General features: G+C 24.0%; 42 protein-coding genes, 3 tRNA genes and 1 other RNA gene (1 of these 46 running past the window's edge). 33 read left to right on the plus strand and 13 right to left on the minus strand.

The genetic code is table 11. From position 1 onward, the window contains the following. From nusA to aspS, 3 genes are read left to right on the plus strand one after another with little or no spacing between them, the layout of a single operon-like run. The gene (gene nusA, locus H0H78_RS00005; protein WP_194295599.1) at window positions 1–1,248 is read left to right on the plus strand and encodes a transcription termination factor NusA; all 1,248 of its coding nucleotides are present in this window, start codon (window positions 1–3) and stop codon (window positions 1,246–1,248) included. Between the two features lie 41 nt (window positions 1,249–1,289). Beyond that, entirely contained in the window at window positions 1,290–3,974 is a 2,685-nt protein-coding gene (gene infB / locus H0H78_RS00010) for a translation initiation factor IF-2 (RefSeq protein WP_185850996.1), read from the plus strand. A gap of 1 nt (window position 3,975) precedes the next feature. Continuing rightward, entirely contained in the window at window positions 3,976–5,727 is a 1,752-nt protein-coding gene (gene aspS / locus H0H78_RS00015; RefSeq protein WP_185850997.1) for an aspartate--tRNA ligase, read from the plus strand. A gap of 5 nt (window positions 5,728–5,732) precedes the next feature. Here aspS and H0H78_RS00020 read toward each other — a convergent pair whose 3' ends face one another. Next, the gene (locus H0H78_RS00020; RefSeq protein ID WP_185850998.1) at window positions 5,733–6,227 is read right to left on the minus strand and encodes an inorganic diphosphatase; all 495 of its coding nucleotides are present in this window, start codon (window positions 6,225–6,227) and stop codon (window positions 5,733–5,735) included. Then, entirely contained in the window at window positions 6,224–7,417 is a 1,194-nt protein-coding gene (locus H0H78_RS00025) for a dihydrolipoamide acetyltransferase family protein (RefSeq protein WP_185850999.1), read from the minus strand. Before H0H78_RS00025 ends, H0H78_RS00020 begins: the two co-directional genes overlap by 4 nt. Before the next feature lie 55 nt (window positions 7,418–7,472). Between H0H78_RS00025 and H0H78_RS00030 the strand changes: the two genes are divergently transcribed. Further along, window positions 7,473–9,002, plus strand: a complete 1,530-nt coding sequence (locus H0H78_RS00030) for an NAD(P)H-hydrate dehydratase (protein ID WP_185851000.1) — start codon at window positions 7,473–7,475, stop codon at window positions 9,000–9,002. Window positions 9,003–9,028: 26 nt separating this feature from the next. Here the strand turns inward: H0H78_RS00030 and lnt are convergent, their stop codons facing one another. The 4 genes from lnt to mrdA all read right to left on the minus strand — a co-directional run bounded on the left by lnt (window position 9,029) and on the right by mrdA (window position 14,320). Then, entirely contained in the window at window positions 9,029–10,648 is a 1,620-nt protein-coding gene (gene lnt / locus H0H78_RS00035) for an apolipoprotein N-acyltransferase (protein ID WP_185851238.1), read from the minus strand. A 36-nt stretch (window positions 10,649–10,684) separates the two neighbouring features. After that, window positions 10,685–11,104, minus strand: a transfer-messenger RNA (tmRNA) gene (gene ssrA, locus H0H78_RS00040). 76 nt (window positions 11,105–11,180) lie between these two features. Next, a complete protein-coding gene (gene rodA, locus H0H78_RS00045; RefSeq protein ID WP_238783754.1) occupies window positions 11,181–12,344 on the minus strand; it encodes a rod shape-determining protein RodA in 1,164 nt (387 codons plus the stop codon). A gap of 110 nt (window positions 12,345–12,454) precedes the next feature. Next, window positions 12,455–14,320: a penicillin-binding protein 2 gene (mrdA, locus tag H0H78_RS00050; protein WP_185851001.1), complete on the minus strand. Its 1,866-nt coding sequence runs from the start codon at window positions 14,318–14,320 to the stop codon at window positions 12,455–12,457. Between the two features lie 213 nt (window positions 14,321–14,533). On the opposite strand from mrdA, the gene H0H78_RS00055 reads away from it, so the two are divergent. Then, complete coding sequence (locus H0H78_RS00055; protein ID WP_185851002.1) at window positions 14,534–14,692, plus strand: hypothetical protein; 159 nt, start codon at window positions 14,534–14,536, stop codon at window positions 14,690–14,692. A gap of 136 nt (window positions 14,693–14,828) precedes the next feature. On the opposite strand, the gene mreC is transcribed toward H0H78_RS00055, so the two are convergent. Beyond that, on the minus strand, window positions 14,829–15,665 hold the full coding sequence (mreC, locus tag H0H78_RS00060) for a rod shape-determining protein MreC (RefSeq protein ID WP_185851003.1): 837 nt from the start codon (window positions 15,663–15,665) through the stop codon (window positions 14,829–14,831). A gap of 10 nt (window positions 15,666–15,675) precedes the next feature. After that, window positions 15,676–16,713: a rod shape-determining protein gene (locus H0H78_RS00065; RefSeq protein ID WP_185851004.1), complete on the minus strand. Its 1,038-nt coding sequence runs from the start codon at window positions 16,711–16,713 to the stop codon at window positions 15,676–15,678. A gap of 94 nt (window positions 16,714–16,807) precedes the next feature. Here H0H78_RS00065 and folK point away from each other — a divergent pair, with 94 nt between their 5' ends. Genes folK through H0H78_RS00100 form a run of 7 tightly spaced genes read left to right on the plus strand, consistent with a single transcriptional unit; the run spans window position 16,808 to window position 25,402 of the window. Next, window positions 16,808–17,317, plus strand: coding sequence for a 2-amino-4-hydroxy-6-hydroxymethyldihydropteridine diphosphokinase (gene folK, locus H0H78_RS00070; RefSeq protein WP_185851005.1), 510 nt, complete (start codon window positions 16,808–16,810; stop codon window positions 17,315–17,317). A 24-nt stretch (window positions 17,318–17,341) separates the two neighbouring features. After that, a complete protein-coding gene (locus H0H78_RS00075; RefSeq protein WP_238783756.1) occupies window positions 17,342–19,627 on the plus strand; it encodes a putative LPS assembly protein LptD in 2,286 nt (761 codons plus the stop codon). Further along, window positions 19,627–20,016 carry a Rid family detoxifying hydrolase gene (locus tag H0H78_RS00080; protein ID WP_185851006.1) on the plus strand — a complete coding sequence of 130 codons (390 nt, stop codon included), beginning with the start codon at window positions 19,627–19,629 and terminating at the stop codon, window positions 20,014–20,016. Before H0H78_RS00075 ends, H0H78_RS00080 begins: the two co-directional genes overlap by 1 nt. Before the next feature lies 1 nt (window position 20,017). Beyond that, on the plus strand, window positions 20,018–21,703 hold the full coding sequence (locus tag H0H78_RS00085) for an OstA-like protein (RefSeq protein ID WP_185851007.1): 1,686 nt from the start codon (window positions 20,018–20,020) through the stop codon (window positions 21,701–21,703). Then, a complete protein-coding gene (locus H0H78_RS00090; RefSeq protein ID WP_185851008.1) occupies window positions 21,700–22,887 on the plus strand; it encodes an aspartate aminotransferase family protein in 1,188 nt (395 codons plus the stop codon). Before H0H78_RS00085 ends, H0H78_RS00090 begins: the two co-directional genes overlap by 4 nt. 36 nt (window positions 22,888–22,923) lie before the next feature. Beyond that, a complete protein-coding gene (gene truA / locus H0H78_RS00095; protein WP_185851009.1) occupies window positions 22,924–23,685 on the plus strand; it encodes a tRNA pseudouridine(38-40) synthase TruA in 762 nt (253 codons plus the stop codon). Beyond that, the gene (locus H0H78_RS00100; RefSeq protein ID WP_238783757.1) at window positions 23,666–25,402 is read left to right on the plus strand and encodes an ABC transporter ATP-binding protein; all 1,737 of its coding nucleotides are present in this window, start codon (window positions 23,666–23,668) and stop codon (window positions 25,400–25,402) included. The genes truA and H0H78_RS00100 overlap by 20 nt, the downstream gene beginning before the upstream one ends. 15 nt (window positions 25,403–25,417) lie before the next feature. Here the strand turns inward: H0H78_RS00100 and H0H78_RS00105 are convergent, their stop codons facing one another. Next, a complete protein-coding gene (locus tag H0H78_RS00105) occupies window positions 25,418–26,653 on the minus strand; it encodes a peptidylprolyl isomerase (protein WP_185851010.1) in 1,236 nt (411 codons plus the stop codon). Between the two features lie 77 nt (window positions 26,654–26,730). Here H0H78_RS00105 and lptB point away from each other — a divergent pair, with 77 nt between their 5' ends. Beyond that, the gene (gene lptB, locus H0H78_RS00110; protein ID WP_185851011.1) at window positions 26,731–27,459 is read left to right on the plus strand and encodes an LPS export ABC transporter ATP-binding protein; all 729 of its coding nucleotides are present in this window, start codon (window positions 26,731–26,733) and stop codon (window positions 27,457–27,459) included. A gap of 11 nt (window positions 27,460–27,470) precedes the next feature. Further along, window positions 27,471–28,103, plus strand: coding sequence for a thiamine diphosphokinase (locus H0H78_RS00115; RefSeq protein WP_185851012.1), 633 nt, complete (start codon window positions 27,471–27,473; stop codon window positions 28,101–28,103). Window positions 28,104–28,106: 3 nt separating this feature from the next. On the opposite strand, the gene H0H78_RS00120 is transcribed toward H0H78_RS00115, so the two are convergent. Together H0H78_RS00120 and mdh are read right to left on the minus strand one after the other, a co-directional pair. Continuing rightward, the gene (locus tag H0H78_RS00120; protein WP_185851013.1) at window positions 28,107–28,646 is read right to left on the minus strand and encodes an NAD(P)H-dependent oxidoreductase; all 540 of its coding nucleotides are present in this window, start codon (window positions 28,644–28,646) and stop codon (window positions 28,107–28,109) included. Between the two features lie 15 nt (window positions 28,647–28,661). Continuing rightward, complete coding sequence (gene mdh / locus H0H78_RS00125; RefSeq protein WP_185851014.1) at window positions 28,662–29,591, minus strand: malate dehydrogenase; 930 nt, start codon at window positions 29,589–29,591, stop codon at window positions 28,662–28,664. Between the two features lie 100 nt (window positions 29,592–29,691). Between mdh and gcvP the strand changes: the two genes are divergently transcribed. Beyond that, entirely contained in the window at window positions 29,692–32,595 is a 2,904-nt protein-coding gene (gene gcvP / locus H0H78_RS00130) for an aminomethyl-transferring glycine dehydrogenase (RefSeq protein ID WP_185851015.1), read from the plus strand. On the opposite strand, the gene tsaD is transcribed toward gcvP, so the two are convergent. Continuing rightward, on the minus strand, window positions 32,596–33,627 hold the full coding sequence (tsaD, locus tag H0H78_RS00135) for a tRNA (adenosine(37)-N6)-threonylcarbamoyltransferase complex transferase subunit TsaD (protein ID WP_185851016.1): 1,032 nt from the start codon (window positions 33,625–33,627) through the stop codon (window positions 32,596–32,598). A 185-nt stretch (window positions 33,628–33,812) separates the two neighbouring features. On the opposite strand from tsaD, the gene H0H78_RS00140 reads away from it, so the two are divergent. From H0H78_RS00140 to H0H78_RS00165, 6 genes are all read left to right on the plus strand, one after another. Further along, the gene (locus H0H78_RS00140; protein WP_238783758.1) at window positions 33,813–37,895 is read left to right on the plus strand and encodes a translocation/assembly module TamB domain-containing protein; all 4,083 of its coding nucleotides are present in this window, start codon (window positions 33,813–33,815) and stop codon (window positions 37,893–37,895) included. 91 nt (window positions 37,896–37,986) lie between these two features. Beyond that, window positions 37,987–38,517, plus strand: coding sequence for an Lrp/AsnC family transcriptional regulator (locus tag H0H78_RS00145; RefSeq protein WP_185851017.1), 531 nt, complete (start codon window positions 37,987–37,989; stop codon window positions 38,515–38,517). Window positions 38,518–38,653: 136 nt separating this feature from the next. Continuing rightward, window positions 38,654–40,675 (plus strand): HD family phosphohydrolase, encoded by a 2,022-nt coding sequence (locus H0H78_RS00150; RefSeq protein WP_185851018.1) that lies wholly within the window; start codon window positions 38,654–38,656, stop codon window positions 40,673–40,675. A 67-nt stretch (window positions 40,676–40,742) separates the two neighbouring features. Further along, window positions 40,743–40,830, plus strand: a tRNA-Ser gene (locus tag H0H78_RS00155). Between the two features lie 44 nt (window positions 40,831–40,874). Continuing rightward, window positions 40,875–40,949: transfer RNA gene (locus tag H0H78_RS00160), tRNA-Pro, on the plus strand. 7 nt (window positions 40,950–40,956) lie between these two features. Then, window positions 40,957–41,030 (plus strand) — tRNA-Arg (locus H0H78_RS00165). Between the two features lie 10 nt (window positions 41,031–41,040). Here H0H78_RS00165 and clpP read toward each other — a convergent pair. Next, on the minus strand, window positions 41,041–41,745 hold the full coding sequence (gene clpP, locus H0H78_RS00170; protein ID WP_185851243.1) for an ATP-dependent Clp endopeptidase proteolytic subunit ClpP: 705 nt from the start codon (window positions 41,743–41,745) through the stop codon (window positions 41,041–41,043). Window positions 41,746–41,833: 88 nt separating this feature from the next. Between clpP and H0H78_RS00175 the strand changes: the two genes are divergently transcribed. The 12 genes from H0H78_RS00175 to odhB form a co-directional block, all read left to right on the plus strand. Then, window positions 41,834–43,297 (plus strand): lipopolysaccharide biosynthesis protein, encoded by a 1,464-nt coding sequence (locus H0H78_RS00175; RefSeq protein WP_185851019.1) that lies wholly within the window; start codon window positions 41,834–41,836, stop codon window positions 43,295–43,297. Between the two features lie 10 nt (window positions 43,298–43,307). Continuing rightward, complete coding sequence (locus tag H0H78_RS00180; protein ID WP_238783759.1) at window positions 43,308–43,712, plus strand: dCTP deaminase/dUTPase family protein; 405 nt, start codon at window positions 43,308–43,310, stop codon at window positions 43,710–43,712. 10 nt (window positions 43,713–43,722) lie between these two features. After that, the gene (locus H0H78_RS00185; protein WP_185851020.1) at window positions 43,723–44,757 is read left to right on the plus strand and encodes a sugar phosphate nucleotidyltransferase; all 1,035 of its coding nucleotides are present in this window, start codon (window positions 43,723–43,725) and stop codon (window positions 44,755–44,757) included. A gap of 60 nt (window positions 44,758–44,817) precedes the next feature. After that, window positions 44,818–44,997, plus strand: coding sequence for a Sec-independent protein translocase subunit TatA/TatB (locus H0H78_RS00190; protein WP_185851021.1), 180 nt, complete (start codon window positions 44,818–44,820; stop codon window positions 44,995–44,997). Between the two features lie 101 nt (window positions 44,998–45,098). After that, window positions 45,099–46,139: a lytic transglycosylase domain-containing protein gene (locus H0H78_RS00195; RefSeq protein WP_238783760.1), complete on the plus strand. Its 1,041-nt coding sequence runs from the start codon at window positions 45,099–45,101 to the stop codon at window positions 46,137–46,139. 13 nt (window positions 46,140–46,152) lie between these two features. Then, a complete protein-coding gene (gene recA / locus H0H78_RS00200) occupies window positions 46,153–47,154 on the plus strand; it encodes a recombinase RecA (protein WP_185851023.1) in 1,002 nt (333 codons plus the stop codon). Between the two features lie 12 nt (window positions 47,155–47,166). After that, window positions 47,167–47,937 (plus strand): MBL fold metallo-hydrolase, encoded by a 771-nt coding sequence (locus H0H78_RS00205; RefSeq protein WP_185851024.1) that lies wholly within the window; start codon window positions 47,167–47,169, stop codon window positions 47,935–47,937. Between the two features lie 94 nt (window positions 47,938–48,031). Further along, window positions 48,032–51,166, plus strand: a complete 3,135-nt coding sequence (ccsA, locus tag H0H78_RS00210) for a cytochrome c biogenesis protein (RefSeq protein ID WP_185851025.1) — start codon at window positions 48,032–48,034, stop codon at window positions 51,164–51,166. 48 nt (window positions 51,167–51,214) lie between these two features. Further along, the gene (locus tag H0H78_RS00215) at window positions 51,215–51,988 is read left to right on the plus strand and encodes a lysophospholipid acyltransferase family protein (protein WP_185851026.1); all 774 of its coding nucleotides are present in this window, start codon (window positions 51,215–51,217) and stop codon (window positions 51,986–51,988) included. Further along, window positions 51,985–54,684, plus strand: a complete 2,700-nt coding sequence (gene alaS / locus H0H78_RS00220; protein ID WP_185851027.1) for an alanine--tRNA ligase — start codon at window positions 51,985–51,987, stop codon at window positions 54,682–54,684. Before H0H78_RS00215 ends, alaS begins: the two co-directional genes overlap by 4 nt. A gap of 52 nt (window positions 54,685–54,736) precedes the next feature. Continuing rightward, a complete protein-coding gene (locus H0H78_RS00225) occupies window positions 54,737–57,493 on the plus strand; it encodes a 2-oxoglutarate dehydrogenase E1 component (RefSeq protein WP_185851028.1) in 2,757 nt (918 codons plus the stop codon). A gap of 39 nt (window positions 57,494–57,532) precedes the next feature. After that, window positions 57,533–57,671, plus strand: partial view of a 2-oxoglutarate dehydrogenase complex dihydrolipoyllysine-residue succinyltransferase gene (gene odhB / locus H0H78_RS00230; protein WP_185851029.1) — the 5' end (the start) only. It continues 1,073 nt past the right edge of the window; only the first 139 of its 1,212 coding nucleotides appear in the window; its start codon is at window positions 57,533–57,535; the stop codon falls past the right edge of the window.

Raw genomic sequence — 57,671 nt, forward strand, 5'->3', positions numbered from 1 at the left:
ATGGATAATGAAGCTTTAATAGATTCTTTTTCAGATTTTAAAAGTGAAAAAAACATAGATAGAGTTAGTCTTATGGCTATTTTAGAAGAATCTATACGATGTGTATTAAGGAAAAAATATGATTCATCCAAAAATTATGATATTATTGTTAATCCCGATCAAGGAGATTTGGAAATTTGGAGAAATCGCATTGTAGTTAAAGATGGGATGGTAAAAGATCTTAATAAAGAAATAGAATTATCTACAGCACGAAAAATAGAAGTAGATTTTGAAATTGGAGAAGAAGTAACAGAAAAAGTAGAACTAAAATCTCTTGGAAGAAGAGCTATTTTAACCTTAAGGCAAAATTTACTTTCAAAAATAAATGAATTTGATTATACTAATACTTATAAAAAATTTAAAAATAAAATTGGTGAAATTATTCATGTAGAAGTATATCATATTTTACCAAATCAAATTATTATGAGAGATGAAGAACAAAATGAAATGGTTTTACCTAAAAAAGAACAAATTCCAAATGATTTTTTTCGTAAAGGAGATCCAGTTAGAGCATTGGTAAAAAGAATAGATTGGAAAGATAATAAACCTTTAGGTATTTTAACTAGAAAAGATGATTCCTTTTTGGAAGAACTTTTTAAATTAGAAATACCAGAGGTTTCTGAAGGATTAATAACTGTTAAAAAAGTAGCTCGTATTCCAGGTGAAAAAGCTAAAGTAGCAGTAGAGTCTTATGATGATAGAATCGATCCTGTTGGAGCTTGTGTAGGAATAAAAGGATCTAGAATACATCCTATTGTTAGAGAATTAAAAAATGAAAATATAGATGTTATAAATTATACAACTAATATACAATTGTATATAACAAGATCTTTAAGTCCTGCAAAAGTTTCTATGATGGAAATCCATGAGAAGAATAAATTCGTCAATGTCTATCTAAAATTAGATGAAATATCTAAAGCTATTGGAAAAGGAGGACAGAACATACGTTTAGCTAGTTTATTAACAGGTTATAAAATACATGTATTTCAAGATTTTCCTTATGAAGATGACGTAGAACTGACTGAATTTTCTGATGAAATCGAAAAAGAGGTTATTGAAAAATTTCATAAAATCGGTTTAAATACCGCAAAATCTATTTTAAATTCTATAAATAAAGATTTAAGTAAACGTACTAATCTTGAAGAAGAGATTATAAATAAAGTAGTTTCAATCTTAAAAAAAGAATTTGAAGAAGAATTAAATATATAATAAAATCATGATTTTTTACCTAAATTTTTATTTTTTTTCTTATGACTGATAAGATCAGATTAAAAACCGTATTAACTAAATTAAATATTTCTTTACAGAGAGTCATTAATTTTTTACAAAAAAAAGGGATTAAAATAGAAAATAATCCAAATACGAAAATAGAAGAACAAGTATACAAATTTTTGGTTAAAGAATTTCAGACTTATAAAGACATACGAGATGCTTCGGAAAAAGCTCTTATAAAAAATAGAATAGAAACGGAAAAAATAAAAGAAGAATTATTAAAATCTAAAAACAATACTCAAATTATTCGCGCAAAATCAGAAAATTTAATTGAATTGAAAAAAATAGGAAAAATAGATATTGATATATTAGATAGATCTCGTGATGAAAAAATTAAAGAACAAAAAAAATTTGGAAAAAAATCATCTGTAAAATATGAAAAAAATATCAAATCTTTTGTAGAAAAAAAAATAGATAAACTCATTACACATGATAATAATAAACATAAAAAAGATAAACCAGAACATATAGATACTATCTATAAGAAATTAGATGGAGTAATATTAACTGGAGATAGAATTGATTTATCTCAATTCGAGAAAAAAAAGAAACAAGAAAAAAATATTAAAAGAAGACGTAAAAGAATTAAAAAAGAAATTATTGTAGAGGATATAAAAAATCCTTTTACAAGAAGAAAAGAAGAAAAAAACAGAAAAAATTTCTTTAGAAATTCATTTTCTTTTGATAAAAAAGAGAGAATCAAAAAAAAGAAAACTTCATACAAGTTAGAAATAACAGACGAACAAATAGAAAAACAAATTAAAGAAACTTTAGAAAAAATTTCTTCAAAAGGAATAAAATCAAAAGCTTACAAAATTAGAAAAGAAAAACGTCAACATAAAAAGGAAAAAAGAATTTTACAAGACGAAATAGAAAACAAAAAACAAGAAAAAGTACTTAAAGTAGCTGAATTTACAACGGTTAATGAATTAGCATCTATGATGAATGTTAATGCTACAGATGTTATTGTTTCCTGTATGTCTTTAGGAATTATGGTAACCATGAATCAAAGATTAGATGCAGAAATATTGACATTAGTTTCAGACGAATTTGGATATAATGTAGAATTTGTAGGTCTAGATTTAGAGGAAGCAATACAAGATGATAAGGATTTAGAAGAAAATTTAGAAAAAAGACCTCCTATTATCACCGTAATGGGTCATGTTGATCATGGAAAAACGTCTTTATTAGATTACATCAGGAATACAAATGTTATTGCTGGAGAAGCGGGAGGAATTACTCAACATATAGCGGCTTATAGTGTTGAATGTTCTAATAAGAATAGTATTACTTTCTTAGATACTCCAGGACATGAAGCTTTTACAGCTATGCGTGCAAGAGGGGCACAAATAACTGATATAGCAGTCATAGTTATTGCTTCTGATGATCAGGTTATGCCTCAAACAAAAGAAGCTATTAGTCATGCTCAAGCAGCAAATGTTCCTATTATTTTTGTACTTAACAAAATAGATAAGATAAATTCACGTCCTGATAAAATTAGAGAGCAATTAGCAAATTTAAATTTTTTAGTTGAAGAATGGGGAGGAAAATACCATTCTCAAGAAATATCTGCAAGATTAGGGACCGGGATAAATAAACTCTTAGAGAAAGTCCTCCTAGTTTCCGAACTTCTTAATTTAAAAGCAAATCCAAATAAACCAGCAACAGGAACAGTTATAGAAGCTTCTTTAGATAAGGGTAGAGGTTATATAACAAGCATGCTTATACAATCTGGAACTTTAAATATAGGAGATTATGTATTAGCTGGAAGTCATCATGGGAAAGTAAAAAGCATGTTGGATGAACGAGGAAAAAATATTTTCTTAGCTGGTCCTTCTAAACCTATTACCATACTAGGACTAAATGGAGCTCCTGCCGCAGGAGATAAATTTAAAGTTTTTAAAGATGAAAAAGAAGCAAAACAGCTTGCATCAAGAAGAGAACAATTGAAGAGAGAACAAAACATAAGAGCTCAAAAACATTTAACTTTAGATGAAATAGGAAGACGTATAGCTCTTGGAGATTTTAAAGAACTTAAAATTATTCTTAAAGGAGATGTAGATGGATCCGTTGAAGCTCTATCAGATTCACTTCAAAAACTATCTATAAATACCATTATGGTAAGTCTTATATACAAAGGAGTTGGTCAAATAACAGAATCTGATGTTTTACTAGCTAGTGCTTCTGACGCTGTTATCATAGGATTTAATGTACGTCCTAATCATGGATCTAAGAATATGGCAAAAAAAGAAAATATAGAAATTAGAACTTATTCAGTCATCTATGATGTCATAAATGATATAAAAGAAGCGATGGATGGAATGTTGTCTCCTACAATAAGAGAAAAAATATTGGGAAATGCGGAAATAAGGGAAATATTTAAAATTCCAAAAATTGGAACTATAGCTGGATGTATGGTGATAGAAGGAAAATTATTACGTTATTCAAAAGTTAGATTAATTAGGGAAGGAATAGTAATTCATAATGGTCTTTTTACTTCTCTAAAACGTTTTAAAAAAGATATAAAAGAAGTATCTAAAGGATATGAATGTGGTATAGGAATAAAAGATCATCATGATCTTAAACCTGGAGATATAATAGAATCTTATGAAGAATTAAAAACTACTACTGTAAAAAAAATCCAAAAAAAATTAGTGAACTAACATGTTTTATAGAACACATAATTGTGGTGAACTGACAAAAAAAGATCTTGGTAAAAAAGTAGTTTTATCTGGATGGATAAAAAACATAAGAAACTTAGGTTCCTTATGTTTTTTAGATCTTAGAGATTTTTTTGGAATTATCCAACTTTTTTTTTCAAAAAAATTTATTATTAAAAATAAACAAGATCATATAGAATTAGGAAAAGAATTTTTAATTCAAGTGGAAGGTGAAGTAGTAAAAAGAAAATCTAAAAATAAAAAGATACCTACAGGAGAAATAGAAATACTAGTTTCAAAATTAGAAATTTTGAATTTTTCCTTATCTCCTCCTTTTCTTATAGAAGAAAAAACAGATGGAGATGAAGAAACTAGAATGAAATATAGATATCTTGATATTAGGAGAAATTCTATAAAAAATAATTTAATACTTAGACATAATATTTCTTTAGAAATACGAAATTATCTTTCTAATAACGGTTTTCTAGAAATAGAAACACCTATTTTAATAAATGAAACACCTGAAGGAGCTAGAAGCTTTGTTGTTCCTTACAGAAATCATAAGGGTCTGTTTTATTCATTACATCAATCTCCTCAATTATTCAAACAATTATTGATGATAGGAGGGATAGATAAATATTTTCAAATAGTAAAATGTTTTCGAGATGAAGATGCTCGTTCCGATCGTCAAATAGAATTTACACAAATAGATTGTGAAATGTCTTTTGTAGATATGAATGACGTTTTAAATTTTTTTGAAAAATTTATTAAGCATTTATTCAAGAAAATAAAAAATATTCAATTAGAACCTTTTAGATGTATTCCTTATACTAAATCTATTCAATGTTATGGAACAAATAGTCCTGATTTACGTTTTGAAATGGAATTTATCGAATTAAATGATTTTTTCTTAAAAAAAGGAATTTTTTCTTTCCAAAAAGAAAAATTAACAATAGGAATAAAAGTTCCTAATTTTGCTCATTACACATGTGATAAAATTAATTCTATTTTAAAAGGAATAAAAGAACTAAAAATTAACGAAAAAGAGATTTTTTGGATCAAATTTTTACCGAATAAAAAATTTTTTTCTTCTCAAAAAGAATTATTTAACAATGAAAACTGCAAAATCATTTTGCAATATTTTAAAGCAGTACCTGGAGATTTATTATTCATTATTCATGGAAAAAGAAAAGAAACAAGAGAAAAAATGAGTAAAATTCGTCTAGAAATGACAAAAATTTTAAATGTAAAAAATACTAAAATATATAAACCTATATGGATTATAGATCTTCCTCTTTTAGAATGGAACGAAAAATCTAAAAAATTTAAATCTTTTCATCATCCTTTTACAAGTCCAGTAAAAGAAGATTTACATTTTTTAGATGAAGAAAAAAAAGAAAATATAGAAAATATTCGTGCTAACTCCTATGAGTTGATCATAAACGGAGTAGAAATAGGAGGAGGTTCTATACGAATTCATAATAAAAAAATACAAAAATCTATTTTTAAACATTTAGGATATTCTGAAAAAGAAATAGAATATGAATTTGGTTTTTTCAATAAAGCTTTAGAATACGGAGCTCCTCCTCATGGTGGTATTGCTTTTGGATTAGATAGATTATTAGCTATATTAGAAGGAAATGAAAATATAAAAAATTTTATCGCTTTTCCAAAAAATAATTCTGGAAGAGATTTAATGATCAATACTCCATCCACTTTAAAAAATGAAAAATTAAAAGAATTAAATCTAAAATAATTTTTTCATATACAACTATTTTTATATCTTAAAGAAGATTCTTTGTAAATAAGAATAGCTTCTTCTTGATTTTTCCAATCTCCTATTTTTACTTTTTTCTTTTCTAAATCTTTGTATACTAAAAAGAAATGTTCAATTTCTTTTTTAGAATGAAATGAAATTTCATCAATATTGTTGATAGTATTATAATTTGGATCTGATAGAGGAACACAAATAATTTTTTCATCTTCTCCCTTTTCGTCTTTCATAAAGAAAACCCCTATTGGCTTTACTTTTATTAAACATCCAGGGATGGTTGGTTCTGTTAAAAAAACTAAAACATCCAATGGATCACCATCTTTTGAAAGAGTTTTTGGAATAAAACCATAATCTGTAGGATAACTCATAGGAGAATATAAAACTCTATCTAACCGAATAAAATGATTTTTTTTATCAAATTCATATTTATTTCTACTTCCTTTTGGAATTTCTATTAAAACATCGAAAGTAATTATTTTCATATTATTTTTGTATAACAATTGAATTTTTCTAAATATAACGCTACTTTTTTTGCAAATCCTCCACCTAAAACTCCATCAATTACTCTATGATCATAAGAATGAGACAGATAAACTTTATGCCTTATTCCAATAAAATCACCTTCTGGAGATTCTATTATGGATAATTTTTTCTGTATTAAACCTATAGCCATAATAGCAACCTGTGGCTGATGTATTATTGGTGTTCCAAAAAGATTACCAAAGCTACCTATATTACTAATAGTATAAGTTCCACCTTTAGTTTCATCAGGTTTTAATTGATTAGATCTAGCTCTTTTTATTAAATCATTAATAATTTTTATTAAACTTCCTAAACTATAGGAATCTGCATTTTTAATAACAGGAACTATCAAATTTCCATTAGGTAATGCAGTTGCTAATCCTATATGAATATTTCTTTTCTTGATAATATTAGTTCCATGAACAGAAATATTAATCAAGGGATGATCCTTTATTGCTTTAACTACACATTCTACAAAAACAGACATTAATGTTAATTTTTTTCCTGTTTTTTTTTGGAAAATATCTTTTATTTTATCTCTCCATTTTACAATATTTGTCACATCTGCTTCTACAAAAGAAGTCACATGTGCAGATATATTTTTGCTTTTGATCATGTTAGAAGCTGTTATCTTACGAATTCTATCCATCTCAACTATTTCTTCTTCTTCTGCTTTATGATAAAGAATAGAATCTTTTTTATTTTTTTTAGAAAAAGTGACATAATTAGGATAAATAATTTTATTACATTTTTTTAAATGAATATATTCTATAATATCCTTTTTACTTACTCTATTCTTATATCCAGTCCCTACTATAGATTCTAATTCAGATAAACTTAATCCTTCCTTATGAGCTATAGTTCTAACTAAAGGAGAATAAAAACGTTTATAGCCTTTACTTAATTGATTTTCTGTTTCTATAATGGCAATAGAACTTCCTACCTTAGCTACTTCATTTGAAGAAAACAATTTTTTTTTCAATATTCCGTTTACAGGAGAAGAAATCTCAGTATCTATTTTATCTGTAGCAATTTCTACTAAAATGTCTTCTTTTTTTACATAATCTCCTTCGTTTTTTAACCAACGAATGATGGTAGCCTCAGCTATACTTTCCCCCATGGATGGAAGGGTCAAATTATACTTGGCCATCTAAACTTATCCTTTTATATTATTATTTTTGTTTAAAAAAAAATCAAATTAAAATATGAAAATTCTTTCGTTAAACCAAATAAAAGATGCAGATCAATATTGTATTGATAACGAAGATATTTCGTCCATAGAGTTAATGGAAAGAGCAGCAAGAAAATGTTATGACTGGATAATTAATTTTTTTGATAAAAAACTTAAAAAAGTTATTTTATTAGCAGGAAGAGGAAAAAATGGTGGAGATGGCCTTTCTTTAGCTAAAATGTTATCCGAACATGGAATTATAGTTACTATATATGAACTAAACATATCCAATAATATTTCCAAAGAATTTATTTTTACCAAAAAAAAAATCATAAAATACGGAATAGAGTTAAAATATATTAATGATGGAGATCCATATCCTTCTTTTAAAAATGAAGGAGATTGTATAATTGATGCTATTTTTGGAATAGGATTAAATCGTCCTATTAACAACCCTTATTGGATTTCTTTTTTTCATTTTATAAATGAAAAAAAATTTAAATATGTTATATCTATAGATGTTCCTTCTGGACTTTTTATAGAAGAAAAAAAAGATATTCTTTACAAAAGAATAATAAAATCTACTCATACCTTAACTTTTCAAGTCCCAAAACTTCCCTTTTTTTTTCCTGATTATGAAGATTATATTGGAAAATGGTTTCTATTAGATATTGGATGGAAAGAAGAGTATACACATCATATGTCCGTAAAAAATTTCTTTATAGATAAAAAAAGTATTCATTCTATATACAAAAAAAGAAAAAAGTTTACTCATAAAGGAAATTACGGTCATGGACTTCTTATAGGAGGTAAATATGGGATGATGGGTTCTATGGTCCTTTCAGCTAAAGCATGTCTTCGAATCGGTATTGGAAAATTGAGCGTATATGTCCCAAGTTGTGGATATCAAATAATCCAAACTCTTATTCCAGAAGTTATTGTAGTAACAGATCCAAAAAAATATTTTATAAGTAAAATACCTACTCAAAATCTTTCTTCTGTCAATACTATTGGAATAGGAATGGGGATAGGAAAAAATCCTGAAACTTCTTTTGCTCTAGAAACTTTTTTAAAGAAAAATAAAAAAAAATCCTTGGTAATAGACGCAGACGGAATAAATATACTATCAGATAGAGTAGAATTACTTTCTTATCTTCCTGAAGAGACTATTCTTACTCCACATTATAGAGAATTTTCTAGATTATATGGAACTTGGATTAACGATTATCAAAAACTGGATAAAATAAAAGAAATATCAATTCGATATACCATTTATATAGTATTGAAAGGTGCTCATACAGTAATTTCAACTCCTGATGGTGAACTTTATTTTAATAGCACAGGAAATCCAGGAATGTCAACAGCAGGAAGTGGAGATGTTCTTACAGGAATTATTACTGGTTTATTATCTCAAGGTTATTCACCTAAAGAATCATGTTTATTAGGAGTTTATATACATGGATTATCTGGAGATTTAGCTTCCATGGAAAAAACAGAAGAATCCATAATAGCTGGAGATATTATAGATTACATAGGTAAATCTTATCAAAAAATAAGAAAATAAAAAAAAGGAAATATTTTTTATTTATTTTATCGTAGGATAAGACGATATCCTATTGTATACACAAGAATTAGAATACAAGTGAAAAAACTTGCTTTAAAAAATAAATCTCCATTTTTTATATAAAATGTCTTTTTTCTATTAAGAAAAATTTTATGAGATAAAACACCTTCTTTTCCATATGGAAGAGAAGAAATAATTTCTCCTTTTTCATTGATAACGCAAGAAACTCCTGTATTAGCTGATCTCGCTATATATTTCCTATTTTCAATAGCTCTAAGACGAGCATAATATAAGTGCTGTTTATGCCCTTGTGAAAAACCCCACCATCCATCATTAGTGATGATAACTATAAAATCTGCATTTTTTCTAAAAAATTTGGAAACATATTCTCCAAAAACAGATTCGTAGCATATAATAGGTGCTATTTTAATATCTAAATCAGGATGTACAAATACATTTTGTATATTCTGTTTTCCATGTTCCATTACTATTCCTCCAAAATTCAGTAAAATGTTTCCTAATATAGGATAAAGAAATTTTTTATAAGGAAAAGTTTCCACTCCTGGAACTAATTTATATTTATGATGAATACTAATATCATTAGAATTTCCAATTTGAATAATTGAATTAAAAATATCTAACCATTGTATACGATTTTTAAAAAAAATTGGAATAGAAGTTTTGCTTTTCTTCTCTTTATTAGAATAAAGACTATATGATTCTATCCCTGTAATAAACACAGAATTTGGATATTTTTTAATAGACTTTTTAAATATAGAAATTAATTTATTTTTAGATATCTTATTTATAGATATTTTACCATACCTAAATCCAGGTAATGTTGTTTCAGGAGCTATTATAAAAGTTTTTTTTACAAAATATTTTTTCTTATCTATTAAATTTTTAATTTTTATAATTAGTTTTCCCGTAGATATTTTATATTTTTCATGATATGGATCAATATTTGGTTGTAAAATAAAAACATCTGCTGTTTTTTTGTTTTCATTTGTATATGTTATATATATGTAGTTAGAAATGAAAATTAGAAAAAATATTATTCCTATATTTATTAATATATTTTTATAAAAAATTAATTTATTCTGATTTTTATGATAGATTCTTATAGAATTCATAAATCCTATATTCACACACCATACCCATAATGTTCCACCTAAAGATCCTGTATATTCATACCATTGAATCCATTCCGTCTGGTTAGAAAAACCATTTCCTAAATTTAACCAAGGCCAAGATAATTCCCATTCTAAATGCATTTTCTCAAATGATATCCAAAAACAAACTAAAAAAAGATAGCCTATTCTTTTGCTTTCTACTTTTTTTCTTATAAATGAATAAGAAATAAAAATCATAGACATCAAAAAAGAATTAATAAGAATAGGGATTAAATAAGCTTCTACAGAAAAAAATCCATTAGGTTTTCTTGCATAAGAAAGCCACCATGTAGAACGCCCATTCCATATTAAAAAGGATAGAAAAGACCAAATAAAAATACCTTTACAAGAAGGATGATCTTCTATATATAAAAGAGGAATAAAAGCTATAAATAGAAATAAAGGATGACCATCAGTAGGCCAACCTAATCCTAATAAAATTCCTGAAAAAATACTATATAAAAAAAATTTTATCTTCTATAGATGATTTGTTAATCGAATATTTTTCCATAGTGGAGCTGGCGGGATTTGAACCCGCGTCCAAACAAGTATGAAAAAGGATTTCTACATATTTATCCAAATATTATTTTTTCAGATTAATATCGGTATTTGGATACCTAATTTTAATCTTAGATTCTGAAAAAATTAATAGGAAAACATAAGAATCATCCGTTTTCTTATTCTTGTATTTTGAGTACCTCTATGTCAGAAATCACAAGAAAAAATTTCCGAGAGATATTTTGCTTCTGTATTTTGATTCACAGATAAAACTTAAATGAAATATATTATTATTTCATTAAGCAGCAAAAGCGTATTGTTTTTCGCCATTTATATATTTGTAACGAGGTATTTACGTGTATCACCTTACGTAACACGATATGCTTTCCTTCCATCATAACAATCTTGCTGTCTATTCCTGATATCAGCCCCTATTCGTTTTTTTTTTCAAGATAAGATAAGTTGAAGGAAGATAAGAAAAATATTTTAAAACAAAAAATTTATTAGTTTATAGTAAACTAGTTTGATTAGATAAATCTAATCTGATAAAAATAAATAATAAAATAGTAAAAGACCAAAGAGATGACCCTCCGTAACTGAAAAATGGTAAAACAATTCCTATTGTAGGAAATAACCCCATAACCATACCTAAATTTATGATAAAATGTATGAAAAAAATATTTCCAACTGAATATCCAAAAATTCTTCCAAAAATATTTTTTTGCCTTTCTGATAAAAAATATATCCGACTAATAAATAATAAATAAAAAACAATTAAGGTTACACTTCCTATGAATCCCCATTCTTCTCCTACCGTACAGAAAATGTAATCTGTATGTTGTTCAGGAACAAATTTACCTTTTGTAATTGTTCCTTTTTTATATCCTTTTCCAAAAAATTTACCAGAACCAATTGCTGTTTTAGAATAAAGAAGATTATATCCTACATTTTCTCTATATTTTTTATCAAATTCATTTTTAAATAGAATATTAATTCTATCCTTATGATGTTTTTTCAAAAAATTTTGATAAAAAAATGGAGAAATAAAAACGAAAATGGAAAAAAAGATAAAAAAAATGAAGTAAAAAAATATGTCATTTATAGATCTTTTTTTTTTTAGAAATAAAAAAAGCAAAAAAATTGTAAATAAAAAAAATATAATAATCCAAGATGATATGTTTAATGATAAAAAAAATAAAAAAATTGAAACAAAAGCATAGAATAAAAAAAATATAGATAAACCTTCTCTATACAGAGTAAGAATAAAGGAAAAAAAGACTATAGATGATCCTGGATCTGGTTGAAGAAATATTAGAATCATTGGCAATAATAACGTTATAATTATATATAATAGAGTTTTTTTATTTTTTTTAATATCGCTATTTTCTTGGCTCATAATATGAGAAATCATTAAAGATGTTGATATTTTAGATAATTCGGAAGGTTGAAAACTTATAGGACCAAAAACATACCAGGATTTCGATCCATTTATATTTTTACCGAAAAAAAAAACCCCAATTAAAAGAAGTAATGTAAACAAGAAAAAAAATGGAGAAAAATATTTATAATGTATAGGTTTAAATAAAAAAACGATAAAAATACAGCAAAAGCTCAATACTATCCATATTATCTGTTTTTCCGCTTTTTCATAAGAAACAGAATATAGATTCATATACCCGAAGAAAATCATAAAAATATAAATGACAATAATACAAAAATCTATATTTCTTAATAATATTTTATTTCTCCTTATTTTCAAGATAATTTTAAAATTTAAAAAATTTATCTTTTTTTCATTTTTGCTATATAATTATAAACTTCTTCTAAACCTGATGTCATTATTTTTTTTTCCAGATTTTTTCTATGTACACAATTTCTAATATATTTTTCAGCAATAAGACTAGCTATAGGACCAGCCCAACGAGATCCAAAGCCTCCATTTTCTATAATTACAGAAATAGCTATTTTAGGATTTTCTACTGGAGCAAACAAAATAAATATAGAATGGTCTGGAAGATGAATTATTTTATGATTTAACTTAATAAAATTTTGAGAAGTTCCTGTTTTTCCTGCCATTCTAATATCAGAAGATTTAAAATTTCTACCAGTTCCAATTACAAAAACCTTTTCCATTCCATGGATAATTAAATCAAAATACTTTTTTTTTACTTTTGTATATTTTGCTGAATTATAATTAGAATTTTCGATAGGTTTATGATTAATATATTTTACAATATGTGGAGTATAAAAAAAACCTTTATTAGCTATAGCGCAAGTCATATTAGCTAATTGAATAGGTGTTACATTAATCTCTCCTTGTCCGATGCTATTTGAAATTATTGTTAGAGCATTCCATTTTGTATATCCATATTTTTTATTATAATATTCTCCAGAAGGAATAATTCCTTTCTCTCCTGTTGCTAAATCATTATAAAAATAATTTCCAAAACCAAAACTTTTAATAATATCACACCATTCATTTACTCCTTTTGTTAAATTTTTTGGATATTTTTCAATCACTCGTTTATATACTTTTGCAAAGTAAGTATTACATGAAACAGCAACAGCCGTTTCTAATCCTATTGGATAACCATGAAAACCAGAATGACAGTGAATCTTTTTTTTCCCGTATTTGAATCCTTTATAACATATAAAAGTCGTATTTTTATTTACTACTCCCATTTGAAGACCAACTAATTCCGTTAATAATTTAAAAGAAGAAGCAGGTGGATAACGTGCTTGTGTCGTTCTATCTAATAAAGGATAATCTATTCTATTTTCAATTAATTTTTTGAATTCCTTAGAACGATTAATTCCTACAAATAAATTAGGATTGTTTATTGGACTAGAAACAAGAGAGAGAATCTCTCCAGTTTTAGGATTAATAGCTACTATTCCTCCTTTTTTATGATACATTAATTTTTCTGCATAATTTTGCAATTCCCAATCAATAGTTAATGAAATATCATTTCCACTAACAGCTTTTATATTATTCTTTTTATTATTATAACTTCCTATAATACTTCCGTTTTTATCTTTTATCCAATATTTAACACCTTTTTTACCTCTCAATATTTTTTCATAAGATTTTTCTACTCCAGCCCAACCTATAAAATCTCCCATTTGATAATAATTGGATTCTTTTTTAATAACTTCTTGAGTTACTTCACCTATATATCCAAATATATTAGCTGCACTTTCTACTTTGTAATCTCTAAAAGATCGTTTTGTCCAGTCAAAACCTTTAAACTTATAAAGTTTTTCCTGTATAGTAGCAAATTTTTCTTTTGAAATAAAAGAAAGAAAAACAGAAGGTAAATACTTTGAATAATCTTTTGCTTTTTTTAAATTTTTATAAAATGTTTCTTTTTCTATCCCCAATAAATTACAAAATTCTACGATATTAAAATGTTCATCAACATGCATAGGAACAACTATTAGTTCATAAATAGATTTATTAAAAACTAATAAATTATTTTTTCTATCAAAAATATAACCCCTCTCAGGGATGATAATTTCTTGTTTTATAGAAGTATTAAATGCGTTTAATATATATTTTTCAGTATATATTTGTATATAAAACAATCTTATTATAAAAATTAAACCTATAGAACTTAGTAGAATGTAAAATACGTATAACTTTTTCAATGTTTAATTTTTCTAAAAAAAAAATATATAATACATAAAATTGTTGTAAAAATACTGCTAAATACAGTTTTCAGTAAAATTATATTATTAAAATGAGAAGTTTTTATTATTTCTAATATCAATAAAGAAAAATGGTGAGTGCTAATTAACGAAAATAAATAAAGAATTTTTCTTAGAAAAGGTAAATCATAAGTAGAAAAATTTTTTTGATTAATGAAATTTTTTCCATCAAAAAATTGTATAAATTTTAATCTAAAAAAAGAAGAAAAGGTTAAAGAAAAAGCATGTATTCCTCCTGAATTCATGCAAAAATCTATAATACATCCAGTTATAAAAGAAAAAAACAAAAAAATAAATTTATTTCCAGAATAAGGATAAATGAATATAAAAAGCACATATATATATATGTACCACCATCCATAAAGAATTGGATTTAATATAGATATCTGAACCAAACATAGAATAAAAATAGAAAAGATCTGTATGAAAAAATTCTTAATAGAATTCATTATTTTTTTTCTTCTTTAGGATGAATATTATTCCATTCCTTTCTGAATAAATTTTTCACAACATAAGCATTTTCTATAGTAGAAAAATTAGAAAAAAGTTTCACCTTTATTATGTAATTAGCACGATCTTCATCAAGTTTATAAGAATCAACTTTACCAATTGGAATACCCTCAGGAAAAGTAGCAGATTTTCCATCTGTTTCTACTATATCTCCATTAGAAAAAAAAGAATATCTAGATATATCATACAATACAACATATTCATGGTTTAATCCATCCCAGCTAATTGTCCCAAAATATTTATTTTTTCTTAGTCTAGCATTAACTTTAATTTTTGCATTCAAAAGAGAAATAGCTATACTAAAATGTGGAGATGTTTTGGTTATAATTCCTGCTATTCCATCAGATAAAATGATCCCCATATCTATCCTAATTCCATCTAAACTACCTTTATTAATAGTTATATAATTTTCTTGTTGATGAATGCTATTATTAATAATTTTAACAGGTGTATAAACATATTGTTGTAAATAAACTACATTATCTTCATTAAAATCTTTAATGACTTTTTTGATTTTAGAAGAAAAAGATGAATGACGTAAACTTATATTTTCATTTATCAATCTTTGATTTTCAACTTCCAATAAAAAATATTGACGTAATTTATAAATAGATTCATAGATATTTCCTATAATAAAATTAGAAGATCCAGTATATATATACTGATAAAGTTTATTTTTTGAATTTGAGAAAGAAAGAAAAATAGCTGATAATTCTAACAAAAGAAAAAAAAGAAAAAAACGCCATTTTAGTAAAAAATTGAAAAATTCACGCATAATAAAACACCTATTTCATTAAAAATGTAAATTTATCAATATTTTTTAAAGCTACTCCTGTCCCTTTAACCACAGCTCTCAAAGGATCCTCTACTAAATAAACAGGAAGACCCGTTTTTTTAGAAATTCTTTTATCTAATCCTCTCAGAAGAGATCCACCTCCAGCCATATATATCCCTGTTTTGTAAATATCAGCAGCAAGTTCTGGAGGAGTTCTAGATAAAGTTTCCATAACTGCATCTTCTATACGTAAAATAGATTTATCAAGAGCAGGAATTGTTTCTATATAAGAAATATTCATTTCTTTAGGTTTACCTGTAGCTAAATCTCTTCCTTGTATATGAATATCATCAGGTGGATTTTCTATATTTTCTAAAACTGAACCTATATCTATTTTAATCTTTTCGGCTGTCCTTTCTCCTATATACAAATTATATTTAGTACGTAAAAAATACGATATATCATTAGTAAAAACATCTCCAGCTATTTTTATGGATTTTTGACAAACAATACCTCCTAAAGCTATGACTCCACATTCTGTTGTCCCTCCTCCTATATCTATAATCATATTACCTTCAGGTTTAGTAACAGAAATACCAGAACCAATAGCTGCAGCCATAGGTTCTTCAATTAAATAAACTTCTTTTGCATTAAGGTGTTGAGCAGAATCTTTAACAGCCCTTTTTTCAACTTCTGTAATTCCAGATGGAATACAAATTACCATAGTTAGTGAAGGTGTAAATAATTTTTTATTTATTCCTGGAATTTTTTTTATAAATTCTCTAATCATAAGTTCGGCTACTTGGTAATCTGCTATAACTCCATCTTTTAATGGTTTGTATATTTTTATATTTTCATGAGTTTTTCCTTGCATTTGTTTAGCTTCTTCTCCTACTGCCAATACTTTTTTTGTTCTTATATCTATAGCTATGATAGAAGGTAGATCTACTATTACTTTATTCTTATGCATGATAAGAGTATTGGCTGTCCCTAGATCTATAGCTATTTCTTGAGAAAATAAATTATTCATAAAATCAACTATGCCCATGTTTTTATCATGAAAAAATTTATTCAATTTAAATAAAAAATAATTACATTAAGTATCCACTTTTTTAAGTTTTTTATTAAAATGAAAGATTTACTTGAAAGAACATAGTGTTTTTTTATTGCAAGGGAGTAATAAAGGAAATAAAAGAAAATATCTAGATAGTTCTTTAACTCTTATTTATAAAAAAATAGGAAGGATCATTTCTAAATCTTCTCTTTTCGCATGCGAAGGGTGGAATATGGATGAAAATACACCTATTTTTTATAATAGAGTTTTACATATAAAAACTTTACATTCTCCTATTGATATATTAAAAAATATAACTGAGATAGAAAACCTTTTAGGAAGAAATCCTAAAAAAAAGAATTTATTAAAAAAATATGAAGACAGAGAAATAGATATAGATATTTTATTTTATGATCGTATCATAATTAAAAGTTTTATTTTAACTATACCACACCCTTTATTACATTTTCGTAGATTTATTTTAGAACCTATGTGCGAAATAGCCCCTAATAAATTTCATCCAATATTTCATTTAACTATATTAGAAATATTAGGTTTATGTATAGATCATTGCAAAATTAAAAAGTTAAAAAAATAAATTTTAAATAAAACCTAAATAAAGGTGTTTAGAACAATAATAATATTTCTATCATTTATCTTTTCTTATGAAAAAAATGAAGATTTAAAATCAAAAGAAAAATCTATAAATACAATAAATTCAAAGATAAAGATTAAATATAGTTCTGATAGACAAGAACATAATATAGAAAAAGGAATTTCTTATTTAAATGGTAATTCTTTGATAGAATATCTTGATACAAAAATAAAGTCTGAAAATATAGAATTTAACTGGAAAAAGAAATATATAAAAACTATGGGAAATAAAGAAAAACCAGTTATTATACAAAAAGGGGATTTTTATTTTTCCATATCTAATTTTTTTTACATGAATTTAGATAATAAAAAATGGATCGCTAAAGATGTACATATTCAAAAAAAAAAAGATTATGCTATTATAGCTGAATCTTTTAAAAAAGAAAAAAATTATAGTTTTTTAAAAAAAGTTGTATATATTTCAGATCCATATTTTTTACACAAAAAAGAAAAAAATCCTGATTTTTATTTAAAAACTGATTATATAAAATATTTTCACAAAAAAGAAACAGTACTTACTGGACCTATTTTTTTCTACTTTCATCAAGTTCCCTTACCTATATTCATTCCATTTTTATATATTCCTATAAAAAAAAATGGAATTTCTTCTTTTTATGGAATAAATTATCCAAAAATAGGAGTAAAAAAGAATAAATTATATATAGATAACATTGGTATATTTTTCCCAATTTCTATTTTCAATTTTAAATTAATAGGATCTACATATGGAATTTCGGAATGGAAATTCCGTACTGAAATTGAATATAAATTGAAAAAATTAGGATATAATGGACATCTTCTTTTTAATTATCAATTTTTTTCAAAAAAAAGAACAAATAATTATCAACTAAATTGGAAAAAACATGAAAATACAAAATTTAACTCTAAAGTAGAACTTCATGCAGATATCAATTATGATAAATCAAATTTTTTAGGAAAAGAAACAAATATTCCAAATATAGGATTAAAAAAAAAGATGAAAAATGTTTATTTATTAAATATGGATGTTTATATGATCAAAAATAAAAAAGAAACCCTATTCCATCTTCCTGATATTAATCTTTTTTTTAGAGAAAAAAGATCTTTTTCAAAAGAAAAATTTTTTTTACGTTCATTTTATATAGATTATAAGATAAATACACATAATTCAATTTATTATAAGTACCCTTTCAAAAAAAAAGAAGAATCATTTTTTCATACTACTGAAATAGATAATACTATAAATTTATCTACAAATTTTCCTATTATTTTTTCTTATCCATATATAAAAATATCACCAAATATTTATTATAAAGGTCATTCTTCATGGTTTTTTTTACATTGTAAATCTTTATATCAAATTATTGATTTTTCTATGGATTTTTTATTTCCTTCTATGGAGAAGATTTTTATTTTGGATAAAAAATCTTCTTTTTTAATGGAACCTAAAATATCACCTATGTTTTCATTTAAAATAGATTCTTTTTTTCCTATTTTCCTTCAAAAAAAAGAAGATAAAAATTTTTTTACTGACACTTTTCTTGGTATTAAGAGTAGTAATAGCAGAATAATAATAGATCTATTATTAGATAATAACTTAGAATTAAAAATAAAAACTGAAAAAAGTTCAGAATACAAAAAAATTAAAATACTTGAATTTTTTAAAATTCATTCTTCTTATATCTTTTATGAAAATTTTTTGATGTGGGATAAATTTCATATAACTGGATACACGAATTTTACAAAAAAATTTGGAGTAAAATATGAAGGAAAAATTAGTTTTTTTCATAATAATAAAAAAAATAAAATGAATTTTAATTTTTATGAAAAAAAAGATGGAAAATACGAATTCAATTTGTCTTTTCGATATTATTTGATGAATAATAATATTCTTCTTAATAAAAATGAAAATAATAAAGATTATGTTAATGATAACCATTGTTTTAAATATTCAATTCCAATTGAATTAAAAATTGAATATTTCGAAAAAAATGAAAAAAATAAAAACATTTATTATTTTCTTCATAATTTTTTAATGATAAAAGGATTGATTGAATTAACTAAATACTTTAAAATAGAAATGCATACCAATTATGATTTATTAAAAAATAAAATTACTTTAGCTAAAGTAATTTTTTATAGAGATTTAAGAAGTTTTAAAATAAATTTTAATTGGACACCTATAGGAGAAAAAGATCCATTTTGGTCTTTTTTTATTGGAATAAAAGATCCAAATTTAAGTGATATTATACAATACAAAGTAACAAATAATTAATGAAACATTTTCATGAAAAAAAAATTTTAAGTAAAATACCTACTTTAGGTCCATATAGTTCATGTTTACTGATAGAAAACTTTTTATTTGTTTCTGGTCAAATAGGAATAGATCCAAAAACTAAAAAATTGATTAATATTACCATAGAACAGGAAACAGATAGAGTTATGAAAAATTTGGAAATTATTCTTTTAGAAAGTGGAATAAATTTTAAAGATGTTATAAAAACGTCTATTTTTATAAAAAATATAGAAGACTTATCTAAAATAAATTTTTCCTATTCTAAATTTTTTCATAATTGTTATCCTGTTAGAGAAACAATACAAGTTTCTGGACTTCCAAAAAACGCAAATATAGAAATATCTTTAATAGCATATAAAAAAAATTAAGATGAAAAATTTTTTTTTCTTGTGTCTATTAAATCTAGTATATTTTTATCAAGTTTTTTCTCAAGAAAAAAAAGAAATAAAACTAATTCATGCGGATTTTATACATAAAAACGAAAAAAAATCCAAATTTTTTATAATAGGAAATGTTCATTTCAAATATAAAAAATATCATCTTTTTTGTGATAAAGCTGTTTATTACAAAAAAAACGATATTTTCCATGGATATGGAAATATCCAATTTAAATCAAATGAAAATAGAATTTTTTCTCAAGAAATAGAATGTTCTAGAAAAAAAAAAAATATAAAAATTACAGGAAAAGTTGTTTTTTTTCATCATAATATAAAAATAACATCGAATTCAATAATTTATAATTATGAAAAAAAAATATTTCAAGCTATAAAAAATGTTGTTCTTCATTTTAAAAATGAAATGAAATTGTCTACCAATATTCTAGAATATAATATTCCAAAAAAATTTTTTATCTATAAAAATGGAGGATCTATTTTTCATGGAAACTGTACTATTTTTAGTGAAAGAGGAATGTTTTTTCCTACAGAAAAAAAAGCAGAAGTTAAATATAATGTTAAATTATTATTACATAATTATACAATATTATCTAATTCAATAGAATATCTCTTAAAAAAAGATGAAATACATTTCATTAGTCCTACTGTTATTGAGATAAATAAAACGAATAATTTTTTTTATATAAGAGATGGTTTTTTTTTTCCAAAAAAAGAAGTTTTCTTATCTAAAAAATATTGTATAATTCATTATAATGGTAAAATAGTGACAGGAAAATATTTTTTCTTAAACAGAAGAAAAAAAATTGGATACATTAAAAATGTAATTGTCGAAGAAAAAAATAAAAAAACTTACTTTTTTGGAGATGAAGGCTATTTTGATTTTGTTATAGGATTGTTTTCTTTTAGAAAAAATTCTTTTTTTATAAAAATATTTAAAAACAACTTTTTCTATATTCATTCCGATATTATTAATGTATATATAAAAAACAATAATGTTTATTTAATTAAAGTATTACCTGTAAAAAGTTTTTTTCTTAATGAAAATATTCAAGGAATATCTGATTATATGGAATATAAAGAGATAGATAAATCTATCAAATTCATTGGAAAACCTTTTTTTTGGATAAAAAATCAGCAATTTAACGGAGATACTGTTTTTTTTCATCTAAAAAAAGATTTTTTTTTAGATTCATTAAAAATTTTAAAAAATTCTCTTTATATAAAAAAAATAAATTCAATAGATTTTAATCAAATACAAGGAGAAACTATGATTGGTTTTTTTCAAGAAGAAAATAAATTAAAAAAATTTTTTGTTAAAAAAAATGTAAAGAGTATAATTTATATCTATTCTTCTGATAAAGAAAATAAAATAATCAATAAATCTTCTTGTGAATTTCTATCTGTAAATATAGAAAAAGGAAAAGAAATAAATAAAATATCATGTTTAGATAATACGACTTCTGAAGTTTTTTTTCTAAAAAAGGAATCGTCTACAAAAAAAGATGAACTAAAGTTTTTTCTTCCAAACTTTTCATGGAAAGAAAAAGAAAAACCAAAAAACAAAAAAAATTTTCTATTAAAAAAAATAAAAAAGTATAAAAAAGAAAATATTATAGAAAGAAAAAAAATAAATAAAATAAAAAAAATCAGATTTTTATGAAAAAATTAGAGACTGATTTTATAAAATACCAAACTCAAGTCAGATCTAATCCTATGAAATTAATAATAGATTATGCTGATGGTAATTATATCTATGGAAAAGATGGAAAAAAATATTTAGATTTTGTAGCAGGAATATCCGTTAATACTCTTGGCCATGGGAATAAAGAAATAAAGAAATCTATAAAGGATCAAGTAAATCAATATTTACATACTATGGTCTATGGTGAATTTATACAGGAACCTTGTGTTCAACTTTGCAAAAAGTTATCAGAAAATACACCATATCCATTAAACACGACTTATTTATTAAATACAGGAACTGAGGCTGTTGAATGTGCATTAAAATTAGCTAAATATTATACAGGAAAAGAAGAAATTATATCTTGTAAAAATTCTTATCATGGGAGTACCCATGGCTCTATGAGTCTTATGAATGATGAAAATAAAAAAAGAGTATTTAGACCTCTCCTTCCACTTATTAAATTTACAAAATTTAATAAAATAAAAGAATTAAAATCTTTAATAACCAATAAAACAGCTTGTGTTATTTTAGAAACGATCCATAGTGGTTTAGGAATAACATTACCTACTATCTCTTTTTTAAAAGAAGTAAAAAAAGAATGTAAAAAACATAAAGCTTTGATGATTTTAGATGAAATCCAAACCGGTTTTGGAAGAACAGGAAAATTATTTGCTTTTGAACATTATGATATTGTTCCTGATATACTTATAATGGGAAAAGGAATGGGAGGAGGAATGCCTATTAGTGGACTGATGTCATCCGAAATAATTATGAAAAATTTTTCTCTATTACCTATGAATCATTTAACTACATTCGGAGGAAATGTATTATCTGCAGTAGCATCTTTAAGCACATTAAATCAACTTATTAATTATAAAATAATGGATGATATTTTTATAAAAGAAAAATTAATAAGGAAATATTTAGTCCATAACCAAATTAAAAACATTCATGGAAAAGGTCTTTTTTTATCTTTTGAATTAAAAGAAAAGAATAAAATAAATAAAGTATTAAATTCTTGTTTAAAGAAAGGATTAATTTTATTTCATTTTTTATTCAATAATAACTTCTTGAGAATAACTCCACCATTAACCATTACAGAAGAAGAAATAAAAAAAGGTTGTTCTATTATTATAGAAAGTTTAAATGAACTTGATTAATTAGTATTAGATATTAGAATAGTAAAATGATATCCATTGAGATTTTTTATTGAATTATCTTATAATGGTAAATATTACCATGGATGGCAAATACAGAAAAAGGTAAAATCTGTAGAAGAAAAATTAGAATATTGTTTATCTAAATTATTAAGTACATCTATTAACATAATAGGAGCTGGAAGAACGGACAAAGGTGTTCATGCTCGACAAATGTTTGCTCATTTTGACTTTGAAGAAAAATTAGATAGTAATTTAACTAAAAGGTTAAATATTTTTTTACCTAAATCAATCCATGTTATCAATATTTTTCCAGTTAAAAAATATGCTCATGCTAGATTTCACGCTTTAAGTAGAACTTATAAATACTATTTAATAAGTGAAAAAAATCCATTTATACAAGATTTTTCTTGGTATTATATCTATCCATTAGATTTTATACGAATGAATAAAGCCTCTAAAATTTTAATGAGATATAAAAATTTTAGTTCTTTTTGTAAAAAAAGAAAAGATAGAAAAAGTGATAATATATGTGAAATATATTATGCTCATTGGTCAAAATATAAAACTCATTTCTGTTTTACCATTCAAGCTAATAGATTTTTAAGAAATATGGTTAGATCAATTATTGGGACTTTGGTAGATATAGGACGATCTAAAATAAGTATCAATGAATTTATAAAAATTTTAGAATTAGAAAATCCTATTTATCGTAATAGTCAGATAGCTCCTCCATACGGTTTATTTCTTACGAAAATTATTTATCCAGAAGATATATTTTATGATAGTGAAAAAAAATAAGGAAAGATCTTCTTTAAAGAAGTTATTAAAAATTAGTTTAAAATATAAATTCATCCTTATATCTACAATTTTTTTTTCTATATTAATTTCTTTTATATCTGCTTACCGTCCTAAATTAATACAAAAAGCTATAGATTTACATATAGTTTATAAGGATTTTTTTGGACTAAAAAATATTTTAATATGGATTGTATTACTTCTTTTCTTAGAAAGTGTATTCCATTTCATTTTACTATATTTATCTAATATTTTAGCACAAAATGTAATCAAAGAAGTTAGAATTAAACTATTTCAAAAATTATTACATTTTAACAATTCTTTTTTTAATCAAACACCTATAGGAAAACTTGTTTCTTATTCCGTTTCTGATATAGAAACTATTACCGTAATTTTTAATGATGGGATACTACTTGTATCTGGTGATTGTTTAAGAATTATGATGATTATCATTATGATGTATACTGTACATAAAAAATTATCTCTTATTGTTTTTTTAACTATACCTCTTATGTATGTTATTACTCGTTTTTTTCAAAAAACACTAAAAAAAACTTTTCATGAAGAACGTACATATACTTCTCTACTAAATAGTTTTTTACAAGAAAATATTATAGGAATGTCTATTATACAACTTTTTCATAAAGAAAAAGAAGAACTTTTAAAGTTTAAAACTATTAATTATAAATTAATGAATGCTCATTTTAAGACAATATTTTATTTTTCTATTTTCTTTCCTATAGTTGAATTCATTTCCGCAATAACAATCAGTCTTGTTATATTTTACGGAGGTTTTTATTCTAATGTATACTTAATAAATAAGGTAAAACCTGGACAAATTATTGCTTTTATTTTTTTTATTTATCTTCTTTTCCGTCCTATGCGACAAATGGCAGATAGATTTAATATTATCCAAAGGGGGATAGCAGGAATAGAACGTATTTTTTCTATATTGAATTCTGATAAAAATATTGTTAATAAAGGAAAAATAAAAATAAGAAAATTAAAAGGACATATAGTATTTAAAAATGTATTTTTTTCCTACAAGAAAAGAGAAAATGTGTTAAACGGAATTTCATTTGAAATTAAACCAATGGAAAAAATAGCTATAGTAGGGTCAACTGGTTCTGGAAAATCTAGCATAACACATCTAATTTCTAGATTATATGATATAAAAAAAGGAAAAATATTTATTGACGGACATCTTATTCAAAGGATAGAATTAAAAAGTTTAAGATCTCATATAAGAGTAGTCACGCAGGATCCTTTTTTATTTAATGATTCTATTATAAACAATATTACTTTAGGTGATTTTTCTATCAAAAAAGAAAAGATAGAAGAAATGGCAAGAAAAATAGGAATACATAGATTTATTAAATCACTACCTAGTGGTTATGAACATATAGTTCAAGAAAGAGGTGGTGTTTTATCACTTGGAGAAAAACAGCTTATCTCTTTTTTAAGAGCACAAATGCATCCTTATTCTGTATTAATTTTAGATGAAGCTACGGCTTCTTTAAATCAAGAATTGGAAGAATTAATTTATCATGCTACAAATTATTTAACTAAAAACAAAACTTCTATCATCATTACACATCGTCTTTCTACATTGAAAAATGCAGATAAAATTATGGTTATCAATAATGGATTTCTTGTAGAAGAAGGAACTCATAAACATTTAATTAAAATAAAAGGATATTATGCCGATTTATATAAATAAAAATAAACTTAGTGTTTAAGTACATAAACTTTTATCTACCTTTATATAAGTATTTTTTAATTTTTTTTGGATCCAATTTTTTATTTTCTTATCCATTTTTTTTTTGTTTAAAAAATTTTTTAATTCTATATAGTCTTCTTTCAATGAAATTGTATGAGAATATTTTTTTTCTAATAATTTAAAAATAAAAAATTTTTCTTTTCCATTATAAATTTCTTTATAAGGTTCTGATACTTCTCCTATTTTTAATTTCTTTAATTCTTTTTTCATATTTTCAGAAATATTATTTTCTTCTAACCATATTTTTTCAAAAACAAAAAATTTTTTTCTTTCTTGACTAGTATAATTATTCAATATATCTTTAAAAGATAATTTTTGGTTTTTATATAAAATATTTTTCATCTTATATATAATTGATTTAGTATGTATTAAATCATCATTCGTATATTTAGGTTGAATTAAAATATGTCTTATATCTACTTTTTTTTCTCTATCTTTTTCTAACATTATTAAATGAAAACCTAAGTCTGTTTCAAAAGGTTCAGATATCTGTTTTTCTTTTAATGAAGAGATTACATATTCGAACTCTTTTGATATATTTTCTTTATTTAGTCCAGTAATTAAACCTCCATTTAATGAAGATGAATAATCTTCAGAGAATAAAATAGCTTTCATAGAAAAATCATTATCAGAATGAATTTCTTTCTTAATTCTTTTTAAGAAATCTATAATTTTATTTCTATTTTTATCACTATAAATTGGAGATATCATCATGTAAGAAATACATACTTTATTAGGTATGACAGGAAGTTTTTCTTTCTGTAAAAAAGATTTTATCTCTCCAGGAGAAATTTCTGTCTCATTTTCCATATTTTGATAGAAAAGTTCTATATATTGATCATTTCTAATATTTTCTGTTAGTTTTTCTATATCATCATTTCCTAATCCATTTCCAATTTTAGGAATATTATTCTCTATTTTTGATTGTATTTCCTGATCTGTTATTTTTTGTATCATTGGATTTTTTTTCATATAATAAAGTATCAATTTTTGATTGATTAAATATTCTAAAACTTTACAATATGTTTTAGATTTATTATTAGATAAATAACGTTTCACTTCTGAATCCAATATTATTTCATCTCCTACAATAGCAGATATCCCATCTACTTTATCCAAAGTATCTAAAGCAAAGGAAAAACGAAATAAATAAGAAATAATTATTAAAATAAACAAAAACTTCTTTTCCATTTTATAGTAAAATTTTATTTTTAGATAATAATTGCAATTTAAGTGAAAAAAAAATTTATTAACAAACGAAATTATTTATGGTTTTAATAGCTAAAAAATTATCTAAAAAATATAAAGAAAAAATTATAGTAAAAGAAGTTTCTTTTTATTTAAATCGTGGAGAAATAGTTGGATTATTAGGACCAAATGGAGCTGGAAAAACAACTTCTTTTGATATGATAGTTGGTATTACTAGACCAGATAAAGGTAAAATATTTCTTTATGAGAAAGACATAACAAAATATCCTATGTATAAACGTTCTAGGATAGGAATTGGGTATTTATCACAAGAATCCTCTATTTTTAGAAAACTATCTGTAGAAGATAATATTTTATGCATATTAGAAATGAAAAAAAATTGTTCTAAAGAACAAATAAGAATAAAAACAAAAAAACTTCTTGAAGAATTTAGATTAAAAAATATACGAAAAAGACGTGGAAATTTACTATCTGGAGGTGAAAGAAAACGTACTGAAATCGCTAGATGTTTAGCTTTAGATCCTTCATTTATTCTTTTGGATGAACCTTTTTCCGGTATCGATCCTATATCTATAGAGGAGCTAAAAAAGATTCTTTTTTCTTTAAAAAAAAAGAATATAGGAATATTAATTACAGATCATAATGTTCAAGAAACTTTTACGATAACAGACCGTATTTACTTAATATTTGAAGGTGAAATTTTAAAATTTGGATCATCTAAAGAATTAAAAAATGATCCTATAGTCAGAGAAGTTTATTTGGGAAATTATTTTAAAAATCATAGTTAAGTTAGAAAAACATGAATCATCGTTTTTTAGAAAAAGAGGTAGTCGCATTGTTCCTAAATGGAACCCCACCTAAAATTTATTGCAAGAAAAAACACTATTATAAAAAAATATTTTCTGTGGATGGAGCATTTCATTATATAAAAAAAATTGGGGTAAAGGTTGATTTTTTTATTGGAGATTTTGATTCTTTTCCGAAGAAAAATCTTCCTTCTTTTGGAAATAATGTTTTAGAAAAAAAAAATCAAAATCAGACAGATTTTGAAAAAGCTTTAAATATAATATACAAAAAAGGTTTTTTTAATATCAATGTTTGGGGTGGTAGTGGAAAAGAACAGGATCATTTTTTAGGAAATTTGTCTACTGCATTAAAATATAAAAAGAAATTATCCATAATTTTTCATGATGACTATCATTCTTATTTTTTTTCTGATAAAAAAAATTTTTTTTATCAGAAAAAAAATAAGAAAATATCTCTTTTTCCTTTTCCCGAAGTAGAGGGAATATTTACTCGTGGTTTAAAGTATCCTATTTCTAATGGTTTATTAAAAATAGGAGAACATATAGGAATAAGAAATGAAGCCTGTAAAAATAAAATAGAAATAAGTTATCAAAGAGGAGAATTATTAATATTTATAGAAAAATAAATTCTATTTTTTCAAAAAAAAGTTTATTCTGGAAAGAATTTCATCTGTATGTCTTTCTAAGACACAAAAATTATTCATTTCTTTTAACATATTCATTGAAAAATGAACATATCCATGATAAATCATATTACATACAAATGCAGTTTGTTGAATTGGTCTTAGAAATTCATCTATAGTGAAATTATTTTTTTCTCCAGCATGAAAAGATTTTTTATCTGCACCGGTTGTAATAGATACCAACAAATGTTTTCCAGATAAAGTTTTCTTTTCATATAAGTTTGTAAAAACTTTATCTTTCCATTCTTTTAGAAGTGATGGATAACTATACCAATAAAATGGAAACTGAAAAACAATAAATTTTACATTAAAAATAATTTTTACTTCCTCTTCTATATTCACTTTAAAATCTGGATAAAGATTATATAGATTTCGTATGAAAATATTTTCATGACATTTTTTGGAAAGATTCTGCACGATTATTCTATTTAAAGTAGATTCTTCTATATTTGGATGAGCTACTAAAAACAAAACTTTATTTTCCATAAATCAAAAAAAAAGTTAGAAATTCAAATCTAATTTTTGAATCATATTTTTTACATGAAGAAAAGACTTATTTAATAAAATTTTTTCTTTTTTATTTAATTTAATTTCTATGATTTTCTCTATACCATATTTACCTAATACAACTGGGACTCCCAAATAAATATTTTTTAATTTATACTCTCCTTGTAAAAATACAGAACATGGAAAAATTCTTTTCGAATTTTTTATTATAGCTTCTACCATTTGAATAACAGATGCACTAGGAGAAATCCATGCTGATGTCCCTAGCAAATTTACTATTTCTTCTCCACCTTTTTTTGTTTTTTCAATAAGTACATTATTTTCTTCTTCTGAGAGAAATTCCATAAGTGGAATACCTGAGATAGACGTATATCTATATAAAGGGACCATAGTATCTCCATGTCCACCTAATAGTAAAGTATGTATATCAAGAGGAGAACAATCTAGTTTTTTTGATAAAAAAAAACGATATCTAGCAGTATCTAATATTCCTCCCATACCCATAACACGAGAAGAATCAATCTTCGCTGTAAGATAACTTATATATGTCATAACATCTAATGGATTAGATACAATAATAAGTTTTGCATTTGGAGAAAAAAAAATAGATTTTTTAGTTACAGAACTAATAATTTTTGCGTTTATATTAGCTAAATCATCACGGCTCATTCCTTTTTTCCTAGGAATTCCAGAAGTAATAATAATGATTTCAGAATTTTTTGATTTAGAATAATCATTAGTAACACCAAAAATTCTTGTATTTGATCTAATAATGGAAGACATTTGAGATATATCTAAACTTTTTCCTTCCGATAACTTTTCCTTTGTATCTATTAAAATAATTTCATTAACTATATCTTTTTGTGCTAAAAGACTAGCACATGACGTTCCTACATTTCCTGCTCCAATAATAGTAATCTTCATTGTTTTTTTTCTTTTTTATAAATGTATGAATTTTTCAAAGGATTAAATAATTCTATAACTTTGTTTTTCTAATTTAAATGAAAATACAATTTCTATTTTTATGAACGAAGATTTTATTAGAAAAAACTTCTGTCTCAGGCATATAGGTCCATCTGAAAATGATATCAATCAAATGCTAATGGTTTTAAAATGTAATTCAATGAATGATTTGATAAAAAAAATCATTCCAGAAGGAATACTTTTTAAAAAAAAATTGAATATCCCAAATTCTATCGAAGAACATAAATATATCAATCATATTTTTAAAACTGGAAAAAAAAATAAAATTTTTCGTTCCTATATAGGATTAGGTTATAAAAACAGTATCACCCCAGCAGTCATTCAAAGAAATATTTTGGAAAATCCAAATTGGTATACTTCTTATACTCCTTATCAATCAGAAATATCTCAAGGACGTTTGGAAGCTCTAATGAATTTTCAAACTATGATATCTGATCTTACTGGAATGAAAATTAGCAATGCCTCCATGTTAGATGAAGCATCAGCTGCAGCTGATGCTATGCTAATGGCTTATAAAAAAAATATAAAAATTAATAATAAGAAGAAACAAAAAAAACCTTGTTTTTTTGTTTCTGATGAAATATTTCCACAAACATTTTCTGTTTTGCAAACGAGATGTTATGGTATGGGAATTAATATAATAAAAGATAGTCATAATAATTTTAAATATTATTATAAAGAAAATATATTTGGAATTTTTCTTTCATATCCTACTTCTTTAGGTGAAATTTATGATTATAGAGAATTAGTTCAAAAAGTAAAGAAAAAAAATATATCCGTTATTGTAACAACTGATATACTCTCTTTAACCTTATTAACTCCTCCTGGAGAATGGGATGCAGATATTGTTGTAGGGTCCACTCAATCTTTTGGTATACCTATGGGATATGGAGGACCTTATGCTGCTTTTTTATCTACTAACGAAAAATTTAAACGTCTACTTCCAGGAAGAATTATTGGAGAATCAATAGATAAAAAAAATAAGAAATGTTTTCGTATGGCATTGCAAACAAGAGAACAACATATAAAAAGAGAAAGAGCTACTTCTAATATTTGCACATCTCAAGTTTTACCAGCTATAATGGCTTCCATGTACGCTTTATATCATGGTCCAATGGGTTTAAAATTTATAGCCGAAAATATTCACTATCATACAAAAAAATTAGAACATGTATTATTGAATAACATTGGTGGTATTGATCAAATTAATATTTCTTATTTTGATACTATAAGAATAAAAAAAAAGGAAGATAATTTTTCTTTAGAAAAACTAAAAAAAATATCAAAACGTAAAAAAACTAATTTTAGATATATAGATAATAACCATTTAACAATTACTTTAGATGAAACTTCTACTGAAAAAGATATACATCACATAGTATCTATTTTTCATGATGTAAATGGTTTAAATAGAAAAAAATTTGATAAATTTTTTCTTTTGACTAAGATCAACGAAAAACACAGAATTCCTAATTTTATAATCAGAAAATCTAATTACTTAGAACATCCTGTTTTTCATAAGTTTCATTCAGAAAATGAATTGATGCGTTATATAAAAAGATTAGAAAAAAAGGACCTTTCTTTAACTCATTCCATGATTCCATTAGGTTCATGTACTATGAAATTAAATGCTTCTTCTGAATTGCTTTCTCTTAGCCAGCCTGAATGGAGAAATATTCATCCTTTTTCTCCAAAAGATCAAGCTAAAGGATATGATTTAGTTATTAAAAAATTAGAAGAATATTTAAAGGAAATAACTGGATTCTCAGGAATATCTTTTCAACCTAATTCAGGAGCACAAGGAGAATATGCTGGACTTATGGTAATAAAAACTTATCATCAATTTTTAAAAGAAAAAAAAAGAAATATAGCACTAATTCCTTCTTCTTCTCATGGGACAAATCCTGCATCAGCGATTATGGCAGGAATGAAAGTTGTTATAATTAAAACTAAAGAAAATGGTTCAATTGATGAAAATGATTTGTTAAAAAAAGTGAAAGAATACAAAAGTTTTATATCTGTACTAATGATGACTTTCCCTTCTACTAATGGTATTTACGAAGATCATAATATAAAAGATGTCATAAATATTATTCATAATAACGGAGGACAAGTCTATATGGATGGAGCAAATATGAATGCACAAGTGGGCTTAATAAAACCGGCTCATTTAGGGTTCGATATATGTCATTTAAATTTGCATAAAACCTTTGCTATTCCTCATGGAGGAGGAGGTCCAGGAATGGGGCCTATATGTGTGGCTCCTCATTTAAAACCCTTTCTTCCAATTCATCCATTATCCTATCATCAAAAAAAAGTTAAAAATAAACTAACAATATCCTCTTCCCCATATGGATCATCTCTTATTCTAACAATCTCTTATGCTTATATTCGTATGTTAGGTCCAGATGGTTTGAAAAAATGTACAGAAGTTTCTCTATTAAATGCTAATTATATGAAAGAAAAATTAAAAAATGATTATGAAATATTATATGTAGGAAAAAACAATAAAGTAGCTCATGAACTTATTATAGACTGTAGAATGTTCAAATCTATTGGAATAGAAGTAATAGATATTGCAAAAAGAATGATGGATTATGGATATCATGCTCCTACTATATCTTTTCCAGTAGAAGGATGTATGATGATAGAACCAACGGAAAGTGAATCAAAAGAAGAAATAGATCGTTTGATTGATGTTTTCATTAACATTCGTAATGAGATTTATGAAATAGAAAGAGGAATCTATTCTAAAAAAGAAAACGTTTTAAAAAATGCCCCACATAGTTTAGATTTATTAACAGGTAATAATTGGGATTACCCATATACTAGAGAAAAAGCCGCATATCCATTAAAATGGGTAAAAGAAAGAAAATTTTGGCCTTCTATTAATAGAATAGAAGAAGCTTACGGAGATAGAAATTTAATTTGTGTATGTACTTAATTAAAATTTAGAAAATTTAGAATATGGAGTAACATGAATAGAATCAAATATATTTTTTTTATATTTTAATAAACCAGTAATGGCTATCATTGCTCCATTATCTGTCGTATACTCTTTATTTGGAATAAATATTTCCCATTCTTTATTTTTTTTTGCAAAAAGGAGGAAGCTTTTTCTAATTTCATTATTAGCAGATACTCCTCCTGCTAAAGTAATTCTAAAAATACCTGTTTGAATAGCTGCTTTTTTAATTTTATCTATAAGTATTTCCGCTATAATTTTTTGTATAGAAGCACATAAATCAGATAAATTTTTTTTTATAAACAAGGGATCTTTTTTCATTTTTTCTTCTATAAAATATATAATTTGACTTTTTAATCCACTGAAACTAAATGACAAACCTTTTACAGTTGGTTTAGAAAATTGAAACTTTTCAGAGGATCCATTTATCGAAAAATATTCTAATAGAGGTCCTCCAGGATAAGAAAGGCCGAGAACTCTCGCTACTTTATCAATAGTCTCTCCTACAGAATCATCTAAAGTTGATCCTAATATTTTCATTTTAAAAAAATCACTAATTTTTACTATTAGAGTATGTCCTCCACTTATAATTAAAGATAAGAAAGGAAATTTTGGAAAATAATTATTCATATTAGAATTTTGTATAAAATGAGAGAGAATATGCCCTTGTATATGATTGACCGTTAACAAAGGAATGTTTAAACCCATAGAAAAAGATTTTGAAAAAGAAGAACCTACTAATAAAGGACCTATTAACCCTGGACCTAAAGTAAAAGAAACTGCATCTATTTCTTCTTTATTTATCTTTGCATTTGATATAGCTTTATTAACAGCTAATATTAAGTGTTTTTCATGTAATCTAGAAGCTAATTCTGGGACTACCCCTCCATATTTTTTATGAATATTTTGATGAATGATGACATTGGATAAAACTTTTCTATTCCTAATGAGAGAAACAGCAGTATCATCACATGATGTTTCTATTCCAATAATAATAAGTTTTTTTTCCATAAAAAAAATAACAATATCTTTAAAAAAAAATGAAGAATGATTTTTTACATAAATTTTTTCTTCATAATAAGAAGAAGATATATATATTTTGTATTATTATTTCCTTTTTAGGACTAATTAGCACTGTTAGTTTCTTTTATAGAAAGAAAATACAAGAAAAAATAACCATTTTTTTTACGAAAAAAATGGTTAAATCTATCGATGATACAATCATTGTAAAAACTATTGATATCAACATCCTAAAAAAGGAGTTTATTTTTTATGATGTTAAAATAATGGATCATCATAGTTCCTCCTTAATTTATATTCCTAAGTGTAAAATTTCTATTAAAAGTTTTCTGAAATTTTTTTTTCAAAGTTCTAAATCTATAGATATAAACAATATTCTGATTAAGAATCCAATAATTTTTATAAGAAAATATTTAAATGAAAAAGAAAACAATTTATTTTTCTTTCTAAGGAATTTTTTTTTTCAAAAAAAGAAATTAAGAGAAAAATACGTAAAGACAATTAATTGTTCTAATATAGAAATAAAAAACGCCTTTTTTACATATAAAAATTTCTCTTCTAAAAAAATTTATTCATATTCCTTTTCAACTTTTGTAAAAAATATTAGAATTGACAGAAACAGAAAAAAAGAAATAGAAGCTTCTATTTCTTCTTTTAAACCAAATAAAAGAATAAAAAAAAATTTTTTTCACATAAAAAATTTTTTTTGTCATTTTATATTTTCACCTTCAAAATTAAAATTTCATAATTTTTTTATAAAAACGTCTAACAGTTTTTTAAGTGGAAAAGTAATATTTTATAATTCCGAAAATGGTTCTTTTTTAGAAAAGAAAAATATGAATATATGTGGGGAAATTTTTAAAGGATCCAAACTAGGTGAAGATATGATTAGTTTTTTTTGGAAAAAAAAAACTAATCATAGTGATAGACCCAATTATTTTTTAGTTCATGGTTTCATCAATGGGAAATTGAATGAAAAAATTTCTCTTTCTAAAATTGGAATAAAAAATTCTTTTTTTAAAAAAGTATTAGCAGAAAAAATTGATATTTTTTATGATACCAAAAAAAAATGGAAAAAAATACAATTTTTTAGAGTAAAGTTTCAAACTTGTATTCAAGTTATACAAAAAATATTTCCGTCTTATTCTATACTAAAATTTTTTCCATTTAGAAAGTCTTTTTTTTCTTATAATGGAAATTTAACCGTCAAAAAAAAGTGGATAAAAATAAATGGAAATATAAAATATAAAACTTCAAAAGTTAAATTAGAAGCATTTATTATTTCTAATAATAAAAATAAGTCTATAGAATATAGAGGAAAATTTTTTACAAAAAAGAATTTTATTTTTTCAGGAAAAAAAGATACTTTTTATTCTTTAATACAATCGAAAATACCTGATTTTTCATCAAAATTGTTTGTTTTTAATTTTAAAGGAATTTTTTATAAAACGAATTATATAAAAAAGATCAAAAAAAATGAAATAAATCGTTTTTTAATTTCTCTTTTTTTTCCTTATTCAGGGGTGAAAATTAATTTCAATGGAAAAATAAATAATATTACTGGATTTAAAAATTTTTCTATAAATGTTTTAAATAAAAAAATATGTAATATGATTATTGGTAATATTTATGGAAATTTCAAATGGAATAATTTACTATATTTTTTCAAAAAAAATTTTTTATCCTTTATAGATGAGAAAAAATCAAAAATACATTTTCCTATTTCTATTTCAAAAAATGAATACGTTTTTTTTAATTTCTCTATTAAAAAAGCTTTTTTTAAACTATTTCATCCAAATAAAAAAATAAAAATTTTATCAGATGTATTGATAATAGGATTATATAAAAATAGTTTTTTTAATATGAATTTTTTTGTAAAAGAAAAAATACAATTAAATGAAACACTAATTGAGTCCATTCGTTTAAAAATAAACAATCATAAAGTAGAATTCTTTATTAGAAGAATAAATTTTGAGAATGTTTTATTTCAAAATCTAAATTCTTTAGTTCTTAATAAAAAAAATTATTTGTGGATTAATCTAAACTTTTTTCATAAATTCAAAAAAGAAGAATTGAATTTCATTTTTAAAAAAAATGATCATTCAAAAAAGAAAAACAATTTTATTGTTTTATTTCCTCTTCATTCTAAATTGGAAATTAATGGAAATAATTGGAACATTATTAATCAAATAGATAAAAATATAGGTAAAATAAAATTAGATTTTATCAATCGTAAATATATATTTGAAAATATAATTTTTTCTTCGAATGAAAAGAAAGAAAAACTGATAATAAACGCTAATTTTTATAAAAAACATTATAGAAAATTTAATCTTTTTCTAAAAAATGTAGAATTAAAAAAAATTACTCTTGCAAAAAATTTTATAATTGAAGGTTCAGTAAATGGTTCCTTTATTTTTGAAATAAATAAAAACAGAAACATCATTCCAAATTATGTGAATATTTTAATCAAAAAAGTATCAATAAAAAAGACTATTATCGGAAATTTTTATATTCATTCTTTTCCAAACAGTTCCAAATTATATGGAATTTTAGAAAAAAATTCATCGAAAATTATCTTTATATCTGGATATATAAATAGGAAATCTACTATTAACATTAATTTGAATATAAAAATAATAAAATTAAATATTAGTGATATTTCTTTTCTATGGGAAAAAACAAATTGTATACCTAGAGGTATTATTTCAGGTAAAATACAACTTTATGGAAAGTTAGATAACCCACATCTTTATGGAACTTTAAAAGTTGATAAGTTTGGAATAAAACTAAACTCAATCAATACAGATTATGAAATAATAAGTCCTATTTATCTTAAAATTATTCGTAAATACTGTTTATTATCAAATTCTTTTTTTATAGATAAAAAATACCATACAAAAGGAAATATAAAAGGAATTTTTTGTCATAAAAATCTTTTAAAATGGAACTTTCATTTGTTAATAAAAAGCAAAAAACTACTTGTTTTAAATACAAAAAAGAAACAAAACGTCTTTTTATTTGGAAAAATATTCTCTCAAGGAGAAATGAAAATTATTAAAAATGAAAATCATATCAATATATGTATGGATAAAGGTAATATTCTAAATTCTTCTCATTTATATTTTAATACAGAAGGATTGAAAAAAGATAAAAAAATTGTTGAAAAAAATCAAAAAATCATAGATTCAGAGAAAAAAAATGAAAATGATAAAAATTTATTTTTTATAGACATAAAAACACATATAAATGAAAATACAAAAATATCCATTTTATTAGATGAAAAAATAGGAAACTTTATAGAATTAAGAGGAAGAAAAAATGGTTTTATTTTTTTAAAAAAAGTACCTAATCAAAAACTTAAAACAAGTGGAAAATATTTTATAAAAGATGGATTATATTATTTTTCTAATCAAAAAAAAACTCCAATTTTTAAAATAGAAAAAAAATTTAAAATAAAACCAGGAGGTTTTATTACTTGGACCGATAATTTTAGTTATTCTAATATAAATTTAACAGCATTTGATATAAAGTATGTATCAAATGCTATGGAGTATTTATATGATATAAATCATTTAATGAATAACAATAACTTAATGATTCTTACAGAATTAAGAATAAATATTCATGGAGATTTACAAAATCCAGATGTGAAAACAGACATTTTTTTTCCAAAAAGTAATGAAGAATTGCAAGATAAATTATCTTATAAATTAAGATCATACAAAAACGAAAAAAATATTCAATTTTTTTCTATTTTAACCATAGGAAAATTTTTTACAAAATTTTCTTCTAAAAAAGATTTTATAAATCTATATACTTATAATATATTATTGAAAATAATAGGAGATTATATCTCCTATTATTTGTATCCGTCTTTTCATATAAATTTTGGAATTCTTAATAATCAAAAAGAAAAAAATTTACTTTCTTCAATATATTATGAAATTAATGATCATCTTTTTATAAAAAATAATATCAATTTATTTGGAAATAATAAAGGATGGAAAAAAAATTGGATTTCTAGTTTAATAGATTTTCAATTGAATTTGGATATTCATTCAATAGAAAATAAAAATTTAAAACTTATTTTTTTTTCTCGTCCAAATAATTTTTTTTCATCTAAAAAAAAGACTTTTTTAAGTGATTCTTCTCAAATTTACGGAAGCCGTTTAACTTATTCTATTTCATTGGATGATTTATTAAAGTTTATAAAAAAATTTTTTTTTAAACAAAAAAAAAACATATTTTCTAAATAAAAAACCATTGAAAAAGAAGCTTGTACATCTTAAAAAGAAAGTTTTGTATCTTAGTTTTTTTAAAAATTGAAACTAAAAAAAATATATAACAATGATCCTAAGATATAATACAGACGAAATAGATAATACTATTATAAAGAAACTTAGCATAAATGCTAGAACTCCATATACTGAAATTAGCAAACAAATAAGTAAAAAAATAAAACCATTATCTGTTGGAACCGTTCATGTAAGAGTTAGAAAACTAGAAGAAGCTGGAATTATAAAAGGAAATACTCTAATTATAGGATACGAACCATTAGGTTTTCATTTAATAGCTTTTGTTGGAATTTTATCTAATTCTCGTGAATCAAAATTAGTAAAAGAAGAACTAAAAAAAATACCAAATATTGTACAATTATATATTACTTCTGGTAAGTATAATCTTTTTTGTAGAATTATAGCAAAAGATCCTTCCGATGCTAGAGATGTAATCTCTAAAATAGGAAATATAAAAGGAGTTCTTAGAACAGAATCTACAATATGTCTAGAAGAAAGTATTAATAATGAAAATAGATTACTTTCAAACATTTTACAAAAACATAATGAAGTCTACAATAGAAATAGAAGAAAATTTAGTTAAATTTAAACCTACGTAATCCTTCTACTTTTACTTTATTTCGTTTTTAATTTAATATGGAATATCCTTTTTTCTATTCTTTTTTATTTTTTATTATCCTTAACGGAAAATTGCATGGTCTCAATTTTTTTTAAAGATAATGATTAAATTATCAAAATTTTACACAAAAAAAATCAAAAATAAGATTATTATTATTATAGCAATCTTATTATTGACTTTTTCCTTTCCAAAAAAAAAAATCTTTAAATATGAGTTTTACAAGGGAGATTTTTGGTTATACGAAGACCTTTTTTCTCCATTTAATTTTATCATTTCAAAAAATAGTCAAGACATTTACTTAGAAATTACAAAACTAAAAAATAATCAGGATTTCTATTTCGATAAAAATAAAAATTTTGTTATAAATATAAAAAAAAAACTAAAAAAATTTCCTTTTATAAGGAAAAATAAACTTTTTTATAAAAAAGCCAATAAAATTATAAATAAAGTATATAAATATGGATACATAAATTATCATTTTTTTCTGAAAAAGAATACTTCTATTTTTTATAGAAAAGAAAAAAATAAGAAAGATTGGACATTTATTTCATCTAATAAAATTTATACTTTACATAAAGTAAACAATCTTATTAAAAAAGAAATTCCTATAAAATACGATCGTAAATTTTTACGAAAAACATTGAAAAAAATTATAGTTCCAAATCTTTATTATAACAAAAATTACACTGAAGAAATTTTATTTAAAAAAATAAAATCCACTATTAAAATAAAACGATTGATTAAAAAAGGAGAAAAAATTATACAAAAAAATGAGATTATAGATAGAGATAAATTTCATGTTTTATCCTTATTTAAAAAAAAATATGAATCTATAGTATGGAATAAAAAAAAAGAATATGGGACAACTATAGGTTATTTTTTAATAATATCCACTATTTTTTTTATATTATTTTTATATATTTTTTATTTCCAAAATAAAATATTTAAAAATATTAAAAAAATAAATTTTTTAATAATTAATATATTATTAATATCCTTTATAACTATTCTTACTTTAAAATTTCATTCTAAAATATTATATTCAATACCTTTTTGTATTTTACCTATAAGTGTTCGTGCTTTTTTTAATCTAAATTTGAGCTTAATTTTCCATTTAACAACAATTTTATTATTGTCTATAATCACACCACATCGTTTTGAATTTATCTTTCTCCAAATAGTTACAGGTTTCTTAGTTCTTTTAACAAAAAAAAATCTTTATAAAAGAGAAAATTTGTTTCTATCTGTAATAAAAATATTTATTGTTTATATAATAACTTTCAGTTCACTCAGTTTAATACGTGAAGGAACTTTTAATATTACTAAGGATACTTTATCTTTATTTTTTTTTAGCGGAATATTGACTTTATTTGTTCATCCTTTAATATTTCTTTTTGAAAAATTATTTAATTTTACTTCTGATATTTCTTTATTAGAACTATCTAATATTAATACTCCTGTATTAAGATTATTATCCAAAAAAGCTCCTGGAACTTTACAACATGTTTTAACTGTAGCAAATATAGCAGAAGAAGCGGCTTTTTCTATAGGAGCTAATTCCTTATTAGCAAGAATAGGGGCAATTTACCATGATCTCGGTAAAATTGAAAATTCTCATTTTTTTATTGAAAATCAACAGAATACAATAATAAATCCTCATGAAAAATTAAGTCCAAAAGAAAGTGCTAATATTATTTTGAAACATGTTACAATAGGAATAAAATTTGCAAAAAAATATCATTTACCTGATACTATTACAGATTTTATCCGTACTCATCATGGAAATAGTATTCTTCATTTTTTTTATGAAAAACAAAAAAAAAAATACCCAAATATGAAAATTAACGAAAAACAATTCCAATATTCCGGACCAAAACCATTTTCAAAAGAAACTGCTATCGTAATGATTTGTGATTCCGTTGAAGCAGCTTCTAAAAGCATAAAAAATCCATCTAATCATGATTTAAAAAATGTAGTAGAAGACATTATTAATAAACAAAAAAAAGAAAATCAATTCTCTAATGCGGATATCACTATGAAAGAAATAGAAAAAATAAAAAAAGTACTTCAAAAGAAATTAATCAATATTTATCATACTAGAATAGTATATCCTAATTCATAACAATTTATTTAATTTTGCTTATTATGTCTATCTACTTTAGATTTGTAAATTTATAAAATAAATATTCGGAGAATTGCCGGAGTGGTTAACGGAACAGTTTGCTAAACTGTCGGTGTAATAAAAACACCGCGTGGGTTCGAATCCCACATTCTCCGCTTAATAAATAGAATAAAACTAGATAAAAAATAGAATAATTACGCGGGGTATAGCGTAGTTCGGTTATCGCGCCTGGTTTGGGACCAGGAGGTCACAGGTTCAAATCCTGTTACCCCGATTATTTTGATCACGTAGCTCAAATGGATAGAGCTACTGCCTTCTAAGCAGTAGGTTACAGGTTCGAATCCTGTCGTGATCATTTTTTTTAATTAAGATGTTTTATTTAGTTTATTTTTATTAGTTAATTTTCCTTTTAATACTTCATCTATCATTCCGTAATCTTTTGCTTCTTCAGAATTCATCCAATAATCTCTATCAGAATCTTTTTCTATTTTTTCTATAGAAGAACCTGAATGAATAGAAATAATTTCATAAAGTTCTTTTTTTAATTTTAAAATTTCACGAACTGTTATTTCAATATCAGATGCTTGTCCTTGAGTTCCACCCATAGGCTGATGAATCATAATTCTAGAATGTTTTAATCCAGCTCTTTTATTTTTAACTCCAGCACAAAGCAAAACAGCGGCCATAGAAGCAGCCATTCCTGTACATATAGTAGCTACATCTGGTTCAACTATCTGCATAGTATCATATATACCTAAACCAGCGTGAACATCTCCTCCTGGAGAATTAATATATATTTGTATATCTTTTGAAGAATCTACAGATTGTAAAAACAACAATTGAGCTTGTACAATATTTGCTACTTGATCCTCAATGGGTGTTCCTAAAAAGATAACACGGTCCATCATCAATCTAGAAAAAACATCCATTTGTGCTACATTTAATTTACGTTCTTCTACAATATAAGGAGTCATCAATCTAATATATTGATCAATAAGTAAACTATTGATTCTTTGATCTTTTGTTGCATATTTTATAAATTCTTCTGAATTTTTCCTAAAATAATTCATATTGAAAAGAATAATCGAATTTTCAAATGTAATCATAATTCCATTATTCTATAGGATTAAAAAGGATAATTTATAAAATTCTCTAATCTTGAAAAACAAATTAAATTTATATAAAAAGCTAGCTCTTCAAACTATATTGTATTCTATAGGAACTATTTTACCAAAAATTATTAATTATGCGTTCCTAAAATTTTTTACTAAATCTCTAAGAAGGGAAGAATTTTCTCTTTATACAGACATGTATTCTCTATCTTTTATAGTAATAGGTTTCCTTTCATTTGGATTAGAAAATACATATTTCAGATTTTTATCTAAAAGAAAAGAAGATAAAGAGATTATTTTTTCAACAGGAGTTATCATTCAATTCATCATTACTTCTCTTTTCCTAATTTTTTCCATTTATTCTGTGAACTATTTAGTTTCTGTTGCTGGATATAAAAAACATCCAGAGTATTTTTTTATGTTTTTTTTAATCATATTTTTTGATACAATTTGTATTCTTCCAATGGCATGGCTTCGTGCTCACGAAAAAGTTTTAAGATTTACGATGATAAATGTTATTAATATATTATTACAATCTTTTTTTATTAGATATATGTTTTCCTTTCATCTACTAAAAAATAAAACTTCATTTTTATCTTTTATTTTTGAATTTGTGAATTCTTTAACAGATAAAACTGGTTTTATATTTTTTGCAAATATGATTTCTTCTTTTTCAAGTTTTATTTTAATTACTCCTATTCTTTTAAAAAAAGTAAACATAAAAAATTTTAATAAAGTTCTTGCGAAGAAAATGTTAAATTACGGTATTCCAATAATGCTTGGAACCCTCTCTTTTTCTTTTAATGAAAATTTAGACAAAATTTTCATTAAAAGATGGCTTTCTGATGAAATAAACGGAGCATATTCTGCTTGTTATAAAATAGCATCTTTTATGAATTTATACATACGTGCTTTTAGACTAGGAATAGAACCTTTTTTTTTTAAAAAATCCGAAGATTATGACGCTAAATACTATTATGAAGAAATAATTTATTTATTTATCATATTAGGATTGATTTTTTATGTATTAATATGTGGAAATATTTCGATTCTTGTAGGTTTTTTGATAGATAAAAAATATCATACAGCTATTTCCATTATTCCAATAGTAATGATGGGAAATTTGTTTTTAGGAATATATACAAATCTATCTATTTTTTATAAAATAATAGATAAACCTATAATTGGAACTTATATTTCCTTAATAGGAGTTTTCGTTACTATACTTTTCAATATTATATTCATTTTTATTCCTCATAGGAATTTTTTAATTCCTGCATGGGGAACATTAACATCTTATGGAAGTATGGTAATAGTTTTATATTTTTGGTGGAAGAAAAATTTTTTAAAATTTTATAGAAAAATATGGAGTGTTATTCTACATCTAATACTGTCCGTAACTTTAGTTAGTTACATATTTTTTTATGAAAGCAGAATAGAGGTTAGTTTATTTTTACAATTATTGTATATCATCCTTGTATTTTTATTTGAAATCAATAATTTTATTTAAAAAAAATATTTTGTATAAAATAGATAATAAAAAAAATGTAATAATATTAAAAGCTAATATAAAAAATTCCATGAATCTAATTTCTTTCGGAAGATCTTTAATACCAACAGGGTACTATATAAAATTGAAACAACTTAGAGAAAACAATTTCTTTTTGATTGAAAAGTTAATTAACCCTATAAATTTTTGTATTCTTCATTTTTCAAAAGTGAATAATATCATGAAAAAAAATCAAAATATTTTTGAGATTAAAATAGTTTTATTAAATATTTCTTTAAAAGAAATAAAAATTAAACCTCATGATAAAATTGCTGTAATGAGAATTGGAAAAAAATTTGAAATAGAATGGAAAAAATCTTCATATCTAAATAAAAGTGTAAGAGGAGATAATAGTTTCGGAAGTACTGGTATATAAAAAATTTTTTATGAAAATTATAATTCCTATGGCTGGAGAGGGGACACGTCTTCGTCCACATACTTTAAATACTCCTAAACCGTTAATATCCATTGTTGGAAAATCGATCTTGAAAAGATTAATAGATAATTTATCTTTTTTTCTTGAAAATTTCTTAATAGAAGAAATTATATATATAATATCCTATAAGGAAAAAGAAATAGAAGAAAAATTAAGAAATATTTCTAATGAAATAGGAATTCCTAGTATCGTATATTTTCAAAAAAAACCATTAGGGACTGCAGATGCTTTATTACAAGCTAAAAATTCATTAATAGGTCCTATTATAATTTCCTTTTCAGATACTTTATTTTACCATAAAAAATTTAACAGTGTAGACAAAAAATTCGATAATATCATATGGACTAAAAAAGTAAAAGATCCCAACTTATTTGGAATAGTTCAATGTTCCTTATCAGGTTATATTACTAATTTTATAGAAAAACCAAAAAACAATATATCTAATTTAGCAATTATTGGTCTTTACTACTTTAAAGATGCTTCTATCTTAAAAAATGAACTGCAATATTATTTTCTTAAAAAAGAAGATAAAAATAAGAAAAATGGAAAAGAATATCAGTTAACTTCTGTTTTAGAAAATATGAGAAAAAAAGGAATTAAATTTTTTAGTCAAGAAATCCATGAATGGATGGATTTTGGTAATAAAAAAAAAATTGTATCCTCTAATTCTAAAATATTAGCCTTAGAGTATAAAAAATTCAAGTTAATTCATAAAGAATCTGTTCTAAAGAACAGTTTAATAATTCATCCTTGTTATATAGGAAAAAATTCAACCATAGAAAATAGCATAATAGGACCTTATGTTTCTATAGGTAACTTTTCAAAAATCGAAAATAGTAATATAAATAGATCTATTATTCAAAATAATTCTAGAATTAGACATGCTTCTTTTTCTAATTCTATAATCGGAAATTATACTTCTTATATCGGAATATCAAAAGAAGTAGATTTAGGAGACTATTCTATGATAAAAGAAATTTTGTAAATTTTCTTTTCAAATAAAGAATTCATAATTTTTTTTATATTTGGATAAAATTTCCGTCCAATGAAATTTATTTTATCTATACTACTTGGAACATTTGGAACTACAGAAATTGTGGTTATTGTCATTCTTGCACTTTTACTTTTTGGGGGTAAAAAAATACCAGAATTAATGAAAGGGTTGGGTACAGGATTGAAAGAGTTTAAAAAAGCTTCTGAAGGGGATAATACTGAAGAAGAATAAAAATTTTTTCTCTTTCTTTTTTCTGTCAATGATTAGCATTTATTAACTAATTAATGACAACAATAAAAAATATTATGTTTTGTTTGCTATTTTTTAAAAGTATGATTATACAATCAGCATCAAAACCGTTTATTGTTGAACCAAAAAGTGTATATAAAAAAAATATTCCGATTAAAAAATTTGATTTAAATCATCTATCTAATATAGATAACTTATGGAAAAAGTTATTTAGGGTAAAAAGAAAATCTTTCAAAAAAAAGAAATCCGCAAAAAATATTATTATAACTAATATTAATTCAGATGAATTAAGATTAAGAATTTATCATCTTAATCAAAAATCTCAAATGAAAATATTAAAATATAATACGATTATACATGCTTCTGTAGAAAGTTATCTTCGTATGGGTAGATACATAGGAAAACTCATTTCATTAGCTGAATACTATTTCCCTATTTTTGAAGAAAAATTTGATAGTTTTTATCTTCCTAAAGAATTAAAATATATAGCAATTATAGAATCAAATTTAAATCCAAAAATTACGTCTAAAGTAGGAGCTAAAGGTATTTGGCAATTTATGAATGAAACTGGAAAAACATATCATTTAAATGTGAACAGATTCTATGATGAAAGAAATGATCCAATTAAATCGACAGAAGCCGCTTGTAAATATTTTAAATATTTGTATAAAAAAATAGGAAATTGGGAATTAGTATTGGCCGCTTATAATGCTGGACCGGGAAAAATAGATCAAATTATCCAAAACAATAAAGGAAAAAAAGATTTTTGGGGTCTTTTGGATTCTCTTCCAAGAGAAACAAGAAATTACATTCCAAAATTTATTGCCATTAATTATGTAATGAATTATTATAAAGAACATAATATTATTCCATTTCATCAACATCATCATCTTAAATATAGAGATACAATTCTAGTCCCCATAAAAGGAAAAGTTTCTTTAAAATATTTATCCTCTTTATTAAAAATACCTTATAAAGATCTAATTTTTCTAAATCCACAATATCTTGTAGACGTTATTTCTCCTGGAGAAAATATTTTTATAAGATTACCAAAAATAAAAAGTCTCATTTTAAGAGAGAGAGGAAAAGAAGGATTTTTTTCAAGAAAAAAAATTAACTACTGAAGAATGAAAAATTATGAATGAAAAAAATAAAAAATTTGAACAAAAGAAAAAATCCTTAAAGCTTGTATTAGAAAAAATGGAGAAAACATATGGAAAGGGGACGGTTATGTGTATGGGAGATACCCATTTAGATAATTTAGAAATTATTTCTTCTGGATCTATTAGTTTAGATATTGCTTTGGGGATAAAAGGGTTTCCTAAAGGTCGAATTGTAGAAATATTTGGACCAGAATCTTCTGGAAAAACAACTTTAGCCTTACATGCGATTACTCAATCCCAAAAGGAAGGAGGTTTCGCTAGTTTTATTGATGCAGAGCATGCTTTTGATAGTATTTATGCAAAGAAAATAGGAGTAAATATAAAAGAATTGATTATATCTCAACCGGATAATGGAGAACAAGCTCTTGAAATTGTTGATAATTTAATACGATCTGGAGTTATTGATCTAATTGTGGTCGATTCAGTTGCTGCATTGACACCTAAAAGTGAAATTGAAGGAGAGATGGGTGATTCTAAGATAGGATTGCAAGCTAGACTGATGTCACAAGCTTTAAGAAAGCTAACATCTAGCATAGGAAAATCAAAAAGTATTCTTATTTTTATTAATCAATTACGAGAAAGAATTGGTGTTTACGGAAATCCAGAAGTTACGACTGGTGGTAATGCTTTAAAATTCTATTCTTCTATTAGATTAGACATAAGAAGAGGAAATCAAATAAAAAATGGAGAAAAAATATTGGGAAATAGAACTAAGGTTAAAGTAGTAAAAAATAAACTTTCTCCTCCTTTTAAAACTGCAGAATTTGATATTTTATATGGAGAAGGAATATCAAAAATAGGAGAAATTCTTGATCTTGGAGTTAACTTAGGTATTATAAAAAAAAATGGATCTTGGTTTAGTTATGGAGACCTAAATTTAGGTCAAGGAAGAGATTCCGTAAAAGAATTTTTAAAAGATAAAAAAAATATGATTTATGAAATACAAAAAAATATAATAAATCAGTATCTTCAATAAAAGAATTAATATATGAAAATTACTTTTTTAGGGACTGGGACATCACAGGGTGTTCCTGTTATTGGTTCTCAACATCCAGTCTGTTTATCTAACGATTCAAAAAATAAAAGACTTAGAAGTTCTATTCTTTTAGAAAAAAGTAGTAAAGTATTTTTAATAGATTGTAGTCCAGACTTTCGTTATCAAATGTTAAGGAATAATTCTAATAAATTAGATGCTATTCTGATTACACATGAACATCAAGATCATATAGGTGGATTAGATGATATCAGGTCTATTAATAAAAAAGAACCTATTCCAATTTATGGACTACGTCGTGTTTTAAAAAGTTTAAAAAAACGATTTTACTATATTTTTTCAGATAAAAAAAAACAAAATATTTCAAACATTTCACTACATGAGTTAGATGGATGTGCTGATTTTTTTTTATTAGAAGGAACCTTTAGAGTTTTTCCTTTATCTATCCGTCACGGAGATTTACCAATCTTAGGTTTTCGCATAAATAATTTCGCATACATTACAGATGCTAGTGATATACCTATTTTTACTAGAAAAAAATTGAAAGGATTAGAAATTTTAGTTTTAAATATTTTAAGAAAAACTAAAAAAAAATCTTTCGATTCTAATTTGTTAGAATCATTAGAAATAATTCATGAAATAAATCCAAAAAAAACTTATCTAACGCATATTAGTCACCTACTAGGATTCCATGAGAGTATACAAAATAAACTACCTAAAAATGTGTATTTAGCCTATGATGGTTTAACCATGGAAAATTCATAATTTTATTATGTATGAATAAAAAACATAATTGAATCAATGCTTTTTTTTCATTAAAAATTTGATATCCTTTTTTTTTCAAAAAAAATCAAAACATATGCGAACGTTAAAAAACATTTTCTTTTCTACAAAAATGACTTCTATTTTATTTATACTTTTGGCTTTGTCAATGTCTATTGCAACGTTCGTAGAAAAAAAATATTCTACAGATATAGTAAAAATATTTTTTTATGAATCCACTTGGTTTGAAATCCTTGTATTTTTATTTATTATAAATTTAATAGGTAATATATGGAAATATAAATTATGGAAGAAAAAAAAAATTCCTTTGTTCATTTTTCATTTATCATTCGTGTTAATTTTCATTGGAGGAATTTTTTCTAGATATTATAGTTTTGAAGGTATAATGTCTATTAGAGAAGGAAATACAAATAATAAAATTATTTCTAGAAAAAATTACATAAAATTACAAGCAAATCAAAATGATTATGAGATGTCTTATCATGATCCTTATATTTTATCATCTTTTCATTATGGATATAATGGAAAATTTCTTTTCAAAGGAAATATTATAAAAGTTAAAATTATTGACTATATTCCTTGCGCAAAAGAATTTATTTCTAATAAAAATCCTTCAGAAAAAATTATAAAAATCATTTCAACAAATTTAATAGGAAGAGAGGAAAATTATTTAAAATATGGAGAAAAGAAAAAGATAAGAAATATATATTTTTCTCTTAATAAAAAAATTCCTTTAGGAATACAAATTATGGAAATAAAAGATAAACTTTATGTTAAGTCTTCGTATTCCGGAGAGATTATGAACATGAAAAATCATAAAATTTTCTTTTTTCCAAAAAATGTTTCTATTCCTTTAAAAATAAAACACCTATATAAGATTAATGGAAGTTCTATGCAATGGGTATTTCCCGAAGGGATAATTAGAGGAAAATTAAAATACATCCAATCATGTGATCAAAAAGAAGACTCAGAAAAAAAAGAAGCAGCTATTACTGCTATTATATCGTTTAAAAATAAGTCAAAATTAATAACATTTTTAGGAAAAAAAAATAAGATAGAAATGAGTGAGCCTTTTTCGTTTAATCACTTAAAAATTTCTATAGGATATGGCTCAATTTTATATAATCTTCCTTTTTCTTTAAGATTAAACAAATTTCATGTTAAAAACTATCCAGGATCTGAACTCCCATCATTTTTTATCAGTCATGTAACATTATTAGATAAAGAAAAAAAGATAAATTATCCAATTTACATGAATCATGTTCTTAATTATAAAGGTTATAGATTATTTCAATCTGGATATGATCCAGACAAAAAAGGAACACATTTTTCTGTGAATAATGATTCTTTAGGGACAAAAATTTCTTATATCGGTTATTTTTTTATGAGTATAGGAATGTTTTTAACTTTATTTTGGAAAGGAACAAGATTTTACCATCTTAAAAAAAAACTAAGAATTTTATCTAAAATTTCTTTTTTTATACTATTTTGGATAAGTGGATATCATTTTCTTTTTTCTAATCATCATGAAACATTTCAAAAAATTTCTCTGGAAGAAATATCAGACAACATCCATATATCCAAAAAACATGGAAATAATTTTAGTCGTTTACTTGTACAAGATGATAAAGGAAGAATCAAACCCGTTCATACTCTAGCATTAGAACTCCTTAGAAAGATACATAAAAAGAACCATATAGGAAATTTAGATGCAAATCAATGGTTTATTTCTATTCATCAAGACAATATTTTTTGGACTAAAATTCCTTTTATTAAAGTAGATAAAAGAGGAGGTTTTAAATTTTTAAATAAGGTCAAAGCAAATAAAGATCATTATACTTCTATAATGAATCTTTATAAAATAAAGATATCAAAATTAAAATTTGTTTTGCAAGAAGATTATGAAAAAGCTTTTTCCAAAGAACCCTTTGAAAGAAACGATTATGATAAAGCAGTCATTAATCTTAGTGAACGAGTAGGTATTATTCATGGTATTTTTCAAGGAAAATATATTCGAATTTTTCCTATTCAGAATGATCCTAATCATACATGGTCTAGTTGGATTAGATCAGATTCTGATCAATTAAATCCTAAAGGATTATCAATGTTTCATCATTATCTTCAATCTTTGTTTTATGCACAAAATGAAAAAGATTGGAATATAGCAAATAATGAAATAAGAAAAATACGATTATATCAGATTAAAAATGCTAAATCTATATTACCTTCAGAAAAAAAAATATCAATGGAAATTCTTTACAATCAACTAAATATTTTTTATTTATTACCTTTTTTTTACGTTTTTATAGGTTTTTTTATTCTTTTTTTATCCTTTATAAAAATTTTTTATTCAAATAAATTGATTTTTATATCATCTAGGATTTTGATTTCTATTTTATTCCTTCTATTTTCTATTGAATTTTTAGCTTTAGTTTTAAGATGGTATATTTCTGGACATGCACCATGGAGCAATGGATATGAGTCAGCAATATTCCTTAGTTGGTTGTTAGTAGGTATAGGATTTCTTTTCTATAAAAATCAATTTGTATCTGCTCTCTCTTCTTTAAGTTCCTCTATTTTATTATTTGTATCACATGGTAATTTTATGGATCCAGAAATAACTAATCTTGTTCCTGTATTGAAATCTTATTGGTTAATTATACATGTTGCTATTATAACATCTAGTTATGGTTTTTTTTTTATAGGATCATTTTTAGGTTTTTTAGTATTGATTTTATATATTTTAAAGGGTTCAAATATTATGATCAATAAAAAAATTCAAATTCATATTGATAAATTAACTATTATTAATGAAATGAGTTTGACGATAGGACTTTTTTTATTAACTATAGGTACTTTTCTTGGCTCTATTTGGGCTAATAGTAGTTGGGGTCGTTATTGGAGTTGGGATCCAAAAGAAACATGGGCTTTAATTAGCATAATGGTTTATGCCTTTGTAATACATCTTCGTATAATTCCAGGAATGAAAAGTCAGTTTTTGTTTAATTTATCGAGTATAGTAGCTATACTATCTATCATTATGACTTATTTTGGAGTAAATTACTATTTATCTGGACTACATTCTTATGCTAATAATAGCGGTGAAAGCTCTTCTTTTCCATATTGGTTCTTTTACAGTATTCTAATTTTTGTAACCATTATAATTTTATCGTATTCCAATTATAGAAAAAATAGTATAAGAAAAAAGTGAACGTTTATATAAACGTTGATAACATAATTTTAATAAACAAAAGAACATTTGGAAAAAAAAAAGAGAAGTAATCTATTTAGAGACGTATTTGGAAATTTACATATCATAAAACGTTTTTTAATTTTTACTTTTGGTTGTATTTCTTATAATCGTTATAACGGTTTTAATAAACTACAATTAAAAGGAACCGAATATATCAAAGATCTTCCCGATAAAAAAGTACTTTTTGTCTCCAATCATCAAACTTATTTTGCTGATGTTTTCGCCATGTTTCATGTTTTTTGTAGTGTTAAAAATGGTTTTATAAATACAATAAAAAACCCTATTTATCTTTTAAATCCAAAGTTGAATTTATATTATGTAGCGGCAAAAGAAACTATGAATAAAAATATTCTTACTAGATTATTTACTTATTCAGGAGGTATTACTGTTAAAAGAACATGGAGAGAAGGAAATAGTAAAGTCAATAGATTAGTGGATATATCTGAAATATCACGTATGGGAAATGCGTTAAATGATGGATGGTTAATAACCTTTCCTCAAGGAACTACTAAATCTTTTGCGCCAGGTCGTAGAGGTGTTGTTCATGTTATAAGAAAATATAAACCGATAGTTGTCCCTATTGTGATAGATGGATTTAAATTAGCTTATGATAAAAATGGCATTAAAATAAAAAAAAGAGGAGTATTGCAGAAAATGATTTTTAAAAAACCCATAAAAATGGATTTAAAAAATGATACAACTGATATGATTATGGAAAGAATTATGGATGCAATAGAACAGTCTCCTAAATTTTATAAGAAGAAAAATACTTCGTTATGAAATATAAATATGTACGAAAAATCTTTCTAGATTTTTTTCAAGAAAAAAAACATAAAATTTTTCCTTCTTTTCCTATTCATTTAAAAAATGATCCTACTCTTTTTTTTATTAATGCAGGAATGAATCCATTTAAAGATTTTTTTCTAGGTAATAAAAAATCGGAATATCCCCGTATTGTTAATATTCAAAAATGTCTTAGAGCTTCTGGAAAACACAATGATTTAGAAAATGTTGGATATGATAATTATCATCATACCATGTTTGAGATGTTGGGAAATTGGTCTTTTGGAGATTATTCAAGAAAAGAAATTATCGAATGGTCATGGGTCCTTTTAACAAAAGTTTATAATATTCCAGAAAAAGATATTTATATATCTATATTCATTGGGAATGATGAAGATGGATTATCTATGGATAAAGAAAGTTTACAATATTGGAAAGAATTAATAGATAAAAAAAATATTGTTTTTTTTGGAAAAAAAGATAATTTTTGGGAGATGGGGGAGACAGGTCCTTGTGGCCCTTGTAGTGAAATTCACATAGATTTACGTAATAAGGAAGAAAAGAAAAAAATAGAAGGGAGATATTTAATTAATCAAAATCATCCTGAGGTTATAGAAATTTGGAATCTTGTTTTTATTGAATTTTTGAGAAAAGAAAATGGAAATTTAGAAAAACTTTCTACGAAGCATATAGATACAGGAATGGGATTAGAAAGGTTGTGCATGGTTTTGCAACATAAAATATCTAGTTATGAAACAGATATTTTTTTTCCAATAATTAGAGATATTAAAGATTTTTTAGGAAAAAAATATAAAAAAGATCTTAATCAAAATATATCTATACGTATTGTAGCTGATCATTTAAGATCTCTCGTTTTTTCCATTTCAGATGGACAATTGCCTTCTAATAATGGAGCAGGATATGTAATAAGAAAAATTTTAAGAAGAGCAGTTGTTTATGTTACCCGTTTTTTATATAAAAAAGGACCTTTTATTTACAAATTTGTAGATTCTCTAGTTAGAGAAATGAAAAATTATTTTCCTGAACTAGAGAAAAAAAAAGATTATATAAAAAACATAATAAAAGAAGAAGAATTCTTTTTTTTAAAAATTATTGAACAAGGATATAAAAGGATGCATCACTTAATTATAAGGGCTAAAGAAAAAAATTTTAAATTATTAAACGCTCACAGTATTTTTAAGTTGTATGATACCTATGGTTTTCCTATTAAATTATCTAAATCTTTAGCTAAAGAGAATAATTTATCTATTGATGAAAAATCATTGGAAAAAAAAATCTATAAACAAAGAGAGATGTCGTCTATATCTCATAAAAAAAATTTTTTTATGAAAACAAAAGATTGGGTTATTATACATGATACAAATATGGATCATTCTTTTTTGAAAAATAATTTTATTGGATATGATTATTTAGAATACACTATACGTATTCTTCGATATAGAAAGGTAGAAAAAAGTATTCAAAATAGTACTACTAATCATAATAATAATTATTATGAATTAGTTTTTTCAAAGACTCCTTTTTATCCTGAAGGAGGAGGTCAATTGGGAGATACAGGTTTTATAAAAAATGAAAAAGATGAAATTTTTATAGAAAATACAAGAAAAGAAAATTTAATAATCTTACATTTAGTCAAAAAACTTCCTTTTTCTATTTATTCTGATTTCCAAGCAAAAGTAGACAAAAATAGAAGAAATAAAATAGAAATTAATCATACATCCACTCATTTACTTCACTTTTCTCTGAAGAAAATTTTAGGATCTCAGGTAACACAAAAAGGTTCTTATGTAGGTGATAAATATCTTCGTTTTGATTTTTCATATCATAAAAAAATATCAATGAATGAATTATCTAAAATCGAAGAATTCATTCAATCATTGATTAATTCTAATTTAGTTATAGAAGAAAAAAGATCTTTTCCTTTAAAAAAAGCAATTGAAAAAGGTTATAGTGGTTTATTTCATGAGAAATATGAAGAAAAAGTACGAATAATAACTTTTGGTGATTTTTCTGAATTGTGTATTGGGACACATATAAAATGTACTGAATTAATTCAATCTTTCGTCATTTTATCAGAAAAATCTATATCTCATGGTGTTAGGAGAATAAAAGCTATTACTTATAAAAAGGCTATTCAATACTTAAGATCTATTCATGTTGAATATAAGTCTTTAAAAGAGATAATGAATAATACAAAATATCCAATAAAAAATGTTCTCAATTTACAAAATGTAAATAAAAAATTAAAACAAAAATTAGAAAATTTATATGTTCAAGAAAGAAAAAATATTAAAAAAGAATATTTGACAAAAGCTATTTCATTACCTTCTATCACATACGTATGTGACATTTCTAATGATCATAAGGAATTTGATATCAGTTTTTTTAAAAAAATTTTTTTAGATTTACGGAATGAAATATCCAATCTATTTTTAGTAGTAGGTTTCATAAATAAAAAAAGTAATCAACCAATAATTTTTATTTCTATATCAGACAAAATAATTAAAAGTAGAAATATTCATTCTTATCAAATTATAAAGAGTTTATCAGATGATATTCATGGAAAGTCTTGGGGAAAATCTTCTTTTGCTACCTCAATAGGAAATAGAAAGGAAGGGTTAAATTTAGTTTTAAAAAAAATTCAAAAATATATCAAAAAATATTTTGAGTAATTTTGATAGATAATTTCATTAATTAAAGTAGTATTAATTCTAAAATTATTATATGAGTGACAAATATTCATTTTTAAATGACATTCATCATATAGAATTTCTCTATAAAAAATATAAAATAAATCCTAATTCGGTAGATAAAAGTTGGTCTTCTTTTTTTTATGGTTTTGATTTTAAAGAAAAGATTTATCATTCTAATCAAGGAGAAAAAGAATCTCTTATGATTATAGATAGAGAGAAGAAAATAAAAAACTCTTTTTTTTATAAAGAATTCTTGGTTTATAATTTAATTTCTGCTTACAGAAATAGAGGACATTTTTTTACAAAAACAAATCCGATAAGAGATAGAAGAAAACATTTTCCTTCTTTGGATTTAAGAAATTTTGGATTATCTGAAAAAGAACTAGATCTTCATTTTGAAGTAGGTAAAATCATAGGATTAGGAAAAAATTCATTAAGAAATATTATACATAACCTTGAAAAGATCTATTGTAATTCTATAGGAATTGAGTATATGTACATTTCTGATTCTAAAAAAATTGAATGGATTGAAAAATGGTTTATCGATAAAAAAATGAAATTCTCTGTGAAGAAAAAAATATTTTTTTTGAAAAAATTAAATGAAGCAGTAGCTTTTGAAAATTTTATTCATACTAAATTTGTAGGTCAGAAAAGATTTTCTATAGAAGGAAATGAATCTATCTTACCAGCATTAGAAGAAATGATAGAATATTCTTCTAATAAGTACCTAACAGAAGATTTTATTATAGGAATGTCTCATAGAGGACGTTTAAATCTTTTGTCTAATTTTTTCAAAAAAAATTATTCCAATATTTTTAGTGAATTTCAGGAAAAAGAATATGAAGATAAAACTTTTTCCGGTGACGTAAAATATCATTTAGGTTTCACTAAAATTAGAAAAACAGATAAAGGTAATTTATTAAAAATAAATTTAGTTCCAAATCCTTCTCATTTAGAATCTGTAGATGCAGTTGTAGAAGGTTTAACTCGTTCTAAAATAGATAATTATTATTCTAATGATAGCAATTCTAAAAAGATTATCCCAATTTTAATTCATGGAGACGCTGCTTTATCCTGTCAAGGAATTGTATATGAAGTTTTACAACTATCCAAATTAAAAGGTTATCAAACAGGAGGAACAATTCATATCGTTATTAACAACCAAATAGGTTTTACTACGAATTATACAGAAGGTCGTTCTAGCATTTATTGTACAGATATAGCAAAAGTAGTGCTATCTCCTGTATTACATGTTAATGCAGATGATATAGAATCAGTTATTCGTTCTATTCATTTTGCTATTGATTTTAGAATGCATTATCATGAAGATGTTTTTATTGATTTATTAGGATATAGAAAACATGGACATAATGAAGGAGACGAACCTCGTTTTACTCAACCTTCTCTATACAAAATAATATCCAATCATAAAAATTCATATGAATTATATAAAAAAAAATTGGAAAAGGAGGGAATTATTGATTACAATGATATTAAAAATATGGAAAAAGAATATGAAATAATTCTTAATAAAGGATATGATGAAGCAAAAAATATTAAATTTCATGTTCTAAATCCTTTTTTAGAAGACGAGTGGATAAATTATCCTATTATATCATCACATAACAAAAATAAAATTTTTCAAGAAATAGATACTAAGTTTTCAACTGAAAAATTGATAAAAATAGCTAATAATATTTTTACTCTTCCCAAAAAGAAAAATTTTTTTAGAAAAACTAAATCCCTCTTTTTGAAAAGATTAAAAATGATCAAAAATAATTTAGTAGACTGGGGGACAGCAGAATTGATTGCTTATGCATCACTTTTATATGAAGGTTTTCATATTAGATTATCAGGAGAAGATGTTGCTAGGGGCACGTTTTCTCACCGTCATGTTGTTATAAAAACAGAAGACAAAGAAGAAGAAATTATTTTATTAAATAAAATAGGTAAAGGAAAAATACAAGTATATAATTCTCCACTTTCCGAATATGGTGTTTTAGGCTTTGATTATGGATACGCCATGAATTCTCCTAAAACTTTAACTATATGGGAGGCTCAATTCGGTGATTTTGGAAACGGAGGACAAATCATTATAGATCAATATATTTCTTCTGGAGAAAAAAAATGGAAAATTAGAAATGGAATAGTTCTTTTTTTACCTCATGGATATGAAGGACAAGGACCTGAACATTCTTCTGCACGTGTAGAACGATATCTACAACTTTGTGCTCTAAATAATTTATTCTTAGTAAATTGTACAACCCCTGCAAATTTTTATCATCTTTTAAGAAGACAAATGAAACTAGATTTCAGAAAACCTCTTATAATTTTTACTCCAAAAAGTTTGCTTCGTCATTCTAAATGTATTTCCAATCTAGAAAAATTATCTTTAGGAAAATTTCAAGAAATTTTGGATGATAATACAATTAGAAACATTGAAAATGTCACAAGATTAATTTTTTGTTCTGGAAAAATATATTATGATTTACTGGAGAAAAGAGAATTAATTCAAGATATAACAACGGCTATAATTCGTATAGAACAAATTTATCCTTTAAAAGAAGATACTATTCTAAAAATAGTAAAAAAATATAAAAACAGTAAAAATATCTTATGGGTACAAGAAGAACCAGAAAATATGGGTTTGTGGAGCTTTATTTTTAGGAAACTCAAGACTATTCCATTTAAATTAATTTCTCCAAGTGAAAGTCCTAGTCCATCTACAGGTTCTTATAAAAATTTTTTAAAAATTCAAAAAGACATATTAGAAAGATCTTTTTTATAAGATTTTTGATTTATTTTATAACTAAAATTTGAATTATCTATGATAATAAAAATCAAAGTTCCTTCTCCAGGAGAATCTATTACAGAAATAGAAGTTTCATCATGGAATGTTAAAAATGGAGATTATGTAGAAAAAAATCAAGTGATAGCTGAAGTAGATTCTGATAAAGCTACTTTAG

Origin of the sequence: Blattabacterium cuenoti (assembly GCF_014251235.1) — a bacterium.
GTDB classification, from domain to species: domain Bacteria; phylum Bacteroidota; class Bacteroidia; order Flavobacteriales; family Blattabacteriaceae; genus Blattabacterium; species Blattabacterium cuenoti_AF.

What these genes read in the sequence shown, in the direction of transcription:
- nusA (WP_194295599.1), top strand. Translation starts at nt 1, where the DNA reads ATGGATAATGAAGCTTTAATAGATTCTTTTTCAGATTTTAAAAGTGAA.
- infB (WP_185850996.1), top strand. Translation starts at nt 1,290, where the DNA reads ATGACTGATAAGATCAGATTAAAAACCGTATTAACTAAATTAAATATT.
- aspS (WP_185850997.1), top strand. Translation starts at nt 3,976, where the DNA reads ATGTTTTATAGAACACATAATTGTGGTGAACTGACAAAAAAAGATCTT.
- H0H78_RS00020 (WP_185850998.1), bottom strand. Translation starts at nt 6,227, where the DNA reads ATGAAAATAATTACTTTCGATGTTTTAATAGAAATTCCAAAAGGAAGT.
- H0H78_RS00025 (WP_185850999.1), bottom strand. Translation starts at nt 7,417, where the DNA reads ATGGCCAAGTATAATTTGACCCTTCCATCCATGGGGGAAAGTATAGCT.
- H0H78_RS00030 (WP_185851000.1), top strand. Translation starts at nt 7,473, where the DNA reads ATGAAAATTCTTTCGTTAAACCAAATAAAAGATGCAGATCAATATTGT.
- rodA (WP_238783754.1), bottom strand. Translation starts at nt 12,344, where the DNA reads ATGAATCTATATTCTGTTTCTTATGAAAAAGCGGAAAAACAGATAATA.
- H0H78_RS00055 (WP_185851002.1), top strand. Translation starts at nt 14,534, where the DNA reads ATGAAATTTTTTCCATCAAAAAATTGTATAAATTTTAATCTAAAAAAA.
- mreC (WP_185851003.1), bottom strand. Translation starts at nt 15,665, where the DNA reads ATGCGTGAATTTTTCAATTTTTTACTAAAATGGCGTTTTTTTCTTTTT.
- H0H78_RS00065 (WP_185851004.1), bottom strand. Translation starts at nt 16,713, where the DNA reads ATGGGCATAGTTGATTTTATGAATAATTTATTTTCTCAAGAAATAGCT.
- H0H78_RS00080 (WP_185851006.1), top strand. Translation starts at nt 19,627, where the DNA reads ATGAAACATTTTCATGAAAAAAAAATTTTAAGTAAAATACCTACTTTA.
- H0H78_RS00085 (WP_185851007.1), top strand. Translation starts at nt 20,018, where the DNA reads ATGAAAAATTTTTTTTTCTTGTGTCTATTAAATCTAGTATATTTTTAT.
- H0H78_RS00090 (WP_185851008.1), top strand. Translation starts at nt 21,700, where the DNA reads ATGAAAAAATTAGAGACTGATTTTATAAAATACCAAACTCAAGTCAGA.
- H0H78_RS00100 (WP_238783757.1), top strand. Translation starts at nt 23,666, where the DNA reads ATGATAGTGAAAAAAAATAAGGAAAGATCTTCTTTAAAGAAGTTATTA.
- H0H78_RS00105 (WP_185851010.1), bottom strand. Translation starts at nt 26,653, where the DNA reads ATGGAAAAGAAGTTTTTGTTTATTTTAATAATTATTTCTTATTTATTT.
- lptB (WP_185851011.1), top strand. Translation starts at nt 26,731, where the DNA reads ATGGTTTTAATAGCTAAAAAATTATCTAAAAAATATAAAGAAAAAATT.
- H0H78_RS00115 (WP_185851012.1), top strand. Translation starts at nt 27,471, where the DNA reads ATGAATCATCGTTTTTTAGAAAAAGAGGTAGTCGCATTGTTCCTAAAT.
- H0H78_RS00120 (WP_185851013.1), bottom strand. Translation starts at nt 28,646, where the DNA reads ATGGAAAATAAAGTTTTGTTTTTAGTAGCTCATCCAAATATAGAAGAA.
- mdh (WP_185851014.1), bottom strand. Translation starts at nt 29,591, where the DNA reads ATGAAGATTACTATTATTGGAGCAGGAAATGTAGGAACGTCATGTGCT.
- gcvP (WP_185851015.1), top strand. Translation starts at nt 29,692, where the DNA reads ATGAACGAAGATTTTATTAGAAAAAACTTCTGTCTCAGGCATATAGGT.
- tsaD (WP_185851016.1), bottom strand. Translation starts at nt 33,627, where the DNA reads ATGGAAAAAAAACTTATTATTATTGGAATAGAAACATCATGTGATGAT.
- H0H78_RS00140 (WP_238783758.1), top strand. Translation starts at nt 33,813, where the DNA reads ATGGTTAAATCTATCGATGATACAATCATTGTAAAAACTATTGATATC.
- H0H78_RS00145 (WP_185851017.1), top strand. Translation starts at nt 37,987, where the DNA reads ATGATCCTAAGATATAATACAGACGAAATAGATAATACTATTATAAAG.
- H0H78_RS00150 (WP_185851018.1), top strand. Translation starts at nt 38,654, where the DNA reads ATGATTAAATTATCAAAATTTTACACAAAAAAAATCAAAAATAAGATT.
- clpP (WP_185851243.1), bottom strand. Translation starts at nt 41,745, where the DNA reads ATGAATTATTTTAGGAAAAATTCAGAAGAATTTATAAAATATGCAACA.
- H0H78_RS00185 (WP_185851020.1), top strand. Translation starts at nt 43,723, where the DNA reads ATGAAAATTATAATTCCTATGGCTGGAGAGGGGACACGTCTTCGTCCA.
- H0H78_RS00190 (WP_185851021.1), top strand. Translation starts at nt 44,818, where the DNA reads ATGAAATTTATTTTATCTATACTACTTGGAACATTTGGAACTACAGAA.
- H0H78_RS00195 (WP_238783760.1), top strand. Translation starts at nt 45,099, where the DNA reads ATGATTATACAATCAGCATCAAAACCGTTTATTGTTGAACCAAAAAGT.
- recA (WP_185851023.1), top strand. Translation starts at nt 46,153, where the DNA reads ATGAATGAAAAAAATAAAAAATTTGAACAAAAGAAAAAATCCTTAAAG.
- H0H78_RS00205 (WP_185851024.1), top strand. Translation starts at nt 47,167, where the DNA reads ATGAAAATTACTTTTTTAGGGACTGGGACATCACAGGGTGTTCCTGTT.
- ccsA (WP_185851025.1), top strand. Translation starts at nt 48,032, where the DNA reads ATGCGAACGTTAAAAAACATTTTCTTTTCTACAAAAATGACTTCTATT.
- alaS (WP_185851027.1), top strand. Translation starts at nt 51,985, where the DNA reads ATGAAATATAAATATGTACGAAAAATCTTTCTAGATTTTTTTCAAGAA.
- H0H78_RS00225 (WP_185851028.1), top strand. Translation starts at nt 54,737, where the DNA reads ATGAGTGACAAATATTCATTTTTAAATGACATTCATCATATAGAATTT.